A 57,671-nucleotide genomic window follows, 5' to 3' on the forward strand; every position below is an offset into this window, starting at 1 on the left:
ACCGCGGTCACGATGCCGGTGAATCGGTTACGTGCCGAGGACTCCGATCCGAGCAGATCGGGCGACTTCGAGGCATTGGCGCGCGCGAACTCGGCGAGTGCGGGGCCGTCGACGACCTTGCGGCCCGACTCGTCCTTCTCCGCCGCGAGGCTGCCGTTGTCGATCCACCGCCGGACTGTGTCGTCGCTGACGCCGAGCAGTTCTGCGGCTTGTCGTATCCGGATTCCCGTCATCCGAGAATTGTCCGCGCATGCGTCATGACCGACATCCTATGTCGGCAAATACGGACCGATCAAGTGCACCTTTCCGCAGATGCGGATCAGTACACGTCGCGCACGTACCGCTTGTCGGTCGCGAGTTGCTTCATGTACAGCTCGGCATCTTCCTCGTCCAGGCGCCCGTGGGTGCGGACGACCTCACGGATCGTCTCGTCCACGTCCTTCGCCATGCGGCTCGCGTCGCCGCACACGTACAGCGACGCACCCTCCTGCATCCAGCCCCAGAGCTTGGCGCCGTGCTCGCGAATGCGGTCCTGCACATAGATTTTCTGCCGCTGGTCCCGGGAGAACGCCGCATCGAGGTGGGTGAGAAATCCGTCGCGGTGCATAGCTTCCATCTCCTCGCGGTAGTAGAAGTCGGTAGCCTCGTGCTGCTCACCGAAGAACATCCAGTTCTTACCCGTGTGACCCAATTCGCGGCGTTCGTGCAGGAATCCGCGGAACGGAGCGATACCGGTGCCGGGACCGACCATGATCATCGGTGCGTCGGCAGCCTGCGGGGGACGGAAGTGCGCCGACTTCTGCACGAAGATCGGCACGTCGGCCTCGTCGCAGTGATCGGCGAGGAACGTCGAGCAGACCCCGGAGCGGTTCTTGCCCTCGTGGTTGTAGCGCACCGCGGAGACGGTCAGCTGCACCTCACCCGGGTCGACCTTGGGGCTCGACGAGATCGAGTACAACCGCGGCTGGAGGCGCTTGAGCACGCTCAGCCACTCGTCCGCGTCGGCCTCGACCCCGTACTCCGCCAGCACGTCCATCGACTGCCGTCCCCACAGCCACTGCTGGAGCGCGATCTTGTTCTGCGGGCGCAGCAGCCGCGCCAGCTCGGTGTCCTGGGTGCGGCTCTGCACGAACCGCAGCAGCTCGGGGGTCACCTTCGTGATCTCGAGCTTCGTGCGCAGCGCCTCGCGCAGCGTCATCTCCGGCAGGTCCGGCAACGTGACGGGCGTGTCCGGGATCGACCGGGTGACCTTCAGCCACTCGTCGACGACGGCGTCGCTGTTGGTCGGCCAGACACCGAGAGCGTCGCCCGCCTCGTAGGAGAACTCCGGATCGCTCACTTCGAAACCGAACTGCCGCACGTCCTTCGACGATCCGGCGGCGCTGAGCGGAATGTTCTTCGTCAGTCGCGTGACCAACGGCGTCTTCCGTGTGAACGTCGCCGCCTTCTTCGCTGCGGGCCGGGCCGGCGCGGGCGCGGACGCCACCACGGTCGCACCGTCGGCCGCCGCACGGTCCCGGACCAGCTTCTGGACCTGGATCAGCCACTGACGTGCCTGGTCCTCGTAGTCGGGTTCGCAGTCGACCCGCTCGGTGAGACGCTTCGCCTCCAGCTGCTCCAGCCGGGCGTCGATCCGCTTGCCGTGCCCGCAGAAGTCGTCGTAGTTGGAATCGCCGAAAGCCAGCACGGCATACCGGGTCTGCGACAGCTTCGGGGCCTCGTCGCTGCTGAGCGCGGACCAGAAGCTGCTGCCGTTGTCGGGGGCGTCGCCGTCCCCGAACGTGCTGGTGATGATCAGGAGGTCGCGGACGTCGGCCAGACCCGCGACGTCGTAGTCGTCCATGCTCATCAGGCGGGTGCCGTGGCCGGCCGCTTCGAGTTGTTCGGCACATTCGGCGGCGAACTCCTCGGCGTTGCCGGTCTGCGACGCCCACACCACCACCACCGGGTGCTGGACCGATTCAGTGTTCGCGTCCGGAACCACGGCACTCTGCGGAACGTCGGAACGGGAGAACAGCCCCGCCATCAGACCGTCCAGCCACACGCGCTTGGACCCGGAGATCGGTGCGCTTCGCGGAAGAACCGGAACTCCCCGGATCTCGGTGGACTGCAGCCCCGACAGCAGCCCGGCGAGGTACATGCGTTCGTGTTCGTCGAAAGTGGGGGAGGCGGAGTCGTCCAGGCCCAGGATGCGGCTCATCTCCGCGGCGGGCGAACCCTGCGCGAGGGTGAGCGCCCCGCCGGACTCCGGGACCTCCGGCGCCGCCACCGGGGCCACCCGGGTCAGGGAGACGGCGCACGCCTTGAACTCCGGCTGGAAGGACGTGGGATCGACGGCGTCGTTGGTGACGGCGTTGATGCTGAGGTACTCACCGAACGAGTCGTTCCAGTGGAACGGGGCGAAGCACCCGCCGGGGAGGACGCGGTCGCGGACGACGGCGGGAAGCACCGCGCGACCGCGCCGGGACGCCACCTCCACCTTGTCGCCGTCGGCGATCGAAAGCTTCTGCGCATCAGCCGGATTGATCTCGACGAACGGGCCGGAGTTCAGCTTGTTGAGCTTGGCCACCTTGCCCGTCTTCGTCATCGTGTGCCACTGGTGCTGCAGGCGACCGGTGTTGAGGACGAACGGGTAGTCGTCGTCGGGCATCTCGGCGGGCAGCATGTGCGGGCGCGGGAAGAAGGCGGCCTTGCCGCTCGCGGTGGCGAACGCGAGCCGGGGGAGTGAACCGTCGGGAGCGGACAGCAGGTTCTGGCTGACGCCGTCATTCACGTAGCGGAGGGGGTTGCGATCGGTGCGGTTGCCGGGCGGGCTCGGCCACTGCACCGGCGTCTCCCGCAGACGGTCGTAGGAGATGCCGCGAAGGTCGTAGCCGGTCTTCGGATTCCAGGTGCGCTTGATCTCCTCGAACACGTCCTCCGACGAGTCGTAGGTGAACGCGTCCGCGTATCCCATCTCGCTGGCGACCCGCGCGATGATCTGCCAGTCGGGCAGCGCCTGGCCGACCGGATCGACGGCCTGCTGCAACAGGGTGAGGTTGCGCTCGGAGTTGATCATCACCGAATCCGACTCCGCCCACAGCGCCCCCGGCAGCAGGATGTCGGCGTAACCGTTGGTCTCGGTGTCGAGGAAGACGTCCTGCGTGATCACGAGCTCGGCGGCCTCGAGACCCTCGATCACCGTCCGCCGGTTCGCCACGGTGGCAACGGGATTGGTGCAGATGATCCAGCAGGCCTTGATGTCACCCGCGACCATCCGCTCGAACATGTCGACGGTTCCGGTGCCGACCTCCGTGCGGATGCTGCCCTCCGGCAGCTCCCACAGATCCTCGATGAACGCCCGGTCGTCGGCGGCGAGCACCGACCGCTGCCCCGGCAGGCCGGGACCCATGTACCCCATCTCGCGGCCACCCATCGCGTTGGGCTGACCGGTGAGGGAGAACGGGCCGCTGCCCGGCCGGCAGATCGCACCGGTGGCCAGGTGCAGGTTGCAGATCGCGTTGGTGTTCCAGGTGCCGTGGGTGCTCTGGTTGAGGCCCATCGTCCAGCAGCTCATCCAGTTCTCGGCCTCCCCGATCCACTGGGCGGCCTGACGGATGTCGGATTCGGGGATGCCGGTGATGTCCGCGACCTTCTCGGGGGTGTACTCCTCGAGGAACTCCGGGATCACCTCCCAGCCCTCGGTGAACTCGGCGATGAACTCGGGATCGGTGTGCCCGTTCTTCACGAGCAGGTGCAGCAGACCGTTGAGCAGCGCGAGGTCGGTGCCCGGCGCGATCTGCATGAACAGGTTCGACTTGTCGGCGGTCGCGTTGCGACGCGGATCGACGACGATCAGCTTGGCCCCGGCCTTGACGCGGTCCATCATCCGCAGGAACAGGATCGGGTGACAATCCGCCATGTTCGCGCCGATCACGAAGAACACGTCGGCCGAGTCGAAGTCCTGATACGAGCCGGGCGGGCCGTCCGCGCCCAGCGACTGCTTGTAGCCGGTGCCGGCACTGGCCATGCACAGCCGCGAGTTGGACTCGATCTGGTTGGTGCCGACGAAGCCCTTCGCGAGCTTGGTGATCAGGTATTGCGCCTCGATGGACATCTGACCGGAGACGTAGAACGACAGGGCGTCCGGTCCGTGCTCGTCGAGTTGTTCCTTCAGCCGGCGCGCGGTCTCGCTGATGGCGGCGCCGACGTCGATCGAGGTGGGTGCCTCCCCGCGCTCGTCGCGGACGTATCCCGTTTCCATCCGGCCACCGGCCACCAGCATCTCGGCGCTCGTCGCACCCTTGGTGCACAGCCGCCCGAAGTTGGTGGGATGGTCCTTGTCGCCGGACGCCTTGAGCACGCGGCGCGCACCGGTCCCGGGATCGGTCCCGACCTCGAGCACCATGCCGCAGCCGACACCGCAGTACGAGCAGGCGGTCTTCACTGTGGAAGTCCCGGCTTTCTGCTGCTGCATCGACTAGCTCCTCACCTGCACGGTCGCCGCCTGTCCACCCGGCTCACGACCTGTATCAATGCTGCCGGGAACCGTGTTTCGTCGGGATTAACCCCCGTGAGCGTTCGGTGACGTCTCTCGCACCCGGGCGCGGGCACGGTGGTGATGTCGGCACGGCAGAATCACCAGATCATGTGACTGTCGTCACTTCAGGTGAGTGGCCGCCCGAAAGCGGAGTAAGGAGAAGGCGACGTCGACCCGAGCGGATCGGCGATCGGTCAGCCCTGCTGCGTGGCCCACCACGACAGCAGTTCGGCCTCGGCCTCGTCGCGGCTGAGCGGACCACGATCGAGCCGGAGCTCCTTCAGGTACTTCCACGCCCTCCCGACGTCGGGGCCGGCGGGAATGCCGAGCAACTCCATGATCGCGTTGCCGTCGAGGTCGGGGCGCACCCGTGCGAGGTCTTCCTGCTCGGCGAGCCGGGCGATCCGCTCCTCGATGTCGTCGTACGTCGCCTGCAGGGCGGCCGCCCGCCGCTTGTTGCGGGTGGTGCAATCGGCGCGGACCAGCTTGTGCAGCCGCGGCAGCAGCGGGCCGGCATCCGTCACGTACCGGCGCACGGCGGAATCGGTCCACTGACCCTTGCCGTAGCCGTGGAACCGCAGGTGGAGGAACACCAGCTGCGAGACGTCGTCGACCATCTGCTTCGAATACTTCAGCGCCCGCATCCGCTTGCGGACCATCTTCGCGCCGACCACCTCGTGGTGGTGGAAGCTCACGCCGCCGCCCGGCTCGTTGCGCTTCGTGTCCGGTTTACCGATGTCGTGCAGCAGCGCCGCCCACCGCAACACCAGGTCGGGGTCGCCGTCCTCGAGGTCGACGGCCTGCTTCAGCACGGTCAGCGAGTGCCAGTACACGTCCTTGTGCTGGTGGTGCTCGTCGATCTCGAGCTTCATCTGCGGCACCTCGGGCAGCACGAAGTCGGCGAGACCCGTCTCACACATCACGTTCATGCCGTCGATCGGGAATTCGCCGAGGATCAGCTTGTCGAGTTCGGCCCGCACGCGTTCGGCCGTGATCCGCTCGATCTGCGGCGCCATGTCGACGATGGCCTGATGCACGCGCTCGTGCAGGGTGAATCCCAGCTGGGACACGAACCGGGCGGCCCGCAACATGCGCAGCGGGTCGTCGTTGAAGGAGTTCTCCGGCGCCGACGGCGTGTCCAGCACCCCGGCCAGCAGCGCGTCCATGCCGCCCAGGGGGTCGACGAAGTCCTGCGAGCCGTCCGCACCGATCCGCACGGCCATCGCGTTGACCGTGAAATCGCGCCGCACCAGGTCGTCCTCGAGCTTCGTCCCGAACTGGACGACCGGATTGCGCGACACCCGGTCGTAGGCGTCCGCCCGATACGTCGTGATCTCGACCTGCTGACCCGCCTTGGCGGCGCTGATCGTCCCGAACTCGATGCCCGTGTCCCACTGGTTGTCGGCCCAACCGGACAGCAGTTTCTGCACCCGCTCCGGGTGAGCGTCGGTGGTGAAGTCGAGGTCGGTGCCGAGGCGGCCCAGGATCGCGTCCCGGACAGTACCCCCCACCAGGTACAACTCGTGACCGGCGGCAGCGAACCTCTCACCGAGCGGCGTCAGGACTTCGGACAGCTCGCGCAGCGTCACCGCGGCGCCGGCAAGCAGTCGCGTACGGCGCTCGTCGTCGAGAGAAGGGGCAGTCACGTCCAGGAAGCTTACCGAGGTGCGCAAATAGCGAGATACGCATGCACGCTGTCACCTCGCCGTTCGGTTCACCACAGGTGGGTCACGAAGCGTCTCGGTTCGGGTGCGGCGTTCCGGTGGAGACGCCAAAGCCAACTACTATCGATGGGGTGTCTGCTGCCGAACGTGCGAACAGGAGTCGCCGCAACTCGCGGCGGCGCGGCGCCGTCGGCAAACCCGCGAAACCCCACATGAGGACGGTTCGCGAAACCTCGGCGGGCGGGCTCGTCGTCAACGGTCTCGGCGGACCGCGGGAGAATCTGTGCGCCGCGCTGATCGGACGCACCGACCGACGCGGGCGGCTGCTGTGGTCGCTGCCCAAGGGACACATCGAACAGGGCGAGACCGCCGAACAGACCGCGATGCGTGAGGTCGAGGAAGAGACCGGCATCCAGGGCACCGTCCTCGCGTCGCTCGGCAGCATCGACTACTGGTTCGTCACCGAGGGCCGGCGGGTCCACAAGACCGTCCACCACTATCTGCTGAGATGCCTCGGTGGGGAACTGTCGGACGAAGACGTGGAAGTCACCGAGGTAGCGTGGGTGCCGCTCGCCGAGCTGGGATCACGCCTGGCCTACGCAGACGAACGGAAACTCGCAGAAATCGCCGGTGACTTGATCTCCAAGATGACTACCACCCCGACCGCCCCCGACCTGAAGCTCCAGAAGGGGCCAGACGCCGGATGAGGATGGCTTTGCGTCGGGTCGGTGCCGTGACGTTGACCGCACTCGCGGTCGTTCTGGCTCCCACCAGCACCGTGGTGGCGGCGGCCCAGGACCCCGTGCCGCCCGAGAGCGCCGGGACCCAGACGGTCGACGAGGACCCCGAGTTCCTCGAACTGCACATCGACAACGTCACGCCGTCCACGGTCACCACCACCAGCGACCCGTTCGTCACCGTCACGGGCTCGGTGAAGAACATCGGCGACCGCACGGTCCGCGACGTCAGCGTGCGACTGCAGCGCGCCCCCGCCGTCGCGAGCAGCGAGGGCCTCCGCACGTCCCTCACCCTCGATCAGTCGCGGTACGACACGGTCGGCATGTTCGACACGGTCGCGGGCCGCCTCGACGAGGGGCAGAGCAAGCAGTTCACGCTGTCGCTGCCACTACGGTCCGACACCGACATCTCTCTCGACATCACCGAACCCGGCGTGTACCCGCTGATGGTGAACGTGAACGGCACCCCCGAGTACGGCGGGGCCGCGCGCCTCGACGACGCCCGATTCCTGCTCCCCGTGTTCGGGGTCCCCGGCACTCCGGCTGTGCCCCCGGACATCTCCAGTCCCGTCGCCGTCACCATGCTCTGGCCGCTCGCCGACCGGCCCCGGCTCGCGGCGGGGGTGCCCGGTTCCGTCACCGAACCGGTCCGTCTCGTCGACGACGACCTCGCGTCCTCGCTCGCGGACGGCGGCCGGCTCGACGAACTGCTGGGCGCGGCGGAGTTCGCCACCCGGGAGAGCGTCGACCGTGACCACACCCTCCGGGACAGTCTGTGCCTGGCCGTCGACCCCGACCTGCTGATCACCGTCGAGAACATGACGCGCGGATATCTGGTGGTGGACGACCCGTCCGATCCCACCGGTTCCGCGCACGAAGGCACCGGTAAGGATGCCGCGTCGGCGTGGCTCGACCGCGCCCGGTCGCTGGCCGCGTCCATGTGCACCACGTCGGTTCCGTTCGCGCAGGCCGACCTGTCCGCGATCACCGAGGTCGCGAACCCGGACCTCACCGCGACCGCCATCGAAGCCCCCGCGGACATCGTCGACAACGTGCTGGGTGTCACGTCGCTGCGCAGTTTCGTGTGGAGCGACGCCGGCGTGCTGGACGACGCGACGGCGCAGATGCTGCGCAGAGACGAGGCGACCACCACGCTCGTGGCCGCCAACTCCGTCGACACGACGACACCCCGCGACAGCGCCCACGTCATCGAGGCGACTCCGCCCCCCGCCCCCGTTCCCGCGAACGGGGAGACGACCCCGGCGGCAACCGAGACGCCTGCGGCCACCGGAAGCGTCGACGCGCTGCTGTTCGATCCGTCCGTCGGGACGGCGCTCGCGGCCATGGGAACGACACCGCAGACCCCCTCGTACACCCCGAAGCGCGCCCGGTACGACCTCTCGGACGATTCCCGGACCGCCCGACTGCAGGACGCACTCGGTGCGGTGTCGTGGTCTGCCCTCGAACCCGATGCCGCACGCGCCGCAGGCACCCCCCGCTCGCTGATGGTGGTGCCGCCGCAGCTGTGGACGGCCGGCGCCGAGGACGCGAAGACGCTGCTGTCCACGGTGTCCTCGCTGATGCGCTCCGGGCTCGCGACCCCCCGCCCGTTGCCCACGCTGCTGGGACGTCAGCCCGGATCACCCGAGGTCGCGACGCTGGAGTACCCGGATCAGGCCGCCGAGGACGGCGTCCCCGCCCATATCCGCGACGCCGCCGCCACACAGACGCCCCGCATCGAGGCACTGAACACCGCACTGGTCGACGACCCGCAGGCCCCGCTCACCCCGGAACGCTTCACGGCACCGCTGCGCGAGGACCTGCTGCGCTCGATGAGCCTCGCGCATCGCCGCGACGACGAACGACGGTCCGCGGAAGAGGCGTCCGACACGCGCGCGGACGAGGTGGCCGAAACCATGGACGACCTGTTCGGGGCCGTCACCGTCGTGTCGCCGGGCGGTGTCTACACGCTGGCGTCGGAACAGAGCCCGCTGCTGCTGGTGGCCAGGAACGACCTGCCGGTCGGAATCACCGTCCGTCTCCAGGTGGACGCGCCGTCGGGGATGACCATCACCGACATCGGCCCCACCACGCTGCCCCCACGTGGCAGCCGCACCCTCACCGTTCCCACCGAAGCCAACGACTCCCGCAAGCTCGTTGTCACATTCTCTCTGACCACCGCCGATGGACAGCAACTGGGAGAGCCGACCAGCGTGACGGTACGGTCCAACGCGTACGGGCAGGCGTTGGCGATACTGACAGCATGCGCGGGTGCTCTGCTGCTGTTCCTCGCCGGCCGCCGGCTGTGGCATCGATTCCGCGGCCAGCCGGATCCAGCTGACGAAGGGTACGAACGTTCATGACCGGGAACTTGCCCAGTAGGGGCCAGAGGCTTCCCGATCGCTCCCATCCCCGGGTCGCGCCGTGGGAGCGGGACCACTGGGCTCGGGAAATCCGGCCGGACGAGGCGCCGACGGTCCAGTTCGCGGCCATCCGCGTCGACCCCTCGCCGCCTCCGGTCCGGGACTCCGGGCCGTCGACCGCGCCGCAGAAGCAGGGCAACTCCCGACTGCTGGCGTCCACCGGTTCGATCGCGGTGGCGACGCTCGTCAGCCGCATCACCGGATTCGCCAAGCAGCTCCTCGTCCTGACGCTGCTGGGTGGGTCGGTGGCCAGCTCGTTCACCGTCGCCAGCCAGATCCCGAACATGATCTCCGAGCTCGTGCTGGGAGCGGTGCTCACCGCGATCGTGGTGCCCGTCCTGGTGCGCGCCGAACGCGAGGACCCGGACCAGGGTGCCGCGTTCGTGCGACGCCTGTTCACCGCCACGTGCGTGCTGCTCGGAACTGCGGCGTTGCTGGCGACCGCGGCCGCGCCCGTGCTCACCACGCATGTCTTCCTGTCGGCCGACGGCAAGGTGAACACGTCCCTCACCACGGCTCTGTCCTATCTCCTCCTGCCCGCGATCCTGTTCTACGGACTGTCGGCGCTGCTCACGGCCATTCTCAACACCCGGCAGGTGTTCAAACCCGGTGCCTGGGCGCCGGTGCTGAACAACGTCGTGATGCTCACCGTGCTGGTGATCTACTACGCGACACCGGGGGAGATCACCCTCGATCCGGTGCGGATGAGCGACCCGAAACTGCTGGTCCTCGGTGTGGGCGTCACGCTCGGTGTCGTGGTGCAGGCGATGAGCCTGGTGCCTGCGATCCGGCGCGAGGGCATCTCGCTGAAACCGCTGTGGGGCCTCGACGACCGGCTCAAGCAGTTCGGCGGCATGGCCGTCGCGATCATCCTGTACGTGCTGATCAGCCAGGCGGGCATGATCGTCGCCACCCGCATCTCGTCACACGCGGACGCGTCGGGTCCCGCGATCTACAACAACGCGTGGCTCCTGCTGCAGCTGCCGTACGGCGTGCTCGGCGTGACGGTGCTGACCGCGATCATGCCGCGACTCAGCCGCAACGCTGCCGCCGACGACACCCCCGCCGTGGTCGACGATCTGTCCGTCGCCACCCGGCTGACGATGATCTCTCTCATCCCGATCATCACGTTCCTCACGTTCGCCGGCCCCGAGATCGGCCAGGCGCTCTACGGGTACGGCAACTTCGGGACCGGTGACGCCGAACGCCTCGGCCAGGCCGTCAGCTGGTCGGCCTTCACGCTCATTCCCTATTCCCTGGTGCTGATCCAGCTCCGCGTGTTCTATGCCCGCGAGCAGGCCTGGACCCCCACGTGGATCGTCCTGGGCATCACCGCGGTGAAGATCGCGCTGTCGGCGCTCACCCCGATGATCGCCTCCAGCGACGACCAGGTGGTCATCCTGCTCGGCGTGGCCAACGGCCTCGGCTACATCACCGGCGCGCTCGTCGGGGGCTGGCTGCTGCACCGCAGTCTCGGCAACCTGCAGATGGCGAACGTCGGCAAGACGGTGTGGGTGGTGGTGCTCGCGTCGATGGCGGGTGCGCTCGTCATGCTCGGCGCCGACCGCCTCCTCGGGCTCGACCGCCTCACCAGTCTGTTCGGCGGTCCGGGCTCGATGGTCCGGGTCATGATCAGCGGTGTCCTCATGCTCGTCGTCACCTTCGTGATCCTCTGGTTCGCGAAGATCCCCGAAATCGTGTCCATCACCGTCGCCGTCGCCCGCAAGGTTCGCGCCCTGCGCGGTCGCAGCGCCGCACCGGAACCGGAGGCCGACCCGCTCGCAGAAGCCGAAACAGAACTGATTCCCGTGGTCCGCGCCACACCGCACGACTTCGGGGGACAGCCGCGTGGTATCGAACGACCCGGTGGACTCCCGTACCCTGGACACGAGCGGGTCGGATCGCCGCCCGGTACTGGTCGGAGTTGGGCATTCGAGAATGAAGGAGTGAGGGTGAGCGACGACGACGTGGCCGGCAGCAAGAGAGCCGGAGGTTCTACGGTGCAAGCGTCCGAACGCGATTCGGCCGCCGCCCCCAACGGCCTCGACGCCCCGACCACCCGGATCTCGTCCGAGTCGGCCTCCACCGACGCCGCGAAGTCCGACAAGCAGGCCGGCACCGACGCACCGCAGAAGAAGGACGCGGCCACGTCCTCGGGCTCCGCAGACACTCCGAAAACGGGGCAGAGCAAGGAAACCGGCGATCCTGCGGATGCGCAGACGAAGGCTGCGCCGAAGACTCCCGCCGACGACGTAGGCGAATCGCCCAGAGACACACGTCACATGGGCGCGGCCCCGGCACGGGATCTCAGTTACGACACCGGCGTGATCCCGATCACACCGGCGCCCGGACGTGAGCACGGCGCAGGTCCTCGTCGTACTCCGCGAGGCCCCAAGCTCATTCCCGGCGCGTCCGTCGCGGGCGGTCGGTACCGCCTTCTGACACCGCACGGCGGTTCGCGGGGACTGCAGTTCTGGCAGGCGCTGGACGTCAAGCTCGACCGCGAGGTGGCTCTGACGTTCGTGGATGCCGAACAGCGCTCCACCTCGGCCGGTCCCGAAGGCCCGCAAGCCATTCTGTCGCGCACCCTGCGACTGGGCCGGATCAACTCGCCCGGACTCGCCCGTGTGCTCGACGTGGTCCGCGGTAGCTCCGGCGGCATCGTCGTCGCCGAGTGGACCCCGGGCCGCTCGCTGCGGGAGATGGCCGACACCAAGCCGTCTCCGATCGGCGCCGCCAGTGCCATCCGCGCGCTCGCCGCGGCCGCCGAGACCGCGCACCGCGCCGGCGGGGCACTGTCCATCGACCACCCCGACCGCGTCCGTATCAGCATCAACGGCGATGCCGTGCTGGCGTTCCCGGCCACGCTCGCCGACTCCGACTCGAGTTCCGACGTGCGCGGACTGGGGGCCATGCTCTACGCCCTCATCACCGCGCGCTGGCCGCTGGGCGACCCGTCCGCTCCCGCGGGGGACCCGTCGGGTTCGCACCGTCCGGGCACCGTCGGCGGTATGCGGCTGGCCGACCGCGACTCGAGCGGGCAGCCCATCGGACCGCGGGTGATCCGCCCTGAGGTCCCGTTCGAGATTTCCGCGGTGGCGCTGCGCTCACTCGAGCCGAACGGGGGAATCCGCACGGCGGCCACCGTGCAGCACATTCTCGACCAGGCGTCCGTCGTCAACGACAAGACCGAATTCATCCCCGTGCTGCGGCTCGGGCAGCGGGGCCCCGGCACGACCGGTCACGCTCTCGCCGACCCGGAAGCACTGGAGGCGGAGAAGAAGAAGTCCAACCGGATGATCGCGGCGCTCGTGGGCCTCGCGGTCGTCACGATCATCGTGCTGGCGCTGCTGGGCTTCTGGCTCGCGACGTTCCTCACGGGCAGTAGTTCCGACGCGCCGCTCACCGAACAGGACTTCGGGCTCACCACGTCGGCCGAGGCGCCGCCCAACCCCGAGTCGCCCGCCCCCGCGCCCGCCCCGGCGGCGAATGTCGCGCCGGTCAGCCCCTCGGGGGCGACGGTGTTCTCGCCGCAGGGCACCCCCGACTCCGCCGCGAACGCCCGGCTGGCGGTCGACGGCAACACGTCCACCGTGTGGAGCACCGACTCGTACTTCCAGCCGTTCCCCGCGCTGAAGAACGGTGTGGGCCTGATGGTCACGCTGGACGAGCCGGCGACACTGTCGAGCGTGTGGATCAACTCGCCGACACCGGGCACCAACGTCGAGATTCGCAGTGCCCCGTCGGAGAACCCGACCCTCGACCAGACGCAGGTGCTCGGCTCGAAGGTCCTCGGCAACGGTGTCACCGATATCCCGGTGAAGTCGGAGGGACCCACCAAGAACGTCCTGGTGTGGATCACCGGCCTGAGTAATTCCGGTGGCAAGAACCAATCGTCCATCGCCGACATCGGTTTCAACGCCGCGACGTAGTCGGCACCCGGTGCTCGCGGATCGGCGAACTGAGCTAACATCCGCCGGTGCGAATCTTCCGGGGGGATTCCGAGGGTGAGCCCTCGGACGTCGACCTGTTGGCTGCGCACGTCGCCGGCGATCGGCACGCATTCGAGACACTGCTCGGACGGCACTACGACCATCTGTGGCACGTCGCCAACCGCACCAGCTACACCACCGAGGACGCGGCGGACGCCCTGCAGGAGGCGCTGCTGTCCGCGCACCGCAACGCGGGCTCGTTCCGCCGGGACGCCGCGGTCCGGAGCTGGCTGCACACGATCGTGGTCAACGCCTGCCTCGACCGCATCCGCCGGAACAAGGCTCGTCCTGCGGTGTCCCTGTCCGCCGACGAGGACGACGAACCGCGCGATACCCGCGACTACGTTTCCGAGGTGGAGCTCAGCCTGGTGGTCGAGCGCGCACTGGCACAGCTCCCGCCGGATCAGCGGACCGCGATCGTGGCCGTCGACCTCGAGGGCCGTTCGACGAGTGAGGCGGCCGCGCTTCTCGGGGTTCCGGAAGGCACCGTGAAGAGCCGCTGCGCCCGCGGCCGGAAGAAGCTGGCCGCCTCTCTCGAATATTTTCGGGTGGAGGGGAACCGATTATGACTCCGGGGCGTCAAAACCTAGTGGGAGCGGGAAACTGTCCTGACGTCCCGGACCACGATGAACCGGCGAGGAGGTGCCATGGCCGACCGTGAACCCGAACCGTCCGATGGCGCGCTGCCCGCACCGCCGTACTCCGAGGACCTGCTGGCCGATCTCCACGCCGGGGTGTTGCCGGAGTCGGTCAGCGATCGCCTGTGGCCGCTCGTCCGGAACGACCCGCAGGCCATGGACGTGATCGACGCACTCGACCGGGTCACCGATCAGCTGGGCGCGCTCGGACGTGATCATTCGGTCTCGACCCCGATTCCCGCCGACGTCGCCGACCGCATCAACCGCGCTCTCGCTGCGGAACGGGACACACCTGCCGAGGCCACCGTGGTGCCGCTCGCCCGGCGACGGAAGTGGGCTGCGGCGGCCGCGGGGACCTTCGCGGCGGCGGCAGCGGTCGTGGTGGCCGTCGCGGTCGTCATGCCGGACAGCCGGGAATCCGAGCTGGCCGTTGCCCTGCCCAGTTCCGAAACCTCACCGGCATCGGCCGTTCTCGATCTGGGCACCGATCTCGATTCCGGACGCCTCCTCACCGTGATCGGTTCGCGGCAGCTCGGACCACTCGGGGATCCCGCGCAACTCGCAGAATGCCTGCGCGCCAACGGCATCGAACCGTCCCGCCCCCTTCTGGGGTCCAGTGAGGTTCGCCTCGACGGTGTTCCCGGGGTACTGCTACTGGTGGCTGCGCCGCGTCCGCCGCAGATCACGGCCCTGGTGGTGGGCCGCGAGTGCGGCGCGGGAGATCCGGCGACGATCGCTGTCACCGAGATCGGTTGATTCTCAGGATTTTTCCCGCTCCGAACGGGCGACCGGCATGAGCAGCTCGAGGATCTTCGCGCGCAGTTCCGGAGTGTCGTCCTCGACGGCGATCAGGCTCGTGAACAGTGCGGCGCCGGCGGCGAGGACGAGTACGGCCGTCGCGGTGCTGGACTCACCCGGGCCCTCCTCGCGCTCGAACAGCTGAGTACTCGGCCCGCTGAACCCCCGCCAGAGAGCGGTGCGGAGATCGTCGTGGTCCCGGATCGCGGCTAGCAGACCCGGCGTGGCCGCTCGCACCTCCGGTCGTGAGAACAATTCGGCGCTGCCGGTCACCACCCAGCGGACCCAGCCTTCGCGATCGGTGCCCTCGAACGGTGTCAGGTCGGGTGTCGCGCCGAGGATGGCGTCGAGAACGAGGTGTGCCTTCGACGGCCACCGCCTGGTGATGGACGCCCTGCTCACCCCGGAGCGGGTCGCGATGGCCCGCATGCTGAGTTGTTCCCAGCCCGATTCCACGAGCATCGCCCGGGTGACCGCGAGGACGTCGGTGTCGATCCGCGGGTCGCGGGGGCGGCCCGTTCCAGTTGCATTCATTGGTTCGAATTGTGGGACAGAAGTGCCTTCCGCGCTATATCGTACCTATTACGAGACCAGTGGCACCGTAATTCGAACAGGGCGGACACATGAAGATCGCGGTCACCGGCGGCACCGGATACGTCGGCGCCCACACCACGGTGGCGCTCCTCGCCGCCGGCCACACGGTTCGACTGCTGGTGCTGCCCGCCGAATCTCCCGACGCACTGCTGGCGGCAGCGGGGAACGACGCCGCGCGGATCGAGCAGGTGGTCGGCGACATCCGCGACACCCAGGCCGTCGGACGCCTCCTCGAGGACTGCGACGCGCTCCTCCACGCCGCCGGGGTAGTGGGCACCGACGATCGTCGCGAACAACTGATGTGGGAAATCAACACGCAGGCCACCGCCGCGATCCTCACCCGGGCGGCGTTCCTCGGACTCGACCCCATCATCCACGTCGCAAGCTTCAGTGCCCTGTTTCCGTCGCCCGACGCCGTCATCGGACCGGACAGTCCGACGGCGTCGGGCCGCAGCGCGTACGGCCGCACCAAGGCCGCCGCCGACCGCATCGCCCGCGCGCTCCAGGACGCGGGCGCCCCCGTGGTCATCACCTACCCGACGAGCGTCATCGGTCCCGGGCTCGGATCCACGCAGGGCGTCACCGAACAGGGATGGGGCGCGATCGTCGGCGGCGGGGTGGCGCCCCGATTCGACGGCGGCATGCAGATGATCGACGTCCGCGACGTGGCCGCGGTCCACGCCGCCGCGATGCACCCCGGCCGCGGTCCCCGGCGATACGTCTGTGGCGGTGAACTCGTCGAGTTCAACCAGCTCATCGACGTCCTCGAACACTCCTCGGGCCGTCGGCTCCGGCGCATCCCGCTGTCGGGCAGCACTTTTCGCACGATCGGGCGGATCGCCGACGTGATCGGCAAGTTCACACCCCTCAGCGCCGGGCTCAGTTACGAGGCCGCCTGGCTGCTCACCTCCGCGACCCCGACCGACGACTCGCGAACCCGCGACGAGCTCGGGCTCACGTGGCGACCTGCCCGCGCGGCGCTGGCCGCGACCTTCTCCTGAACGCCCTCACACCCCCACCCCCGAAGGCAGACCACCATGACCGTTCCACCACCACACCCCGCCATCTGGGAGCCGGCCCGCCTCGGACCCCTGACGCTGCGCAACCGCATCGTGAAGGCAGCCACGTTCGAGGGCGTCATGCCGCGCGGCCGGGTCACCGACTCGCTCGTCGACTTCCATGCCGAGGTCGCTCGCGGCGGTGCCGCACTGACGACCGTCGCGTACTGCGCCGTCTCACCCGGCGGACGCGTCCACGCGAACACCCTCGTGCTCGACCGTGCCCACGTCCCCGATCTGCGCCGGCTCACCGACGCCGTCCACGCCGAAGGGGGGTTGGCCGCGGCGCAGATCGGTCATGCCGGTCTCGTCGCGAACACGCTGTCCAACCGCACCAAGACCCTCGCGCCGTCCACGCGGCTCAGCCCGCCCGCCATGGGTCTGGTGAAGGGTGCCACGCGGGAAGAACTCGACCAGGTCACCCGCGACTTCGAGGACGCGGCCCGCAATGCCGTCGAGGCCGGATTCGACGCAATCGAGGTCCACCTCGGCCACAACTACCTTCTCAGCTCGTTCATGAGTCCCAACCTCAACAAGCGCACCGACGAGTACGGGGGCAGCCTTGAGCGGCGGGCGGCGTTCCCCCGGCGGGTGATCGAGAGAGTGCGCCACGCTGTCGGCGACTCGGTGGCCGTCACGGCCAAATTCAACATGACGGACGGTGTTCCGAAAGGGCTGTGGCTCGACGACAGTCTCCGCATCGCACAGCTCCTCGAAGCCGACGGGCACCTCGACGCACTGCAGCTCACCGGCGGCAGCTCGTTGCTCAACGGGATGTACTTCTTCCGCGGCGAGGTTCCGATGGCGGAATTCGTTGCCTCACAGCCCAAGCTGGTGGGCTGGGGCCTGAAGGTCTACGGGCCGCGCATCTTTCCGACCTACCCGTTCGAGGAAGCCTTCTTCCTCCCGATGGCCCGGCAGTTCCGCGAGGCCCTGTCGATGCCGTTGATCCTCCTCGGCGGCGTCAACAGGCTGGACACCATCGAGAACGCACTCGGCGAAGGGTTCGGGTTCGTCGCGATGGCGCGCGCCCTGCTCCGCGACCCGGACCTCGTCAACAAGTTCCGCGACCGGCACGTGCCCGAGGGACTCTGCATCCACTGCAACAAATGCATGCCCACCATCTACACGGGCACCCGCTGCGTCATCCGGGAGACTCTGCGCTGATCAGGGCGCCTGCGAGGGGAGCGACCGGTATCACCTGCAGTCGGGGAACAACACCCTTTAGTCTTGTGTTGATCCATACGACTGAGCACCCCTCACTACTGGAAGGCCCGCATGACCACTCCATCGACGGTTCATGAACTCATCATCGTTGGTTCGGGACCTGCCGGATACACCGCTGCCGTCTACGCGGCGCGGGCGGAACTCGAACCGCTGCAGTTCGAGGGGACCCAGTTCGGTGGTGCCCTCATGACCACCACCGAGGTCGAGAACTTCCCCGGATTCCGTGAGGGAATCATGGGCCCCGACCTGATGGACCAGATGCGCGAGCAGGCCAAGCGCTTCGGCACCGACATCCGCACCGAGGACGTCGAGGAACTCGACCTCACCGGCCCGATCAAGAAGGTCGTCGTGAACGGCGAGACCTACCAGGCGCACGCAGTCGTGCTGGCAATGGGCGCCGCAGCCCGTTACCTGGGGATTCCCGGTGAAGAGAAGTTGCTCGGCCGCGGCGTCAGCGCCTGCGCCACGTGCGACGGATTCTTCTTCAAGGATCAGGACATCGTCGTGGTCGGCGGCGGCGACTCCGCCATGGAGGAGGCCACCTTCCTCACCCGCTTCGCCCGCAGCGTCACCGTGGTGCACCGCCGCGAGGAGTTCCGCGCGTCCCGCATCATGCTCGAGCGCGCCAAGGCGAACGCGAAGATCCGGTTCGTGACCAACGCCGAACCCGTCGAGGTCCTCGGCGAGGGCAGGGTCACCGGCCTCGTGATCCGCGACACCGTCACCGGTGAGCAGAGCACTCTCGACGTCACCGGCATGTTCGTCGCCATCGGCCACGACCCGCGCAGCGAACTCGTCAAAGGCCAGGTCGACCTCGACGACGCCGGCTACGTGCGGGTGGCCTCGCCCTCGACGGCCACCTCCCGCGGCGGCGTCTTCGCCGCCGGCGACCTGGTCGATCACATCTACCAGCAGGCGATCACCGCCGCGGGCACCGGATGTTCCGCGGCCATGGATGCCGAGCGCTGGCTCGCAGAGCGCGGCGACATCACGGCCAACACCGTCGCCGCCGCCGGCTCGCCGGTCGACGCCTGAGCTCACCACAAACACCCACCGACCACCTCGAGTAAGGGAAATCCCCGTGTCGAATACCGTCACCATCACCGATGATTCGTTCCAGCAGGACGTCATTTCCAGCGACAAGCCCGTCCTCGTCGACTTCTGGGCCACCTGGTGCGGCCCGTGCAAGATGATCGCCCCCGTCCTGGAGGAGATCGCCGGTGAGCACAGCGACAAGCTGACCATTGCGAAGCTCGACATCGACGCCAACCCGGGCGCTGCCCGCGACTTCCAGGTCATGTCGATCCCCACGCTGATCCTGTTCAAGGACGGCAAGCCGATCAACACGATCGTCGGCACCAAGGGCAAGGCTGCGCTGCTGAAAGAGCTCGCCGACGTTCTCTGATCGACACCCGAACACCCGGCGCGATTCCCGATTTTGTGGGAATCTCTGAGACAATCGATCGATGTGCTCCAGTCGCATCAGCTAGACCGACCGGAACACATCGATCGTTTGTTTGTACCGAGACTCGTAAGTACTCGTTGATTCGGACTGAGAGGCCCTGAAACATGCACCGACTCCGTCACGGCGACCATGGTCCGGCCGTCGCTGAGATTCGGGGCACTCTGGCCGGTCTCGGTTTCCTGCACAACGGAGTCGCCGACACCCGGCGCGAGGGCACCAACGGTTCGCACTGGATCGCTCCCGACGCCGTGTTCGATCATCACCTGGACAGCGCCGTACGGGCCTTCCAGCAGCAGCGTGGGCTTCTCGTCGACGGAATCGTGGGTCCTGCCACCTACCGGTCCATGAAAGAGGCGTCGTACCGCCTGGGCGCGCGCACGCTGATCTACCAGCTGTCCGCACCGCTATACGGCGACGACGTCGCAACCCTGCAGACCCGCCTGCAGGATCTCGGCTTCTACGTCGGACGCGTCGACGGCTTCTTCGGCCCGCAGACCCACGACTCGCTGTCCTCGTTCCAGCGGGAGATCGGGATCGCCGCCGACGGCATCTGCGGTCCGGCTACCCTGCGGTCGCTCGAGTTGCTCGGCACCCGCGTCACCGGTGGTTCACCGCATGCGATGAGCGAAGAAGAAATGGTTCGCAGCTCCGGACCCCAGCTGAGCGGCAAGCGGATCGTCATCGATCCGGGCCTCGGCGGCGACACCTACGGCACCATCGTGCGGTCCCCGTACGGCACGATCTCGGAGTCCGACATCCTGTGGGACCTCGCCAGCCGCCTCGAGGGCCGCATGGCCGCGACGGGCATGGAAACGTTCCTGTCCCGCCCGCACCACGCGAACCCCACAGACATCGAACGCGCATCCACGTCGAACGCCTTCGACGCCGACCTGATGATCTCGTTGCGCTGCGATGGCAACACCAGCCCGTCCGCCAACGGTGTCGCGAGCTTCCACTTCGGCAACTCGCACGGTTCGACGTCGATGATCGGTCAGGTTCTCACCGGATTCATCCAGCGGGAGATCGTGGCCCGCACGCCTTTGCAGGACTGCCGGACCCACGGCCGCACCTGGGACCTGCTTCGTCTGACGAACATGCCGACCGTGCAGATCGACCTCGGGTACCTCACCAATGATCTCGATGCCGCGGTGCTCTCCAACCCGCGGGCACGCGACGCCATCGCCGAAGCGATCCTCATCTCCGTGAAGCGTCTGTACCTGCTCGGTCAGGACGATCAGCCGACCGGAACGTTCACGTTCGCCGAGTTGCTCGCCGAAGAGCTGTCTTCTTCCGAACGTTCCTGACTTCTCGCTCCCGAGCGCTCAGTGCGCACCGACGGGTGTGCGCTCCCCGATGTCGACCATGCTCACCGACGCGGTGTGGATCAGACGCTCCAGGGCAGCCTCCACGTCTTCCTTCCATCCGTGATCCCGGTTCAGCTCGAGCCGCAGGCGCGGGAACCGGTGATGGGGCGCGACGATTTCGAAGCCGTTGTCCTCGAGGAAATCGGCCGGGATCATGCACTCCTCGGGGGAGCACTCGCGGGCCGCGGTGGCTGACGCCATCCCGTGTGTGTCGATCGGCCCGCTTCCGTCGGTATTACGGATACCGAACGCCTCGAGGGCACGAACACCGCGGCGCACCAGATCGGCCACCACGGCTTGGATCAACGTGGTTCCCAGATTCTGTTCTTCGCCGGCAGGCTCGAGCCGGAGGCTCGTGAGGAGGACGGCGTCGGCACCGACAGGAGCGGTCGGGAGTAGCTGCGCGCGCGGCACGGTCCGCGGGGGAGCGTAGAGGGCGCTGCCGACCGGCTTCCCGTCCATGACGGCAACCTGACCGCACGATCCCCATTCGAGCATGACCATGGAGAGCCATGCTTCCTTCTCGAACTCCTGGTCGCAGAACCCGCGCGAACTGTGGATGGCCGCCGGATCCATTTCCCAGAAGACACAGCGACGAGCGTGGGCGGAGAGCTTGTCCAAGCCGTCGAGAGTGAGCGATGTGACGTGAGTCGACACTGGCTAGCTCAGCCTCCATATGTCACTACCGCAGATCATTCGACATCCTCTGGTATTCAACGTTTTTCGCCCCCGATAGTTCTGCTGGACCCGGTCCGTCAGCGGCCACTGTCACAGTGACGGATCATCCGCGTGTACTTCTACCTCTGTCAGGCGCTCATGAATCGGCCTTCTGTGCCTCCATCATCCCAACGATCCTCTGAAGATCGTCCACCGAACCGAACTCGACCACAATCTTGCCCTTGCGCTTGCCGAGGCTGACCGTGACCCTCGTGTCGAATGAATCCGACAGTCGCTCGGCGACGTCCTGCAGTCCCGGCATCTGGATCGGCTTACGGCGCTGGGCGGGCTGGGCCGCCTGGTCGTCGCTGCGGTTGGCGAGCGTCACCGCCTCCTCCGTCGCGCGAACAGACATGCCCTCCGCGACGATGCGGGCCGCCATCACTTCTTGCGCGTCGGCGCCTGCCTCGAGTGACAGCAGGGCGCGAGCGTGACCGGCGGACAGCACGCCCGCCGCGACGCGTCGTTGCACGGGGATCGGCAACTTCAGCAGTCGGATCATGTTCGTCACGACGGGACGCGAGCGGCCGATCTTCGCCGCCAGTTCCTCGTGGGTCACCTCGAACTCTTCGAGCAACTGCTGATACGCCGCCGCCTCTTCGAGCGGGTTCAGCTGCACGCGGTGGATGTTTTCCAGGAGCGCGTCGCGGAGCATTGCGTCGTCGCCGGTCTCGCGGACGATCGCCGGGATCGTCTCCAGCTCGGCCTCCTGGCTGGCACGCCACCGACGCTCGCCCATGACGAGTTGGAACTTGCCGTCGTCGAGTGGACGCACCACGATCGGCTGCATCAGCCCGAACTCACGGATCGAGTGGACGAGTTCGGAGAGAGCGTCGTCGTCGAACACCTGACGCGGCTGCTTGGGGTTCCGCTCGATCAGGTCGGGAGCGATCTCCCGGTACACCGCTCCGGTGGGGGAGGGGAGGGGCTGAGCACCGTTCCCTGAGGCGCCGTCGGCGCCGTTGCTGTCTCCGTTGTTTCCCGTGGACGTGGGAGCAGTCTTCTTGTCGGTCGCAGCGTCCGACGAGTTCGGTGCGGGAGCGGTCAGTACGCTGCGCCGGTCCGCCCCGATCACGACGTCAGCGGCGGCGTTGCCCAGCCCCGGTCCCGTCGTGGTCGGTCCCGTAGGAATGAGCGCAGCCAGTCCACGGCCAAGTCCACCCTTACGCGTCTGACTCATCGCTGCTCCTGCTTCGTGATGTGTGCGGTTCGTGCTGCGAGTTCACGTCCCGCGTCGAGGTAACTCATGGCGCCCCGCGAACCGGGGTCGTAATCAAGCACGGTCATGCCGTACCCGGGAGCTTCGGACACCTTCACGCTTCGGGGAATGACGGCGCGGAGGACCGCATCGCCGAAGTGGGTGCGAACCTCTTCGGCCACCTGGTCCGCCAACTTGGTGCGCCCGTCGTACATCGTGAGAAGGACCGTCGACACGTGGAGGTCCGGGTTGAGGTGCGCCTGCACCAGTTCGATATTCCGCAGCAGCTGTCCCACACCCTCGAGGGCGTAGTACTCGCACTGGATCGGAATCAGGACTTCCTTGGCCGCGACCATCGCGTTCACCGTGAGCAGTCCGAGCGAGGGCGGGCAGTCGATCAGGATGAAGTCGGCATCCACCTCGCCGAGAGCCTTCTCCGACAGTGCGCCCTTCAGCCGCCCCTCGCGGGCGACCATGGACACCAATTCGATCTCGGCACCGGCGAGGTCGATCGTGGCAGGAATGCAGAAAAGCCGGTCATTGTGCGGGCTCTTCTGGATCGCTTCCGCGGCCGTCACCTCACCGAGGAGAAGCTCATAACTGGACGGCACACCGGAGTGGTGAGCGACGCCCAACGCAGTGCTGGCGTTGCCCTGCGGGTCGAGGTCGATCACCAGAACGGTGAGTCCCTGAACCGCGAGGGCAGATGCGAGGTTGACCGCACTCGTCGTCTTGCCGACGCCGCCCTTCTGATTGGCGATCGTGAGGATCCGCCGTTCGGGCGGCTTCGGCAGGGTCACCGAATGGGGGTGCAGCACCTGGCTTGCGCGGTGCGCTGCCGCACCGATCGGAGTCTCCTCGACGGAGATTCCGTTGTAAGGGGCCGTGAATCCGTCGTCTCCGTTCCCGGAGCTCGTCGCCTGGTCGGATTGATGGTCGGTTTCACGTGAAACTGTTTCACGTGAAACGGCGGATTCAGGCCCACCCGACATTGACTACTCCTTCGATTGGGAATCGCTCGTTACTCGACATACTCACTCCCTAGTCACCGTGCACATCGTCATCGACGCTGACGGCGTTTCGGTACACGTTCTGCCCGAACGACAACGGTGGGGACAGGAAGCAGGCCCACTCCGCATTCCACGATATCCAGCTTGCCAGCACCCAACCGAGTCAGGGAAGCGCGATCACGGGAAATCTCTTCGGCGGCGCTCGAACCTTTCAATGCGAGCATTCTCCCATGCTCGTGGATAAGCGGCAGCGACCACTTGGCCAACTTCTCCAACGGTGCCACCGCTCGCGAAGTCACGACGTCTGCGCCACCGGCTTCCTTCACCACACCCGACTCCTCGGCGCGGCCACGGACCACGAGCACGTCCAGGCCGTTCGACTCGACGAACTCGGCGAGGTACACCGACCGTCGCAGCAGCGGCTCCACCAACGTGATGCGGAGATCGGGACGGGCAATCGCGAGGGGGATACCGGGCAACCCGGCACCGCTTCCGACATCGACGACGGACTCACCCTCGGCGATCAGTTCACCAACGACGGCACAGTTGAGGAGGTGACGTTCCCAGAGCCGCGGAACCTCACGAGGTCCGATCAACCCCCGCTCGACACCGTCGGTCGCCAACGACTTGTAGTAGCGCTCCGCGATATCGAATCGTTCACCGAACACCTGGCGTGCCGCCGCTTGTTCGTCCCATTCGGCCGGCTCTCCACCATTCGGTTCCACGTGAAACATCCTCCCGCGAATAACGCGAAATCAACAAACACAGCTTCTTCATTATCCGCCCTCGCTCGCGACTATGTCCCTTAACTCGAACGCGCAACGCCGGAGCAGTGTCGGGCCGCACCCCTTCCGGTGGGGGAGGGGAGGGGAGGGGTTCGGCCGTCTCTTCCGTTGATGCATCCTGGCGAACTCGCGAATCCGGCCGCCGCCTCGAAGGCGAACCATGACGCACATTGAATCTGGCGCACAACGCCGTCAGCGGGTTCCGCAGATCTGGGACTGGAGATCGCGGCGCTCATGTTTCACGTGGAACAGACGGCGGTCACTGGCCAAGTTCGCGCGTCACCCCGCGACCTTCCCAAGCGGACGCACGCGGGGTTCGGTGAACGACAATCAAGTCGGGCCCTCTCCAACTTGGGGTAGCCGTCCACGCCTACTCGACGCTACCTCTCGGCAACTCCACCCAACGAATCCCGGTTTCTCAATCATCACAGTGACGAAACTTCCGGGTGTGGTTGGGTGGGTGAAACTACAACCTAAATTCCTTCGAAAAGGTGTGAAAACGACGGTCCCGGACCCCTATCCGCCATGCGTCAGACAGTGGTGTCCGGAAAGGAGTGGTGTTCGTGAGCGACGAGCCAACGCCCGTTTTCCTTCCGCAACCCCACTGTGAGGCGGAGCCGGTTCTCCGGATTGTCGGCTAGCTCCGCTTCCATACCGCAGCGGAGGAGTGCATGGGCGAAGGCGACGTCCTCGCCGGCTGTCACATCCAAGGCCACCATCTCGAAGCGGGCACCCTTCGACTGCCATTCGAAGAACGGCGGCCACGTCTCGCGATACGCATCGATTCCGCGAGCACCCTCATATGGCGGTGGGACGTCGAACATCACGATGTCGTCGGAGTGGTCCGCGAGCACCCCAGCCATGTCGCCGCTGTGCACAGCCTCGGCCCAACGGTCGATCAGATTCCGGATTTGTCGTTCGTCCTCGGTCATCACTCACTCCACCCGTCGACGGCACTGGTTCTGTCGCTTCAATGATGTGGACTTCGAGGAGTGGCGAAACTCATCGCGGAACCAATACCCCGAAGCCGTAGTTCTCAGGAGTTCGCGAACACTCTCGGATCGTGTCCGGTGACCATCGCCGGATGAGCAAAGCAGAGCTTCGATGGATCCAGCACTCGTCTCCACGATCTCGGTACTCGCCGGCGGCACGGTGCAGGAGGGTTGGTCGATCGGTTCGCCCACTAGGCGCCGACGGATCCACGTTCTAGGCGGCCCCTCAAACTGAGCGGGGTACGGCATGCCATTTTGACCCCTATCCATCGATCCCGGCTCGACCAGTTGCCTATCAAGGCGATCAGATGAGCGATGGGGATTTCCCCGCGAACCCGTCCGCTCGGCGTGAGCCGTCGAGGGCGCACTGAAATCTCGAGATGCCGGCAACCGTGATGGCCGAACGGATCGGCTGGGACCACACACTCCGGATCCTCAGCATCCACGTCAGTGTGATTTCCGGTTCCCGCCGATCACCCGCGCGATCAACCAGGGCCAAATCCGAATGACAACGAAGCTCCCAGTGTTGACCACGAACTGTGGATGCCCGCGCTGGGTTGTTTGCGGTGCGGTGCTGGTGCCCGCGGAGCGGTGGACCTTTGGCTGACTGGTGGCACCTCCATCAAGACACTCGGCGATGTGCCCCGGGCATTGAACTCGCAGCGTCGTTGCGGCCGCGAACACCCGCCGCATACCCTGGTCGCCGACCACCGGCGGGCGTGCGCGAACATCAAACTCTCTCCGAGATCGAGCGGGCACGGTCCGCGTCTTCGTCGACAACACACTGTCCACGAAGTCCTGAGACAGCGCAGTGAGCGGAGGAGGCATCCGAATCTCGCTGCGGACACCCGCCCCCCTCAGTGGGGGAGGGGAGGGGTGCGTGTTTCACGTGAAACGAAACGAATCCAAAGTGACGGATAGCGACATACGGATAGAGAAGAGGCGGGGCTCCCGGAGATGAATCCGGGAGCCCCGCCTTGGTGATGCTTGTGTGGATCAGTCCTTGATGACGACCACGCGACGTGAAGGCTCGGCGCCTTCGCTCTCGCTGGAAACGCCATCGACCTTCGCGACTGCGTCGTGAACGATCTTGCGCTCGAACGGCGTCATCGGAGCGAGCTCCTCGCGTTCGCCGCTCTCGAGTACGCGGCGAGCAGCCGAGGAACCCAGCTCGGTCAATTCGGTGCGACGGCCGGCACGCCACCCGGCGATGTCGAGCATCAGGCGACTCCGTTCGCCCGTCGCCTGCTGCACGGCGAGGCGAGTCAGTTCCTGAAGTGCGTCGAGCACCTCACCCTTGCGTCCGACCAACTTGGTGAGATCGTCTCCACCGTCGATGCTGACAACAGCACGGTCGCCCTCGACGTCCAGGTCGATATCGCCGTCGAAGTCGAGTACGTCGAGCAGCTGCTCCAGGTAATCGCCGGCGATTTCCCCTTCCTCGATAAGGTAGTCGTCAGAATCGGAATCCACCTCGGTGTCCGGGTTCTGCGTCGTTGCAGTCACGTCTGTCTCATCTCCGTCCACTGCGATGTCAGGCTCACTAGCCATGCTCGTTCTCTTTTCTGAATCAGCGCCGCTTGCGCTTGGGGGACTTTCCGCGGGTGGACTGGGGGCGGGCACCGGGCTTCGGCTTCGACGTACCCGTCGCCGAACCATCACCACTCACCTGATCGGAGGCGCTGTCTTCGACGACACCCTCGACGATCTCCGGCTCGTCCGCCGAGGAAGAACCGTCCGTTGCGGTCGCGGACTTCTTCTTTTTCTTGGTGAGATCCGGACGTGCACCGGGCTTCGGAGCGTTGTCCGCCCGGCGTGCGATGGCAGCTTGCTTCTTCTCTTCCTCTTCAGCGTCGATACGACGGAAGACGATGTGCTGCTGACCGTAGGTCCAGATGTTGTTACTCACCCAGTACAAGAGGATCGCGATGGGGAGGAACGGACCACCGACGAGCACACCGAGCGGGAAGACCCACAGAGCGAGCTTGTTCATGATCGCCGACTGCGGGTTGGCGGCGGCCTCGGGGCTCTGCCGCGCGACGGAGGCACGCGAGTTGAAGTGGGTTGCGATGCTCGCGATCACCATGAGTGGGACCGCGACGACGGCAATGTTCAAGACCGTGGGAATGGGACCGTACGCAGCGAACGCGTCGAGCTGTGCTTTCGGCATGGTGATCCAGGCCGAGATGGGAGCACCGAACAGTCGGGCACTCAGGAAGGACTGCACATCCTCGACGCTGAAGAAGTAGTTCGGCGTGTTCGCGTTCGCCTCGACCGACATGCCGAGCTGACCGATACCGGTGCCGGTGCGGTTGAACGAGCGAAGCACGTGAAACAGGCCGATGAAGACCGGCGCCTGCGCGAGCACCGGGAGGCAGCCCATGATGGGGTTGAACCCGTGCTCCTTCTGGAGCTTCTGCATCTCGACGGCCTGGCGCTGACGGTCACCCGAGTACTTCTTCTGCAGGGCCTTGATCTGCGGCTGAAGTTCCTGCATCTGGCGCGTCGTGCGGACCTGCTTGACGAACGGCTTGTACAGCACGGCACGCAGCGTGAACACGAGGAACACCACGGAGAGCGCCCACGTGATACCGCTGTCCGGCCCCAGGAAGGGAATGGCACCGAAAACCTTGTGCCAGACCCACAGGATCCCCGACACCGGATAGTAAATGAAGTCGAGCACGGCTCTATGTACTCCTCTGTTCGTCCACGTTCGCCGGACAGCAACGGCCACCCGCATGACGGTCGTGACGGGCAGGGACCGGGTCCCACCCACCAGGGTGCCAGGGGGCACACTTCGCCAACCGAACCACCGTCAAGAAAAGGCCTTTGATCGCCCCGTGGGTACGCAGGGATTCCACCGCGTACTCGCTACAGGTCGGCATGAACCGGCAGGTCGGCATCCTCAGGGGCGACACATACGTCCGGTAGAGCTCGATGAAGAATATGAGAGTGCGCGCCGGTAACGCACGGACCGACTTCCACGCGGAAGAGACCGAGGAAGTGGCCTCGGCCGTGAGGGCGCGCGACTCGTGGAGTGCGCTTTTCATGCGGAGTTACTCACAGGCGCAAGAAGGTCCAATCGAAGGAGACCTGCACGGAGTTGCTTCTCCAGGTCCCGGCTACTTGCAGTCGCAGCTCCCGGAAGAGCCCGAATCACCACATCGGTTCCCTGTGGAACCATGTCCACGAGATCGATGCAGATATGACGAAGCCGGCGTGCGACTCGATGTCGAATCACCGCCGGCCCGACAGCCTTACTCACAACCAGTCCGAATCGCGGACCGCCGCTACTCACCAGCTCATCTGCCTGCGCACGGTCGAATGCGTGCACAACCAGGTCGCGTCTTCCCATCCGACGACCACGTCGCACAGTCAACGAAAAATCTGAATGACGACGCAATCGGTGCGGCTCAGGCAACACCCCGAGCTCCCGAACCCAGTGTCGGGATCAGGCGGTGAGAGATTCGCGGCCCTTACGGCGACGCGCCGAAACGATTGCACGACCCGCACGGGTCCGCATACGAAGACGGAAGCCGTGAACGCGCGCGCGGCGTCGGTTGTTCGGCTGGAACGTCCGCTTGCCCTTGGCCACGGTCAACACTCCTCGAAGTTCATCGACGCCTCCCGGCGTCATGGATCTAACATTGGCGAAAACTCAGGTGTTCATCCACAGGTGGGGATGAAACGACTTCAAAACTGGACTCGAGCCAGCACGAAACCGCCACCTCACCACAGGGTGACTGTTCGAGAGTACTTACCACTCACGGTCAGGTCAAACTCGCTCACCTGCGATTCCCCCGCGAATCGGTTGACCGACACGCCGAGGATCGACAAATGCTTGCACCCCAACTTCCAATGTGCCAAACCGCTGTGAGGTTGCCGACACTGTTGCTAGCGTCTATGCATGGTCTCGCCGATGAACCCTGATCGAGTGCCCAGCTCTCGACTTCAGCGTTCTCATCTGCATATTCACCACAATTCATCCACAGGGCACAGATGGTGTGCCGCTTCGGATCACCACGAGGGATGTTGACACCCTTCACTTCCCGGGTCCTCGAACCCGCTCATCCAGGTTTCGCACGCATAAGCGCAGGTCAGCGCGCTCAATCTGGACTCCTCACGATGCAACGGCGTCTCGACGAGAGGCGTCTGCGGTTTGTCCACATCTGTGGATAATTGTGTGGAAACACAGTTCAGATGGCATATTCGTAGGTCCGTACGGGGTCCATCCTCAGGTCGGGGAAGCTACCGATTCCACCTCGACGACGGCACCGACACTCGACTCGGCACCGCTGGCGCCGAGTCCGCGAACACACTGGGGAGGAACCACGTGAACGACGATCCGAATGCGCTCGCACGGATCTGGATCGACGTCGTCGCAGACCTCACATCCGATTCGCCCGGCGGCGATCTGCCGCCGTTGACGAGGGGACAGAAGGCGTGGTTGGCGCTCGTCAAACCGCTGACGCTCGCACAGGGCTTCGCGCTCCTGTCCGTACCGTCGCCCTTCGCGCAGGAGGCGATCGAGCGGGATCTCCGTGAGCCGATCCTCCACGCCCTCGGCCGGCATCTCGGTGAGCAGGTCGAAGGCCTCGGTGTGCGTATCGCGGCCCCGGTCGACGACGAACCCGAATCCGAGCCTCCGAGCCGGGACCACCGGCCCGAGCCGGAACCTATCCACACTCCTCGCCACCTCGAGCCTTCCGTCACCAGTTCCGGTTCGTTCCGCAGGCGCCGGTTCGGCTCCGGTGAGGATCAGCCCTACTCGGACACGACGGACTTCGAGGAAGTCGACGACGACCGCGAGGCCCTCGCCAGCGTCCACGAATCCTGGCCGTCGTACTTCACGAAGCCGCCCTCGGGCCCGGCCCCCTCGGCGACCGGGGGTAACAGCCTCAACGCGAAGTACACGTTCGACACGTTCGTGATCGGATCGTCCAACCGGTTCGCCCACGCGGCGGCCGTCGCCATCGCCGAGGCCCCGGCGCGCGCGTACAACCCGTTGTTCGTGTGGGGAGCGTCCGGCCTCGGCAAAACGCACCTCCTGCACGCCGCCGGCCACTACGCCCAGCGGCTGTTTCCGGGGATGCGGGTGAAATACGTCTCCACGGAGGAGTTCACCAACGACTTCATCAACAGCCTCCGCGACGATCGCAAGGTGGCGTTCAAGCGCCGCTACCGCGAGACCGACGTGCTGCTGGTGGACGACATCCAGTTCATCGAGGGCAAGGAAGGTATCCAGGAGGAGTTCTTCCACACCTTCAACACCCTGCACAACGCGAACAAGCAGATCGTCGTCTCGTCCGACCGGCCGCCGAAGCAGTTGGCAACACTCGAGGAACGACTGCGCACCAGGTTCGAATGGGGCCTGATCACCGACGTTCAGCCGCCCGAACTCGAGACGCGCATCGCGATCCTCAGCAAGAAGGCCCGAATGGACCGGCTCGAGGTGCCCGACGACGTCCTCGAGTTGATCGCCTCCCGGATCGAACGCAACATCCGGGAACTCGAGGGTGCCCTCATCCGTGTGACGGCGTTTGCGTCCCTGAACAGGCAACCCCTGGACCTCACGCTCGCCGAGGTCGTGCTGCGTGACCTGATGCCCGACTCGTCGAGTCTCGAGATCAATGCGGCGACGATCATGGCGGTCACCGCGGAGTACTTCAACATGTCCATCGACGACCTCTGCGGCCCCGGCAAGGCGCGTCCGCTGGCGTCCGCCCGGCAGATCTCCATGTACCTGTGCCGTGAGCTCACCGATCTGTCCCTGCCGAAGATCGGGCAGACGTTCGGCCGTGACCACACCACCGTCATGTACGCGGACAAGAAGATTCGCAAGGAGATGACGGAGCGTCGGAAGGTCTACGACCAGGTCCAGGAGCTGACCGCCCGGATCAAGCAACGTTCCAAGAGGTAGTCACCGACACCTCCCTCTCCTGTGCCCCTGGTAGCTCGCCTACCGGGGGCACAGGCCGTTTCGGGGAAACACCGTCCCACGGGCAACTCGAGGGACTCCTCGAGCCGGTCCTCGAGGGTTGGCTCGAGCGGGTCCTCGAGGTACCGCTCGAGGGTCTACTCGAGGCTCGCGCGAATCCCCGCCGACACGACACGCCGGTGCAACACGCCGACGTCAGGACCTGGGATAAAGCATGCACACCTGTGGATAAGTGTGGGGATGAGGTGGAATCTCTGTGGACAGAACGTGCAGAACTTTGAACAACCTCGAGTAGTCCACATGGGTGCCGGATCGGTCCTCGAGTTTGTCCTCGAGAATTCCCCATACGACGACGCGGACGGACCAGCGTCTACACGCCTTCGTCCACAGATTCCACAGGACCTAATAGTACTTCTCATTAATTCTTCTAAAAACCTCTTTGAAAACAGGGTTGGGGACAGCGTCGGTTCACAGGCCTCTGGCGGAGACTCGAGGACGCGACCGTTCCGCTTTCAAGTTCGTCCTCGAGGGCATACGGTTATGCATCGCCGCTCTGTGAAAGACTGCAGTGCTGTGGTCACGGGCCGACCGTGGCGAACAACCGTGCCTACCGAGAGGAACAACCCGGCGATGGAGCTTGGAAGCCTGAAGTTTCGTGTCTCCCGGGAAGAATTCGCTGATTCAGTGGCATGGGTCGCTCGCAGTCTGCCGTCGCGGCCTCCTGTCCCCGTTCTCGGCGGTGTTCTCCTGGACGCGACCGAGCAAGGGTTGACGGTTTCCGGATTCGACTACGAGGTATCGGCCCAGGTCAGGGTGGCAGCCGAGGTCGGTAGTGCCGGTCAGGTCCTCGTCTCCGGCAAGCTTCTCGCCGACATCACGAAGTCGCTTCCCAACAAGCCGGTCGACGTGACCCTCGAAGGCACCCGCGTGCTGATCACGTGTGGAAGCGCCAAGTTCTCCCTGCCCACCATGCCGGTCGAGGACTATCCCCAGCTTCCGCAGTTGCCGCAGCAGACCGGCTCGATTCCCGCCGACGTCTTCTCCGAAGCGATCAGTCAGGTGGCTGTCGCGGCGGGCAAGGACGACACCTTGCCGATGCTCACCGGCATCCGGGTCGAGATCGAACGCAACGCGATCGTGCTCGCCGCCACCGACCGGTTCCGTCTCGCGGTCCGCGAACTCGAGTGGTCGCCTGCGAACCCCGACACCACCGCGGCCGTCCTCATCCCCGCGAAGACGCTCTCCGAGTCGGCGAAAACTCTTGCAGGAGATGCCACTTCGCCGGTCGAGCTGGCGCTCGGTTCGGGATCCGCGGTCGGCAACGACGGGCTCCTCGGCATCGTCAACGACGGCCGCCGCACCACCACCCGCCTGCTGGACGCCGAGTTCCCGAAGTTCCGGCAGCTGCTGCCGTCCGAGCACACCGCGCTGGCCACCGTCGAGATCGCTCCGCTCGTCGAGGCGATCAAGCGTGTGGCCCTCGTCGCCGAGCGCGGCGCGCAGGTCCGACTGCAGTTCTCCACCGAGGGGCTGCTCCTCTCCGCCGGTGGCGACGACGCAGGTCGCGCCGAGGAAGGCTTGAATGCGGTGTTCCAGGGTGAGCCGCTCACCATCGCCTTCAACCCCGGTTACCTGATCGACGGACTGTCTTCGCTGCACAGCGAGCAGGTGCTGTTCGGTTTCACGACCCCCAGCCGCCCCGCGGTGCTGCGTCCGGCCACCGAGGACGAGATCGAACCCGACGATTCCGGCAACTTCGCGGCGCCGGAGAGCGCGTACACGTACCTGCTGATGCCGGTGCGTCTCCCGGGCTGACGATTTCGCGGAAGCGAAACCAGTACTGCCGAAAGAAATCTCACGAGTGGACGGAGATCACGATGCAGATCGGGTTGGTCGGGCTCGGAAAGATGGGATTCAACATGCGCGAGCGGTTGCGCGCGCACGGGCACGAGGTGGTCGGCTACGACCCCCGCCCCGAGGTCACGGATGTGGCGTCGCTGGCGGAGCTCGCTCAGCGACTCGAGTCTCCGCGAGTCGTCTGGGTGATGGTTCCGGCGGGAAAGATCACCCAGGACACGGTGACCGAACTGTCGTCGGTGCTCGAGACCGGCGACCTGGTGATCGACGGCGGCAACTCGAGATACACCGACGACAAAATCCACGGCGAGCTGCTGGGTTCCCGCGGCATCGGCTACCTCGACTGCGGTGTGTCCGGCGGGGTGTGGGGACTCGAGAACGGCTACGGGCTGATGGTCGGCGGATCGGACGCGGACGTCGAGCGGGCGCTGCCGATCTTCGACGCTCTCCGTCCCGAGGGTGAGCGTGCGGACGGCTTCGTCCACGCCGGCCCGGTCGGCGCCGGCCACTACGCGAAGATGGTCCACAACGGCATCGAATACGGACTGATGCAGGCGTACGCCGAGGGCTACGAACTGCTCGAGGCGGAAGACCTCGTCACGGACGTCCACGGTGTGCTGCGCGCCTGGACCAAGGGCACGGTCGTCCGGTCGTGGCTGCTGGAGCTGCTCGTCAAGGCATTGGATGAGGATCCCGATTTCGCCGAGATCTCCGGTTACACAGACGATTCCGGTGAGGGACGCTGGACGGTGCTCGAGGCGATCGACCACGCGGTGCCGGCGCCGGTGATCTCGGCCGCGTTGTTCGCGCGGTTCGCGTCCCGTCAGGACGATTCCCCCGCGATGAAGGCCGTCTCGGCGCTGCGCAACCAGTTCGGTGGTCACGCCGTGAAGAAGGCGGCAGGCGAGGCAGAAGCCGGTTCTGGAACGTAGGTGTTCGTTCGCGCACTCTCGCTCAGAGACTTCCGTTCCTGGGACGCCCTCGGTCTCACCCTGCGTCCGGGCTGCACCGTCTTCGTCGGACCCAACGGGCACGGCAAGACGAACGTGCTCGAGGCGCTCGGCTACCTGTCGACCCTCTCGTCTCATCGGGTCAGCTCGGACGCCCCGCTGATCAGGACGGGCACCGGTCAGGCATTCGCCGGGGCCACGGTCGTCAACACCGGCCGGGAACTGACCGTCGATCTCGAGTTGAACGAGGGCAAGTCCAACCGGGCGCGGATCAACCAGTCGCCCACCCGGCGGCCGCGGGAGATTCTCGGGATTCTGCAGACGGTGCTGTTCGCGCCGGAGGATCTGTCGCTGGTCCGCGGCGATCCGGGTGATCGGCGACGCTACCTCGACGAGCTCCTCACGTCCCGTATCCCGCGGATGGCGGCGGTGCGCGCCGATTACGACCGGGTGCTGCGGCAGCGGTCGGCGCTGCTCAAGACGGCAGGCGGCGCGTTGCGACGGGTGTCGCGCGGCGGCGGCCAGTCGAGCGACGACGGCGCGAGTGCCCTTGCCACGCTGGAGGTCTGGGATGGACATCTCGCTGCACACGGCGCGCAGCTGCTCGCCGGAAGGCTTCACCTCGTCCACGATCTCGCGCCGCACCTGGCCGAGTCGTACCAATCGCTGGCGCCGGAATCGAGGCCCGCGAGCATCCGTTACCGCTCGAGTCTGGGGTCCTCGCTGCTTCCGGAGTTCACCGAACCGGCTCGAGCGCCCGAGGCGGGCGATATCGCGTTTCTCGAGGAGCGGTTTCTCCAGGAGCTGTCCGTGATGCGCGCCAAGGAGATCGAGCGGGGTGTGTGTCTCGTCGGCCCGCATCGTGACGATCTCGAACTGCAGCTCGGCGACACCCCGGCGAAGGGATTCGCGAGTCACGGTGAGTCGTGGTCGTTCGCGTTGTCGTTGCGGTTGGCGGGATTCACACTGCTGCGTTCGGAGGGCAGCGATCCCGTCCTCATGCTCGACGACGTGTTCGCCGAACTCGACCGTCGTCGACGGCGCGCACTCGCCAAGGTCGCGTTGGATGCGGAACAGGTGCTGATCACGGCGGCCGTGCCGGAAGATGTTCCGGAGGAACTCGACGCCGTCCGATTCGGTGTGGAGGCCCGCGACACCGATCGTGGACGAATATCGCACATTGTGGAAGAGACGGAGGACCGCCGTGACGGATGACGTCGAACCCACCGCACCGGCTGCGGCCCCCGAACCGGAGGTGAAGGGAATCGACCTCGCGCGCCGTGCCCTGGAGGAGGCGCGTGCCGCGGCGAAGGCCAGCGGAAAATCCGTCGGGCAGGGCCGCCGATCCGGAACCGGTGTCCGGGCCCTGCGCGCCCGGCGTCGACGCGGATGGTCGGGTCCCGGACCGGACGACCGCGACCCGCAGCCGTTCGGTGCGCTGACCAACGCGATCGCGAAACAACGCGGCTGGTCGCCCAAGGTGTCGGAGGGGACGGTCCTCGGTCGGTGGGTACAGGTGGTCGGTGAGGACATCGCCGCGCACGCCGAACCGACGGGGCTGCGGGACGGGATTCTCAGCGTCTCCGCGGAGTCGACGGCCTGGGCGACGCAGCTTCGGATGATGCAGTCGCAGATTCTCGCGAAGATTGCTGCGGCCGTCGGCGACGGCGTCGTGAAGTCGTTGCGGATCACCGGTCCGACCGCCCCGAGCTGGCGAAAAGGCGAACGGCACATCCGGGGGCGCGGCCCTCGGGACACCTACGGATAGGCCGGAGCGGACGTTCGGTCCCTAGTTTTGTCTATTACCCGGTGTTACAGTTACTCCAAGTTTTCGAGTGAACTGTGCCACAAGCCTTCGTCGTGGCGCAGCTGCTGGCACGAAGGAGTAATGAGATGTCCGCCCCGACTGCACCCCGGAACGCGATCCCCGAACCGGAGCACATCCTGTTGCAGGCCAGGAACGTGGAGTTCGACTGGTCGAACCTCCCCATGCACTGGATCCCGGGCGACCCGTTCGGCACGCACGTCCTCAACGTCCTGCACCTTCTCCTGCCCGCCGGTGAGGAGTGGTTCGTCGAGACGTTCAAAGAGGCACTGCCGCTGATCGAGGACGAGCGGCTCCGCGACGACGTCGTCGGGTTCATCGGCCAGGAGGCGATGCACGCCAACGCCCACACCGGCGTGCTGGCGCACCTGAAGGAGAAGGGCCTCGACCCGACGCCCTTCACCGAGCAGATGGAATGGACCTTCTCCAAGATCCTCGGACCCCGACCGCTGACCGGTCTGCGGGAGAAGAACTACCTGATCGAGCGGCTGGCGGTCATCGCCGCCATCGAGCACATCACCGCGTTCCTCGGCGACTGGGTCCTCAATGCCGAGGGACTCGACCGCGCCGGCATGCATCCGACGATGCTCGACCTGCTGCGCTGGCACGGCGCCGAGGAGGTGGAGCACCGCTCCGTGGCCTACGACGTCATGCGGTACTTCGACAAGCGTGAGTCCCGGCGGATCCGCACCCAGGTGATCGTCACCCCGGTCATCGTGTGGCTGTGGGTGCGCGGCACCCGTTTCCTCATGCGCAACGATCCGGAGCTCGCCCAGTGGTCGGCGCACCGGCGCAAGCCGCACCTGACCGATTTCTTCGCGGCAGGCAAGCGTGGCACCCTCCCGACGGCCCGGGAACTCGGCAAGCGGATGTCGACCTACTTCACGCGTTCGTACCACCCGAGCAACGAGGGTTCGACGGCGCAGGCCGTGAAGTACCTGGCGTCCTCGCCGGCGGCTCAGGCGGCCGAGCGATGAAGCTGTCGCAGGTGCGGGAGGTGCTCACCGGGCAGGGCCTGCCCCGCTACGACGCTCCCCCGGACATCAAGGGGCGACCGCGCCCCGACCGCGCGATGCGGATCACCGAGGCCGTCGCTGCCAAGTACCTCCGTGTTCTCACCGCGTACGAGTACAACCCGGGCGTCGCCGGTCACAACCCGGACGTGGCGATGAAAATGGTTGTCTCCCAGCGTGACGTCGTCGCACGGGACGAGAACGTCGTCCAGTTGCGGTTCGAAGCCGAGGACGGCGCGGAACTCCCTGCGTGGCAGCCGGGTTCGCATCTCGATTTCCACCTGCCGTCCGGGCTGCGACGTCAGTACTCGCTGTGCGGGGACCCGGCGGACCGCACGGGCTACAGTGTCGCCGTTCGCCGGATCCCCGACGGCGGTGGCGGATCCCTCGAGATGCACGCGCTCGAACCGGGTGCCCCGGTGACGGTTCGGGGCCCCCGCAACGGGTTTCCCTTCGTCGGCGAAGGGAGCGCGCTCTTCGTCGCAGGCGGCATCGGCATCACGCCGATCCTCGCGATGGTCCGGGCGGCGCGCGAACTCGGAATGGACTGGCAGTTCGTGTACTCCGGCCGGTCACGGGAGTCGATGCCGTTCCTCGACGAGATCGAAACGTTCGACCGGTCACGGGTTTTCATCCGTCCCGACGACGAGTTCGGACTGCCGACCGCCGAGGAGTTGCTGGGGCGCGCCGCGCCGAGCGGTGCCGTCTACTGCTGCGGTCCGACGCCGATGCTGGAGTCGGTGCGCCGTGCGTTCCCCGGAAGCCCGGCTACCGCATTGCATTTCGAGCGGTTCGGGGCGCCGCCGGTGCTCGACGGCACCGAATTCGAAGTGCAGCTCGTCAGCACGGGTGAGGTGCTCACCGTGCCCGCCGACGAATCCGCACTGACGGTGATCAAGAAGACGATGCCCGGAGTGGGATATTCGTGCCAGCAGGGCTTCTGTGGCACCTGCAGGGTGAAGGTGCTCTCTGGCACCCCGGATCACCGCGAGACGCGGCTCACCGACGCCGAGCAGGAGAACGAGATGCTGATCTGCGTGTCCCGTGCCGACCGGGGCCGTCTCGTCCTCGATCTGTAGTTCCCACCGTCAAACCCGAACCCGCACGACGACCAGAGGACCCACCATGACTCCATCCACATCCGGTACCGCCCGGCGGATCACCAACGGTTCCGTCGAACTCGCCGTGTTCGAGAAGGGCAACCCCGACGGCGAGACGATCGTGCTCGTGCACGGCTGGCCCGACACCCACGACCTGTGGAGCCGGGTGGTGCCGTTCCTGACGGAGCGGTTCCGGGTGGTCAGCTACGACAGCCGCGGCGCAGGCCGGAGCACCGTGCCCACCCGGGTCGAGGACTACCGGCTGCCCGCCCTGGCCGGTGACCTGTTCGCCGTGATCGATGCCGTGAGCCCGGGCCGGCCGGTGCACGTGCTGGCCCACGACTGGGGATCGGTGGAGGCATGGGAGGCGGTCTGCGAACCGGGAGCCCGCGCGCGGATCGCGTCGTTCACCTCGGTCTCGGGCCCCAACCTCGATCACCTCGGCAAGTGGATGCGCCGCCGCATCTCGGGCCGCAGCTTCGGCGGGCCGCTCGCGCAGGCCGTCGCGTCCGGCTACACCGTCCTGTTCCAGATTCCGGGCCTGGCGACGCTGCCGCTGCGACTCTGGTTCTCCCGGCACTGGCCGACGTTCCTGAAGTTCTTCGACCGCCTCGATCCCGCGCTGGTGCGTCCGGCGCCGACGCTGGCGGACGACATGGTCAACGGTCTCAAGCTGTACCGCGCCAACATCCGCACGAGTCTGCTGAGGCCGCGCGAGCGGTACACCGACGTCCCCGTCCAACTGATCCTCAACAAGAAGGACAAGGCGGTGCGGCCCGTCGGCTACGAGGACACCGAGAAGTGGGCACCCGACCTGCGCCGTCGAGAGGTCGACGCCGGGCACTGGTCGCCGATCTCCCACGCCGAGGACATCGCGCAACTCGCCGCGGAGTTCGTGCTGGACGTCGAGGACCGGCAGTGGGCGGATCTCTCGGACGGCCCGTCCGCGAGCGCTTCGGCCTAGGTTTTCACTCCCGAGGCGCCCTGAAAATTCGTCTACGGGGCGCTCAGGGGTGTCATAGCACGCTCCTGGCGCTGACGTACCAGTAAGATGGCCGAGGTAACTAGCGGCAAGATTCCCGATTCTCGTCTCCCGCGTGCCCGACCAGGGCGGTGGGCGCCTGCGTCGGGCATTGGACGGAGAAGGAGAGCTACCCACCCGTGGCTGCCCAGAAGTCAGACAAAAGCACCTCCAGCAAGGACTACGGCGCTTCTTCCATCACCGTCCTCGAGGGACTCGAAGCCGTTCGTAAGCGACCGGGTATGTACATCGGTTCCACCGGTGAACGCGGTCTCCACCATTTGATCTGGGAAGTCGTCGACAACTCCGTCGACGAGGCCATGGCCGGCCACGCCACCAAGGTCGAGATCACCCTGCTCGAGGACGGTGGCGTCCGGGTCGTCGACGACGGTCGAGGCATCCCCGTCGGGATGCACGCCTCCGGTGTCCCCACCGTCGAGGTCGTCCTCACCCAGCTCCACGCCGGCGGCAAGTTCGACTCCGACTCCTACGCCGTGTCCGGCGGTCTGCACGGTGTCGGTATCTCCGTCGTCAACGCGCTGTCCACCCGGCTCGACGTCGACATCAAACGCGACGGCTTCCAATGGAACCAGACATATACCGACTCGAAGCCGGGTGAACTCGTCAAAGGCGAGGCCACCAAGGAAACGGGCACCACGGTCACGTTCTGGGCCGACCCGAACATCTTCGAGACCACGGTCTACAGCTTCGAGACGGTCGCGCGCCGCCTCCAGGAGATGGCCTTCCTCAACAAGGGCCTGACGATCACCCTCACCGACGAGCGCGTCAGCGACGCCGAGGTCACCGAGGAGGTCGTCAGTCAGGTCGCGGACGCGCCGAAAACCGCCGAGGACGAGTCCGCCGAGGCGGATGCGCCTGCCGTGCACAAGGTGAAGACCCGCGTCTACCACTACCCGGGCGGCCTCGAGGACTACGTGCGGCACATCAACCGCACGAAGCAGCCGATCCACAACTCCGTCGTCGGTTTCACCGCGAAGGGCACCGGCCACGAACTCGAGATCGCGATGCAGTGGAACTCCGGTTACTCGGAGTCGGTCCACACGTTCGCGAACACCATCAACACCCACGAGGGCGGCACCCACGAAGAGGGCTTCCGTTCCGCTCTGACGGCGACGGTCAACAAGTACGCGCTCGACAAGAAGCTCCTCAAGGAGAAGGACCCGAAGCTCACCGGTGACGACATCCGTGAGGGCCTCGCGGCGATCATCTCCGTGAAGGTCGGTGAACCGCAGTTCGAGGGTCAGACGAAGACGAAGCTCGGTAACACCGAGGTCCGGTCGTTCGTCCAGAAGGCGAGCAACGAGCACCTGTCGCACTGGTTCGAGGCGAACCCGGCCGACGCGAAGACCATCGTGAACAAGGCGGTGTCGTCGGCGCAGGCCCGCGTCGCCGCCCGCAAGGCCCGCGAACTGGTGCGCCGTAAGAGCGCCACCGACCTCGGCGGTCTGCCGGGCAAGCTCGCCGACTGCCGGTCCAATGATCCGAGCAAGTCCGAGATCTACATCGTGGAGGGCGACTCCGCAGGCGGCTCGGCCAAGTCCGGCCGCGACTCGATGTACCAGGCGATCCTGCCGCTGCGCGGAAAGATCATCAACGTCGAGAAGGCACGCATCGACCGTGTGCTGAAGAACACGGAAGTCCAGTCGATCATCACCGCGTTCGGCACGGGCATCCACGACGAATTCGACATCGCGAAGCTGCGGTACCACAAGATCGTGCTGATGGCCGACGCCGACGTCGACGGCCAGCACATCGCAACACTGCTGCTCACGCTGTTGTTCCGCTTCATGCGCCCGCTCGTCGAGCACGGTCACGTCTACCTCGCACAGCCCCCGCTGTACAAGTTGAAGTGGCAGCGCAGCGACCCGGAGTTCGCGTACTCGGACCGCGAGCGCGACGTCCTGGTCAAGGCCGGTCTCGAGTCCGGCAAGAAGATCAACAAGGACGACGGCATCCAGCGTTACAAGGGTCTCGGCGAGATGAATGCCAAGGAACTGTGGGAGACCACGATGGATCCGACGGTGCGCGTTCTGCGTCTGGTGACGCTCGACGACGCGGCCGCAGCCGACGAGCTGTTCAGCGTTCTCATGGGTGAGGACGTCGAGGCCCGGCGTAGCTTCATCACCCGTAACGCCAAGGACGTCCGCTTCCTCGACGTCTAGGTATCCGGCACAAGAGATTACGGATATCGTGCAGCCACCGGCGGTCGGAAGACCCCGGTGGCTGCACCCGTCTGGGCCGGTTACTGGACCGGGTGACGCGGAAATCCGTCCTCGACTGTGAACCGCGATTCTGTGTAGCCTGGTCCGCTGATCCCCCCGCGACGGCAACGTCTGGGATCGGTGGTGCGCATGTTACTTGGAAGTAAGGATCGGGGAATTTCTGTGGTAAGAACGTTCCCCATGGGGATGTGATGAACTCGTTACATTCGGAAATCGGTGCGTCGGGCAGCGCTGCGCACAGCGCAACTGATCGATCACTTTCCTCTGTCGACGCGTGTCGTCCGGGCCGGTACGACTGTCCTGCCGCAGGCGCGGTCACGAGCACAGAGCGACAAGCTATGAGTGGTTGGAAAGGAAGCGTGGGATGAGCGACGATTCGCCGCCCCGGGCAAAGTTCTGGGATATCGAGGGTTGGGGCCTGCGGTGGAAGGTCACCGCGGTTCTCGCAGTTCCCGTCACCGTCGCCATGGTGCTCGGCGGGCTCCGGGTGCAGGGCGAGCTGAGTAACGCCGTCCACTTCACCGAGGCGGCCGACCAGATCGTCGTCGTCCCGGACATCGTGGCCCTCGAGGCCTCGATGGGTACCGTGACCAGTGGTTACGCCTCGGGCACCCTCACCAAGCAGGACCGCGAGGACGCGGAATCCCTGATGAACGACGTGTCCGAACAGGCCAGGAACCCGGAGCTGGATCCCGCCGTCGCAAGTTCCATCAACCAGACCGTCTCGGACGGCCGCGCCCTCCTGAATCTGATGGATTCCCCGGGCGTCGCCACCGACCTGCTCGCGGAACGCCAGCGCGCGTTCGCCGCGGACTTCATCCGCGAAGTGGACGACATCGTCCGTCCCATCGAAGACAGCGAAGTCGTCGACAAGGGCTACCAGCTGACCAACGCGTGGCAGGCGCAGCGTCGCCTGTTCGAGCAGGCCATGGGCCTCGTGATCGTGAAGGACGTCTACGCCGGTCCCGACGGACGGGAGAAAGCCCGCACGGGTGACATTCCCACCTCGGCCGTCGTCGCGGCCGCCGGCGCCGAATCGAGCCTCCTCGACGTCCTCGACCGGTACTACCCCAAGGGTGATGCCCGTCTCGAGACGCTGCGAAACAACATCAACGACCGCAACGCCCTCATCGACCAGGGCCTGGCGGACGCGGCGCGCGGCGGGATGCTGCCCATCCTGCAGCTGCGCTCCTCGCTCATCGCGAGCCGTGACGTCTACCAGGAGCTGACCAGCGAAGCGGCGAACGACATCGCGTCCACCGTGCAGGTCCGCGCGGCCGAGACCCGGTCCGCCGCGCTGCGTGACACGGCGATCGTCCTCGGAACCCTGCTCGCCGCCCTCGTCCTCGCGCTCCTCGTGTCGCGGTCGCTGATCGGTCCGATCCGCCGCCTGCGGTACGGCGCGCTGAAGGCCGCGCGCCGCGACCTTCCGGAGGCGATCGAGCAGATCAAGGCCAGTGACGATCCGCGGGCACTGTCGTTCGAGCCGGTGGCCGTGCACTCCTCCGAGGAGATCGGCCAGCTCGCCCGCGCCGTGGACGACATCCACGGGCAGGCGCTCAAGCTCGCCGGTGAGCAGGCGCAACTGCGCCTGCAGATCAACGACATGTTCGAAACCCTCGCGCGCCGAAGCAAGTCGCTCGTCGACCAGCAGCTCGGCCTGATCGAGAATCTCGAGTTCGAGGAAAAGGATCCGAAGCGACTCGAGAGCTTGTTCCGGCTCGACCACCTGGCGGCGCGTATGCGCCGGAACGGTGAGAACCTGCTGATTCTGGCCGGTACCCGCGTGCGTCGTTCGCAGGCGTCGCCGATCCCGCTCGGCGACGTGCTGCGTGCGGCGATCTCCGAGGTCGAGGACTATCAGCGTGTGCAGATGGGTGCGACCCCCGAAGGCGCGCTCAGCGGCACCGTCGTCACGGACGTCGTGCACCTGCTCGCCGAACTCGTCGACAACTCGCTGCGCGCCTCGCCGCCCGACACTTCGGTGACGTTCAGCTTCGCTCGCGCCGTGGACGGCGGGGTGCTGCTCGAGATCGCGGACCGCGGTATCGGTATCCCGGCCGATGACATGCGCGCCGTCAACGAGCGTCTGGCGTCGGGTGGTGAGGTCGGTCCCGAGACCGCCCGCCACATGGGTCTGTTCGTCGTGAGCCGCCTCGCGAAGCGTCACGGCCTGACCGTGCGCCTGCGGTCGACGTTCGACACCGCCCGCAACCCGGGTGTGACCGTGAGCATCCACATCCCGAATGCGCTGATCGTGTCGCAGGCTGCCCGGCAGGACACCGGACCGCAGCGTAGGATTCCTGCGGCGCCGGTCCGCACCGCCATTCCGGCACCCGCGGCACCGCGCACGGACAACGGACAGCAGAAGCCGGCAACCCGAAACGGACTGCCGACCCGCACCCCGTCCACGCCCCCGCCGAGCCCGGCACCTGCGGGCGCGGTGACGACGGCGTCGGGCACGAGCCTGCCCCGACGTCAGCCCGGTGCCAGTGGCATCGCGGCCGGCGCGGGATCGCCGGCCGGTGCCCCGGCCGCGCAGTCCCAGGACACCGTCAACGTCCGCGGATCCGGGGCGATGCCGAAGCTGCCCGTGCGGCGGCCGCAGGGGGCTACCCCGGAGACGGCACCGGCGGAATCGCAGCCGCAGCACGCACCGCACGCACCACGAAGCGAGAACCGCACCGCGGCGCGGACCGCGGAACAGCCGGCGCCCACGTCGTCGAACGGCGACGATCAGGCACCGGTCCGGCACCGCTACCGCACCAACTCGGCGAAGACCGCGTCGTTCTTCCAGTCGCGGATCGATCCGCCGTCGGCCGAGGCCACACCCCGGCCCGGCGGCGGTACCCCGATCTTCTCCGACATGGTGTCCGACTGGCTGACCGATCCGACCGGTGCCGAGGGCGCACCCGGTGTCTGGCATTCCGCCGGCGACGCCGGATGGTCCGCCGCCGAACGGATCAGCGAGACTCCCGTCGAGGTCGACCCGGAGATCGGACTGCCGAAGCGGCGTCCCGGCGACCGACTGGTTCCCGGCACGGTCGAAGGCGCGCACAATACGGGGACACTGCGCCGGGTGCGTGACCCTGAGACAATTCGCGCCAATCTCAGTCGTCACCAGCAGGGCGTCCGAAACGGCAGGGCCACGAGGCTCGCGGAACGTAACAGCATTGAAGGAGACCGATGAACACCGCTCATGGATCCGACGTCACGCGACCGCTCGACTGGTTGGTGTCGAACTTCGCCAGTGACGTGCCCGGTGTCTCCCACGCCGTGCTCGTGTCGGCGGACGGTCTCCTGATGGCAGCCAGCGCCCATCTCCCGATCGACCGGGCCGAGCAGCTGGCCGCGGTCACCTCGGGGCTGGCCAGCCTGTCGGCCGGTGTGTCCCGGTTGTTCGAAGGCGGCGGAGTGCTGCAGTCGGTGGTCGAAATGCAGCACGGGTACCTGCTGCTCATGAGCGTCGGCGACGGCTCGCACCTCGCGACGCTCACGGACGCCGAGTGCGACATCGGACAGGTCGGCTACGAGATGGCGATCCTGGTCGACCGCGTCGGCGCATCGGTGCAGGCCACGGCCCGCACCCCGCAGGGTCTCTGACCAGCCCATGCCCATGAACGACCACCACTCGGAGCAGTCGGGCCCGAACATCGTGCGCCCGTACTCGCTGACGTCGGGCCGGACCCGGCCTGCGGTCGAGCTCGCACTCGAAGCGTTGATTCAGGCACTGCCGCAGTCGGTGGACCGGCAGTGGGAACTCGACGACGTCAACGCCGCGATCGTCGCGTTGTGTCAGCAGTCGCCTTCGGTCGCCGAGATCGCCGCCCGGGTGGGCGTACCCCTCGGAGTGGCACGCGTCCTGGTCGCCGACCTGGTCGAGGCCGGTCATCTGCAGATCCTGGCCACCCTGAAGGAAGACTCGACCGACTCCGAACGTCGTGAACTCATCGAAAGGGTCCTCAGTGGACTTCGCGAAATCTGATCCCCGCAATCGGGTGACCTCGACCAAGATCGTGATCGCCGGCGGGTTCGGCGTCGGCAAGACCACGCTGGTGGGGGCTGTCTCCGAGATCGTCCCGCTGCGCACCGAGGCGCTCGTGACCAACGCCAGCGACGGCGTCGACAACCTGGCTGCGACACCGCAGAAGGGCACGACCACCGTCGCCATGGACTTCGGTCGCATCAGCCTGGCCGACGACCTGGTGCTGTACCTGTTCGGTACCCCCGGTCAGCACCGGTTCTGGTTCATGTGGGACGACCTGATCCGCGGTGCGATCGGTGCGATCGTCCTGATCGACACCCGCCGGCTGGACGAGAGTTTCGCGGCCGTCGACTTCTTCGAGGCCCGGCAACTGCCGTTCCTCGTCGCGATCAACGAATTCGACGACGCCCCGCGCTACCCCATCGAGGACATTCGCGCGGCCCTCGCGATCTCCGAGGACGTGCCGATCATCCCGATCGACGCGCGTGACCGGGAATCGGCGAAACGCGCCCTGGTCGCGATCACCGAATACGCACTGACCAAGCTCCACACGGCCGCGTACTGAGGATTCGAAACATGTCGGACGACTTGCAGCACTTCTCTATGGGCACGTGGATCGTCGCCCTCGCCGCGGTCACGGCGTTCATCGGCGTCTTCGTCGGGATCGCCAGCGCCCGCAAGGCGGTGACCGCGCCGAACCCGAGGCAGCGGTACCTCTGGCTGGCCTGGGGTGCGCTGTCCATCGGCGGCATCGGCGCCTGGCTGCCGCACTACATCGCGATGGTCGGGTTCGAGGTCTACGGCAGCGTGGTGCGCTACGACGTCCTGTGGATCGCGGTTTCTTTCGTGGTGCCCGTCGCGGCCGCCGCGGTGGCGTTGCTGATCATCAGCCCGCCGCCGACGAAACACCGGCGGCCGAGCGCGTCGGTGGAGATCGGCCGCCTCGCCGGCGGTGCGGTGCTCCTCGGCGTCGGCCTCACCGGAATGGACCTGGCGATCGTCGCCTCCCTCGAGATCCAGGGGTCGGTGGAATCCGACATCCTGCTGACGGCAGCGTCGGCCGTGATCGGCCTGGTCGTCGGCGCCGGAATCATGTGGTCGATCTCGGCCCTCGAATCCCGCACGCTGCGACTCGTGGCGTCGGTGGTCGTGGCGGCCGGACTGGTGGCCATGCACTACACCGGCGTGTTCGGGCTGAGCGTCACCGTCGACCAGGCCGTGGCGCGCCCGGACGGACTCGAGGTGTTCTCGATCCTGTTCCCCGTCTTCGTGCTGGGCATGCTCGTGGTCACGATCCCGATCACCGCCCTGCTGATGGCGCCCGACCGCGTCGCCGCCGAGCTCGAACTCGAGGCCGACATGCTCGCCGCCGAATCCCTCGCCGCCGAAACACAGGGCCGGGAGCTCGAACTCCAGTAGATCGGACGACTCCTGCGGCACCGATTCATGAGTGCACCCGAGTCCTTCACCCTCACAGCTGACCTGCACCTATAGACTCGGGTGGTTGCGCGACGTCGTGCAGGACCGCGAGTCCGCGAGGAGACGTCAAGCCGAGTAGAAGAAGGAGCTCATGACTGACACAACGTTGCCGCCGGAGGGACCGGGGCACGACCGCATCGAGCCCGTCGACATTCAGCAGGAGATGCAGAGCAGCTACATCGATTACGCGATGAGCGTGATCGTGGGTCGTGCGCTGCCCGACGTGCGAGACGGCCTCAAGCCGGTGCACCGCCGCGTTCTGTACGCGATGTACGACAACGGTTACCGGCCCGATCGCGGTTATGTGAAGTCTGCGCGACCGGTCGCCGAGACGATGGGTAACTACCACCCCCACGGCGACGCCTCGATCTACGACACGCTCGTCCGCATGGCCCAGCCCTGGTCGCTGCGGTACCCGCTCGTCGACGGCCAGGGCAACTTCGGTTCCCGCGGCAACGACGGCGCCGCCGCGATGCGATACACCGAGTGCCGGCTCACTCCGCTGGCCATGGAAATGCTGCGTGAGATCGACCACGAGACGGTCGATTTCACCCCGAACTACGACGGTCGTACACAGGAACCGTCAGTTCTCCCCAGCCGTATCCCCAACCTGTTGATCAATGGTTCCGGCGGCATCGCCGTCGGTATGGCCACCAACATCCCGCCGCACAACCTGCGCGAGGTCGCCGAGGCCATCTACTGGGCGCTCGAGAACTGGGAAGCCGACGAGGAGTCCACCCTCACCGCGGTCATGGAACGTGTCAAGGGACCCGACTTCCCGACGCACGGCCTGATCGTCGGCGGCCAGGGCATCCACGACGCCTACACCACCGGACGCGGTTCGGTCCGCATGCGCGGTGTGGTGGAGATCGAGGAGGACGCCAAGGGGCGCACCACGATCGTCATCACCGAACTGCCGTACCAGGTGAACCCGGACAACCTGATCACGTCGATCGCCGAGCAGGTGCGCGACGCGAAGATCGCCGGCATCTCCGACATCCACGACGAGTCCTCGGACCGCGCAGGTATGCGCATCGTCGTCACCGTCAAGCGTGACGCGGTCGCGAAGGTCGTGCTCAACAACCTGTACAAGCACACCCAGCTGCAGACCAGCTTCGGCTGCAACATGCTGTCCATCGTCGACGGCGTGCCGCGCACCCTACGGCTCGACCAGATGATCCGGCTCTACGTCGCCCACCAGGTCGAGGTCATCCGCAGGCGCACCGAGTACCTGCTCCGCAAGGCCGAGGAACGCGCTCACATCCTGCGCGGACTGGTGAAGGCGCTCGACGCCCTCGACGAGGTCATCGCGCTGATCCGGGCGTCGCAGACCGTCGACATCGCGCGGGCCGGCCTGATCGAGCTGCTCACCGTCGACGAGATCCAGGCCGACGCGATCCTCGCGATGCAGCTGCGCCGCCTCGCCGCACTCGAGCGTCAGAAGATCATCGACGAACTCGCCGAGATCGAGCGGGAGATCGCCGACCTCAAGGACATCCTCGAGAAGCCCGAGCGTCAGCGCCGGATCGTCCGCGACGAGCTCAAGGAGATCGTCGACAAGCACGGCGACGACCGCCGGACCCGCATCATCGCGGCCGACGGCGACGTGGCCGACGAGGATCTGATCGCCCGCGAGGACGTCGTCGTCACGATCACCGAGACCGGCTACGCCAAGCGCACCAAGACCGACCTGTACCGCTCGCAGAAGCGCGGCGGCAAGGGTGTGCAGGGCGCCGGGCTGAAGCAGGACGACATCGTCTCGCACTTCTTCGTCAGCTCCACGCACGACTGGCTGCTGTTCTTCACCACGAAGGGCCGCGTGTACCGGGCCAAGGCATACGAGCTGCCGGAGGCGAGCCGCACGGCCCGCGGACAGCACGTGGCCAACCTGCTCGCGTTCCAGCCCGACGAGCGCATCCAGAGCGTCATCCAGATCAAGACGTACGAGGACGCCCCCTACCTCGTTCTCGCCACCCGCAACGGTCTGGTGAAGAAGTCCAAGCTCACCGACTTCGACTCGAACCGCAGCGGCGGCATCGTCGCCATCAACCTGCGCGGCGAGGACGAACTGGTCGGCGCGGTCCTCTGCTCCTCCGACGACGACCTGCTGCTCGTCTCCGCGCAGGGACAGTCGATCCGCTTCTCCGCCACCGACGAGGCGCTGCGACCGATGGGCCGCGCCACGTCCGGCGTCCAGGGCATGCGATTCAACGGTGACGACGAACTGCTGTCGCTGAACGTGGTGCGTGAAGGCACCTATCTGCTGGTGGCGACGTCGGGTGGCTACTCGAAGCGCACCGGCATGGAGGACTACCCGGTCCAGGGACGCGGCGGAAAGGGTGTACTCACGATCCAGTACGACCGGAAACGTGGCACCCTGGTCGGAGCGCTCATCGTGAACGACGACGACGAGCTCTACGCGATCACGTCGGGCGGTGGCGTCATCCGCACCGCCGCCAAGCAGGTCCGCAAGGCCGGTCGGCAGACCAAGGGGGTTCGTTTGATGAACCTCGGGGAAGGCGACACCCTGCTCGCGATCGCGCGCAATGCCGACGAACCGGACGAACCCGACGACAACGCCGAGAGCAGCGGCAAAGGAGCTAAGGAGTCCTAGTGAGCACTCCCAACCAGCCAGGCAGTGACCGGCAGAACCCGGGTTCCGCCAATCAGGCGCCATCCGAGCAGCAGGCCTCCCGCACTCCCCAGAACGGGTCGGCGCGACCGAACCCGCAGCAGGGTTCCGCGCCGCAGGGGCCGCAGGCGTCAGCCGGTCGTGGCCCCGCTCAGGCGGGGCCGGCTGCCCGGCCGGGCAGTGCTCCCGACGGAAGACCGGATCGGCAGGCTCCGGCCGATCCGGCCCGGTCGCCGTCGACGCCCCAGCATCAGGGTCCGCGCACGCAGACCCCGCAGGGCAGGCCCGTGCCGCCGTCGCAGCAGGGTCACGCACCGAATCAGCAGGCTCCCGGGCATCAGGACCCGCCGCAGCAGGCGTCCGGCAACCGGGCTCCCACGGGCGGTGCTCCCACCGAGTCCATCCGGGGAAATCAGGCTCCGCCGTGGCAGCGGGGAATGCAGCGTGAGCCGCAGACCAACCTGAAGCGGCCCGTGCAGGGCGGGGCCGGTGCCAAGCAGGCCCCGCGCCGGGAGGGTCAGCCGAACCCGTCCAACGGTGCGACCGCAGCCACTGCGGCGGGTGCCGCGGCAGCGAAGGCTCCCGGCGGCCAGGATGTCCAGAAACCGCAGACCGCGCCGACGCAGAAGCAGCAGCCCCAGGCGCAGGGTCAGCGACCTCAGGGCACGCAGAACTCGGGTGCTCCCACCCAGGCCGTGCCCACCCAGAAGGCGCCCGCACAGAACCCGTCGGCGCCGGCGAAGGGTCAGCCCGCGCCCAAGCAGGGGCCCGATCGCACACCGTCCTCGACAGCGGCCACGGCTGCCGTCGGTGCGGTGTCCGGTGCCGCCGCGGCCGGTGCCGTGACTCAGCGGGAGGCCGCGAAGGCCAAGGCGTCCGCGATCGACGGACCCACCCGGCACATCAACCGGGACGTGCTCCCCAAGGACATGCCGGACCTGTCCGAGGCCAAGCACCCCTTGCCCGGGGCAGCGGCCACTGGTCGGCAGCCGAAGGTCGCCGTGGCCCCGCAGCGGGTCGAGGAGGGCGAGGCTCTCCGGGCGACGGTGCAGGTCCGCAAGATCGATCCGTGGTCGACGCTGAAGATCTCGTCCGTCATTTCGGTGTCGCTGTTCTTCGTGTGGATGGTGGCCGTCGGCCTGCTGTACGTCGTCCTGGACGGGATGGGCGTGTGGGACCGGCTGAACAACGCGTTCACCGATATCGTCGCGGAGTCGAGCTCTGACGGGCTCGTGACGGCCGGGCAGGTCTTCGGATACGCCGCCGTCATCGGTCTCGCGAACATGGTGTTGTTCACCGCACTGGCGACGATCGGCGCCTTCATCTACAACCTGTGTTCCGACCTCGTCGGGGGCGTCGAAGTGACGCTCGCCGACCGGGACTGAACGCGGAAAACGACGAGGGCTGAGCTGGGAAAAGAGCGTCTCGCCGGACCGGTTTTGGTAGTTGCCGGTCCGGTGGGGTAATCTTCCGACTCGGTTCAGGGAACTGCGCGAGATGAGTTTCCAGACTTCAGGGGCCTATAGCTCAGGCGGTTAGAGCGCTTCGCTGATAACGAAGAGGTCGGAGGTTCAAGTCCTCCTAGGCCCACTCCTGGTGCCGGTGAAAGGTCATTCGCATGAAGGTCCTCCTGTTTGTGGGAGCCGGAGTGCTGGTGGCGATCGGACTGTCCAAGTTGCTTCGCGGCAACGAGGTGTGGCACGAGGTAACGGGGCCTTAGCTCAGTTGGTAGAGCGCTGCCTTTGCAAGGCAGATGTCAGGAGTTCGAATCTCCTAGGCTCCACAAGTACAAATACAGAAGTAGCGTGCCCCGGATTCGGAAGAGTCCGGGGCACACTGCTGTGCGGACCAGAACCGGGTGAGGTTACCCTTACTTCATGACTGCCCTCGATCCCGGAGCCCGTGAACGTCTCGACCCGCGCGGCCGCGTCGCATCCCACCACCGGACCGGTGAGGGAACCGCACGCATCGGATACCCGATCGGAGTCCGCACGGTCACGGTCCGTGCACGCGAGCACGTCACACCCCGCATGGTGCGTCTGACGCTCGGGGGCCCCGGCCTCGACGGATTCCACACCTACCAGGCCGACGATCACGTCAAGATCGTGTTCCCCGATCCGGACGGCACTCGCCGCGTCCCGGTGGTGAACGACGCGATGATGCTCGACTGGCCGCGACCGCTCCCGACCACGCGGAAATACACCGTCCGCCGCTACGACGCCGACGCCCGCGAACTCGACCTCGACTTCGTGCTGCACGAGGGCGGGCTCGCGTCCTCCTGGGTAAGGACGGTCGCGATCGGTGACGACGTGACCATCGCCGGACCGCCCGGCGCGAAGGCATTCGCCCACAACTTCGACCACTACGTCTTCGCGGTCGATTCCACCGCGCTTCCGGCGGTCGCGCGGTGGCTCGACGAATCCCCGGCCGACGTCTCGGCGCACGTCGTGATCGAGACCGACGACGACGTCGAGCACGGTTACCCGCTGGCCGTGCGCGAGAACGTGGACGTGACGTGGCTCGTGCGCGACGGCAGCGAGTCCGCCGTGGCGTCGACGGTGCAGTCGCTCGATCTGCCCGACGGCCGCTCCTTCCTGTTCGCGGCAGGCGAGGCGACCGACATCAAGCCTCTGCGCGCGTGGAGCCGGGACCGGATGGATTCGCTGTTCACCGGGTACTGGAAACGCGGAGTCGCCGGGCTGGACGACTGACCGGCCCTACACTCGCACCATGACCACGGTCCGGCCAGCACTCGCCCGCCGCGCGGCCGTCGCCGCGGTGATGCTCGGGCTACTGACGGCAGGCGGTACCGCGCCCGCGGGTGCGCAGACCCGACCACTGGAACCGATCGCCCGGGCGGTCTCGCTTCGCCTCGCCACGGCCGACGCGGTGGCGGCGGCCAAGTGGGGCACCCCGTCACCGATCGACGATCCCGCGCGCGAGGCGCAGGTCCTGGGTGCGGTCGCCACGCAGGCGGCCGACGAGGGTCTGAGTGCGGGGCGGGTGCAGCAGATCTTCCGCGACCAGATCGAGGCCAACAAGGAGGTGCAGCGCGCCCTCTTCGCCTGGTGGAGCGTTGCGCCGGGGGCGGCGCCGACTGTCAGGCCCGACCTGACACAGGTTCGTCCGGTGATCGACCGCCAGAACTCGGACATACTCCTGCAGCTGCGCGAACAGGAGGCCGTGCTCGCCGGTCCGGGGTGCGTGCCCGCTCTCGTCGACGCCACGGTCGCGGTGGCGGCCGAACAACGCCTCGACCCGCTGCATCAGGCCACGCTGGCGCGTGCGCTCGTGTCGATCTGTGAATCGGTCCGCGAATGACTGGCCGTTTCGACATGGTCCGACAAGATATCGCCAGTTAGAGTGGGGTCATGATCTCCAAGGTCGCGACGCTCCTCCTCGACCGTGTCTCGATGTTCGAGTTCGGGGTGGTCTGTGAAGTGTTCGGAATCGACCGCACCGAACACGGGGTTCCGCCGTTCGACTTCCGGATCTGCGGGATCCGTCCCGGCGAACCGCTCGCGTCGATCACACCGGGACTGACGATGTCCGCCGACTGCGGGCTGGACTCCCTGCGCGACGCAGATCTCGTCGTCGTCCCGCCGCCGGGGGCGCAGTCCGACTTCCCGGTGGAGGCGCTCGACGCGGTGCGTGCGGCCGCGAATGCCGGTGCCATCGTCCTCAGCCTGTGCTCGGGCGTATTCCTGCTCGGCGAGGCGGGACTGCTGGACGGGCGCAAGTGCACCACCCACTGGGAGTACGTCGAGGAACTTGCCACCCGGTTCCCGACGGCGACCGTCGACCCCGACGTCCTGTTCGTCGACGAGGGCAACCTCGTCACCAGTGCGGGTACCGCCGCCGGCATCGACGCCTGCCTGCACGTGGTACGCCGGGAGCTCGGTTCCACCGTCGCCAACACGATCGCCCGCAGGATGGTCGTGCCGCCGCAACGCGACGGGGGACAGCGGCAGTTCATCGAACAGCCGGTGGTCGCGTGCACGTCGGACAGTCTGAGCGAGACCATGGCGTGGATGAGCGAAAATCTCGAGCTGCCGCACACGGTCGACGAGCTCGCGGCGCGCTCGTCCATGTCGACGCGCACCTTCGCACGCAAGTTTGCGGCCGAGACGGGCACCACCCCCGTGAAGTGGCTGACGACGCAGCGGGTCCTCTACGCACGGCAACTACTCGAGGGCACCCACCTCGGTCTCGAGGCGATCTCGAGGCGCAGCGGATTCGGGTCCGGTGCGCTCCTGCGTCACCATTTCAACCGGGTGGTCGGCGTCGCACCGGCGGACTATCGGCGCCGGTTCGGCTGCAACGCGGCCGAACTCACGCAATGAACGTGCCGATAGCCGGGTTCGCCTGGCAGATCGGGCTGCTGCCGAAGTTGATCGATCCGAACGCCGTCGCCACCACGTTCCCGACGCCGGTGTTCACCGTCGCGGACAGGAAGGGGTAGACACCGCCGAGGTTCACGATCCCCGACCGTCCGCTGTCGGTGTTGACCCAGGCCACGGTGACCTGCGCGGCTGCCGGGATCGGTGGAGCGGCGGGGCGTGACTCGAAGCGGATGTCGCCGTCGGCGATGGGCGGTGACGCCTCCGGCCCGGACTGTCCGGTGAGCGCCGTCAACGACATCAGGCTGCCCTGGTTCGGGCATCCGATGGTCAGAGCCGGGCCGCCGAACGGGTGGGGTGGGTCGGCGCCGGCGGGGCCGGCCGTCAGCACAGCCGCGGTGGCGGCGATCGGAAACGTGACGGCGGCGATGCGGTGGACGATACGTCTGGCGGTCATGTCTGCTCCTCGGAACGGATCCTCGCGCTGGTGCGCATCTGCCTGCGGGATACCCCTGGTACAGGCCGTGAAACGAAAGGATCCGCAGATGCCGGAGGCCGTGCCTTCCGATCCTTCAGCCGCCCGGCTGGCCGCCGGGCGACACCGAGCGAGCGCGCGCCCTACTGGCCGGGGAGTGACGGATCAGTTGCGGTGAGGGGCTTCGTCGCGGTGGGCGGCGTGGGTTCCTGCGTGTTCGCGCTGTCGAGGTCGCGCAGGTTCGGGGGCGCGGACGCGACCCGCGGCTGCTCGCGGCGGCGGCTCTTGAAGAACACCGCCCCCCCGGCCACAGAGGCACCCACGAGGACGATGACCGCGATGCGACGGCCCTTCCGCGGCTTCTTCTCCTCGACCGGTGCCACGGCCGAGGTCAGGGGACGAACGACATCCTGGGCGACCTTCTTCACCGGCACGGTCCGGGCGCGTTCGTAGCCCTTCTTGGCCAGCGAGGCACCCTGACGGCCGAGGAACAGACTGAGCTGGCCGGCGCCGCGAGCCGTGGCGAGTGCCGCCGAGCGTGCGTAGCGCCGCGCCTGATCGACAGCCTCGGATTCCTTGACGCGGGAAGCCGAATCCTCGACGTGGGCCAGAGCGGTCTCGACTCGTTCGGAGACCTGCTCCTGCAGGGTCTCGGCGCGTTCGGTCGGAAGCAGATTCGTGAGGGACTCCGTCGCTCGTGTCATGTCCCCACTTTGTCACAAGAACCGGGAGCACGAACCGATCCGAAGGACTCGAGTCACCGCGGCCGAACCACACGGAACCCCACAATGGCAACATGGTGGTGTGACTTCACCTCATCAGACCGCAACCGCAACGCTGCACACCAACCGCGGCGACATCAAGATCGCGCTGTTCGGCAACCACGCGCCCAAGACCGTCGAGAACTTCGTCGGCCTGGCCAACGGTTCGAAGGACTACAGCACCGCCAACGCCGGTGGCACCGACTCCGGACCGTTCTACGACGGCGCCGTCTTCCACCGTGTCATCGACGGATTCATGATCCAGGGCGGCGACCCCACGGGTACCGGCGCCGGCGGCCCGGGCTACAAGTTCGGCGACGAGTTCCACCCGGAACTGCAGTTCGACCGCGCGTACATCCTGGCCATGGCGAATGCAGGCCCGGGAACCAACGGTTCGCAGTTCTTCATCACCACCGGCCCGACCCCGCACCTCAACCGTCGCCACACCATCTTCGGTGAGGTCGTCGACGAGGAGTCGAAGAAGGTCGTCGACGCCATCTCGACCACTGCCACGGATCGCGCGGACCGTCCGCTCGAGCCGGTCGTGATCAACAGCGTCACCATCGCGTAGGGAACCGCAGCACATGACCAACCCCGGCTGGGGCGGTGCCGCGAACGAGGGCACTCCGCCCCAGCCGCGGTGCGTCCGCCACCCCGATCGGCCCACTGCACTGTCGTGCAATCGGTGCGGTCGTCCCGCGTGCCCCGAATGCCTGCGCGAAGCAGCCGTCGGCTACCAGTGTGTCGACTGTGTGGCCGCCGGGCAGCGTGATGTCCGTCAGGTCCGCAACGTCGCCGGCGCCGTGACCACGCAGCGTGCGGTGCCGCTCGTGACGTACATCCTGATGGCCGTGAACGTCGGCATCTTCCTGATCACCGCGGCGCAGTCCCGCAGCATCATGCAGAACCAGGCGGGATCGAAGCTCTTCGCGGACTGGGCGCTGTTCCCACCCGCTGTCGTGGACGGGCAGATCGTCCGCTTGCTCGGCAGCGGATTCCTCCACTTCGGCATCATTCACCTGGCCGTCAACATGTTCGCGCTGTGGGTGATCGGCCGCGACACCGAACTGGTCCTCGGGCGCGCCCGCTACGCCTGCGTGTACTTCGTGTCCCTGCTCGGCGGTTCCGCCGCAGTGATGCTGTTCCAGCTCGGCGCGGTCACCGCGGGGGCGTCGGGCGCCGTCTTCGGACTGATGGGCGCTCAGGCCGTCATCCTCCTGCGGCTGCGACGCAGCCCCGCACCGGTGATCTCGGTGATCGCCGTCAACGTGATCATCAGCATCACGATCCCCGGCATCTCACTGTGGGGGCATCTCGGCGGCCTGGTCGCCGGAGCCGCGGCCACCGCGGGAATCCTCTACGGACCCCAGCTGCTGGGCGCCGGGAACAACCGGGAGAAGGCAATCACCGTCGGCTGGATCTGCCTCGGCGTCGTGGTGCTGGTGCCACTGGCCGTCATCGCGGTCCGCACCCTGCAGCTCCGCGCGAGCTTCGGCTACTGACCCCGGCCCACCAGACGATGCACCGCGAGGGCGTCGAACACGTCCTCCGGATTGGTGCCGAGATCCCAGCGGCCGAAGATCAGGAGGCGTTCGGTGCCGTCATCGGTGCGGATGTCGATCTCGAGCATCGGCACCCGGCGGCCCAGCCGGGGGTAGCGCACGAGCCGCGCGCGTTCGATCTCCGAGCGGGCATACCTGTGGCGGCCTCTCAGCCGGTTCACCACGATCCCGCCGCCCTCCTTGTCGACGGCGAGGCGCGGGCGTTGCCGGAGCGCCGACGCGGCGGTCAGCAGCAGCCCGAGGGCGGCGACGCACACGAGAACACGGCCCGCCGGCTCCGTCGACACCGCAAGTCCCGCGACCCCCAATGCGACTCCGCCCGCAGCGAGCGCGATCACCGCGCCGAGGGGCGTCGACCACTCCAACGGTGCCTCGTCAGCAGACATCAGCACTCGACCTGCGCCTATCCACAGGGGTTGTCCACATTGGGGATGAATGACATCGGTGTAATTGCGATCGTCAACGCCAGCGCATCGTCATGATCAGACCGACCACCATGAAGCCGAATCCGATGAGGAAGTTGTAGGCACCGAGGTTGTTCATCCACTCGAGCTGGTCGGCGGCCAGGTAGTAGACGAGCAGCCACACCAGCCCGACCAGCATGAACCCGAGCATCACCGAGACGTACAGGGTGCTGGAGGGGCCGGCCTTCACCTTCACCGGGGTGCGGCTCGCAGGGTTGATCGTGTAATCGGACTTCTTTCGGACCTTCGACTTCGGCATGACGTCCTCGTTCGTGCGGCTCTACGGGAATGTGGGCAGGTAGATTCGGAAATACCTGCGTGTGTACACGCTAACCTAGCCGCGATTCGCGCGGCGAGGACGAGGGGACGGAAACACCGGTGACCAGGTCGATCTTCTGGCGGATCGCGGTGCTGGTGGTGTGTCTCGTGGCCGGTCTGCTGGTGGCCACCACCCGTCAGGTGTCGCACGGCAACGAGATCCGCGCAGGCGATTCCACCCGGCTGTCCGACCTCGTGCGGAACGCGCAGTCCGAGACCGACCAGGTGGCCGAGACCCGCGACCGGCTGGCGGCGCAGGTCGAGTCGCTGCAGCAGGACGCCGCCACCTCCGACAGCGGTGTCGCGCAGGCGCTCGCCGACACCAAGGCGCTCGCCACGGATGCCGGACTCACGCCGATGACCGGTCCCGGCGTCACCGTCACCCTCACCGACGCCCCCCGCGACGCGGACGGCAAATATCCCGTCGACGCGTCCCCGGACGATCTCGTCGTCCACCAGCAGGACGTCCAGAGCGTGCTGAACGCGCTGTGGGTGGGTGGCGCAGAGGCGATCAGCATGCAGGACCA

The 57,671-nt window shown here is 66.9% G+C and carries 50 protein-coding genes and 2 tRNA genes (2 of these 52 cut by a window edge); 34 read left to right on the top strand and 18 right to left on the bottom strand.

Translation table 11 applies throughout. The annotated features are described in order from the left end of the window. The 3 genes from FND50_RS00535 to FND50_RS00545 all read right to left on the bottom strand — a co-directional run. Positions 1-233, bottom strand: the 5' portion of a protein-coding gene (locus FND50_RS00535) for a molybdopterin-binding protein (protein WP_144284393.1). Its footprint begins 172 nt before the window's first position; 233 of the gene's 405 nt are visible here — the first part of the coding sequence; the start codon lies at positions 231-233; its stop codon lies beyond the left edge, outside the window. Between the two features lie 86 nt (positions 234-319). Beyond that, positions 320-4,456: a bifunctional nitrate reductase/sulfite reductase flavoprotein subunit alpha gene (locus tag FND50_RS00540; RefSeq protein ID WP_144284394.1), complete on the bottom strand. Its 4,137-nt coding sequence runs from the start codon at positions 4,454-4,456 to the stop codon at positions 320-322. A 257-nt stretch (positions 4,457-4,713) separates the two neighbouring features. After that, positions 4,714-6,165 (bottom strand): CCA tRNA nucleotidyltransferase, encoded by a 1,452-nt coding sequence (locus tag FND50_RS00545; RefSeq protein WP_144284395.1) that lies wholly within the window; start codon positions 6,163-6,165, stop codon positions 4,714-4,716. 149 nt (positions 6,166-6,314) lie between these two features. Between FND50_RS00545 and FND50_RS00550 the strand changes: the two genes are divergently transcribed. From FND50_RS00550 to FND50_RS00570, 5 genes are all read left to right on the top strand, one after another. Beyond that, positions 6,315-6,890, top strand: a complete 576-nt coding sequence (locus FND50_RS00550; protein WP_005572816.1) for an NUDIX hydrolase — start codon at positions 6,315-6,317, stop codon at positions 6,888-6,890. A gap of 2 nt (positions 6,891-6,892) precedes the next feature. Beyond that, positions 6,893-9,283 (top strand): DUF6049 family protein, encoded by a 2,391-nt coding sequence (locus tag FND50_RS00555; protein WP_144284396.1) that lies wholly within the window; start codon positions 6,893-6,895, stop codon positions 9,281-9,283. Further along, positions 9,280-13,275 (top strand): murein biosynthesis integral membrane protein MurJ, encoded by a 3,996-nt coding sequence (murJ, locus tag FND50_RS00560; protein ID WP_144284397.1) that lies wholly within the window; start codon positions 9,280-9,282, stop codon positions 13,273-13,275. The genes FND50_RS00555 and murJ overlap by 4 nt, the downstream gene beginning before the upstream one ends. 47 nt (positions 13,276-13,322) lie before the next feature. Continuing rightward, complete coding sequence (gene sigM, locus FND50_RS00565) at positions 13,323-13,904, top strand: RNA polymerase sigma factor SigM (RefSeq protein WP_144284398.1); 582 nt, start codon at positions 13,323-13,325, stop codon at positions 13,902-13,904. Positions 13,905-13,982: 78 nt separating this feature from the next. Further along, positions 13,983-14,729 carry a hypothetical protein gene (locus tag FND50_RS00570; RefSeq protein ID WP_144284399.1) on the top strand — a complete coding sequence of 249 codons (747 nt, stop codon included), beginning with the start codon at positions 13,983-13,985 and terminating at the stop codon, positions 14,727-14,729. 3 nt (positions 14,730-14,732) lie between these two features. On the opposite strand, the gene FND50_RS00575 is transcribed toward FND50_RS00570, so the two are convergent. Beyond that, positions 14,733-15,305 carry a TetR/AcrR family transcriptional regulator gene (locus tag FND50_RS00575; protein ID WP_007301436.1) on the bottom strand — a complete coding sequence of 191 codons (573 nt, stop codon included), beginning with the start codon at positions 15,303-15,305 and terminating at the stop codon, positions 14,733-14,735. A gap of 89 nt (positions 15,306-15,394) precedes the next feature. Here FND50_RS00575 and FND50_RS00580 point away from each other — a divergent pair, with 89 nt between their 5' ends. The 5 genes from FND50_RS00580 (at position 15,395) to FND50_RS00600 (ending at position 20,419) form a co-directional block, all read left to right on the top strand. Further along, on the top strand, positions 15,395-16,366 hold the full coding sequence (locus FND50_RS00580; RefSeq protein ID WP_144284400.1) for an NAD-dependent epimerase/dehydratase family protein: 972 nt from the start codon (positions 15,395-15,397) through the stop codon (positions 16,364-16,366). A 36-nt stretch (positions 16,367-16,402) separates the two neighbouring features. Beyond that, the gene (nox, locus tag FND50_RS00585; protein WP_144284401.1) at positions 16,403-17,590 is read left to right on the top strand and encodes a 4,4'-dithiodibutanoate disulfide reductase; all 1,188 of its coding nucleotides are present in this window, start codon (positions 16,403-16,405) and stop codon (positions 17,588-17,590) included. Between the two features lie 111 nt (positions 17,591-17,701). Beyond that, positions 17,702-18,685 carry a thioredoxin-disulfide reductase gene (trxB, locus tag FND50_RS00590; RefSeq protein ID WP_144284402.1) on the top strand — a complete coding sequence of 328 codons (984 nt, stop codon included), beginning with the start codon at positions 17,702-17,704 and terminating at the stop codon, positions 18,683-18,685. A gap of 46 nt (positions 18,686-18,731) precedes the next feature. Next, positions 18,732-19,055: a thioredoxin gene (trxA, locus tag FND50_RS00595; protein ID WP_005249122.1), complete on the top strand. Its 324-nt coding sequence runs from the start codon at positions 18,732-18,734 to the stop codon at positions 19,053-19,055. Between the two features lie 164 nt (positions 19,056-19,219). Continuing rightward, the gene (locus FND50_RS00600) at positions 19,220-20,419 is read left to right on the top strand and encodes an N-acetylmuramoyl-L-alanine amidase (RefSeq protein ID WP_005263495.1); all 1,200 of its coding nucleotides are present in this window, start codon (positions 19,220-19,222) and stop codon (positions 20,417-20,419) included. 18 nt (positions 20,420-20,437) lie between these two features. Here the strand turns inward: FND50_RS00600 and FND50_RS00605 are convergent, their stop codons facing one another. From FND50_RS00605 to rpmH, 10 genes are all read right to left on the bottom strand, one after another. Continuing rightward, on the bottom strand, positions 20,438-21,136 hold the full coding sequence (locus FND50_RS00605; RefSeq protein ID WP_144284403.1) for a GNAT family N-acetyltransferase: 699 nt from the start codon (positions 21,134-21,136) through the stop codon (positions 20,438-20,440). 157 nt (positions 21,137-21,293) lie between these two features. Then, positions 21,294-22,376 carry a ParB/RepB/Spo0J family partition protein gene (locus FND50_RS00610; RefSeq protein ID WP_144284404.1) on the bottom strand — a complete coding sequence of 361 codons (1,083 nt, stop codon included), beginning with the start codon at positions 22,374-22,376 and terminating at the stop codon, positions 21,294-21,296. Then, entirely contained in the window at positions 22,373-23,386 is a 1,014-nt protein-coding gene (locus FND50_RS00615; RefSeq protein WP_120660048.1) for a ParA family protein, read from the bottom strand. The genes FND50_RS00610 and FND50_RS00615 overlap by 4 nt, the downstream gene beginning before the upstream one ends. A gap of 68 nt (positions 23,387-23,454) precedes the next feature. Continuing rightward, positions 23,455-24,138, bottom strand: a complete 684-nt coding sequence (rsmG, locus tag FND50_RS00620; RefSeq protein ID WP_005249117.1) for a 16S rRNA (guanine(527)-N(7))-methyltransferase RsmG — start codon at positions 24,136-24,138, stop codon at positions 23,455-23,457. A 581-nt stretch (positions 24,139-24,719) separates the two neighbouring features. Further along, a complete protein-coding gene (locus tag FND50_RS00625) occupies positions 24,720-25,124 on the bottom strand; it encodes a nuclear transport factor 2 family protein (protein ID WP_144284405.1) in 405 nt (134 codons plus the stop codon). 1,053 nt (positions 25,125-26,177) lie between these two features. Continuing rightward, positions 26,178-26,732 (bottom strand): R3H domain-containing nucleic acid-binding protein, encoded by a 555-nt coding sequence (locus FND50_RS00630; protein ID WP_037206810.1) that lies wholly within the window; start codon positions 26,730-26,732, stop codon positions 26,178-26,180. Positions 26,733-26,751: 19 nt separating this feature from the next. Beyond that, positions 26,752-27,864 (bottom strand): membrane protein insertase YidC, encoded by a 1,113-nt coding sequence (gene yidC / locus FND50_RS00635; RefSeq protein ID WP_144284406.1) that lies wholly within the window; start codon positions 27,862-27,864, stop codon positions 26,752-26,754. A gap of 4 nt (positions 27,865-27,868) precedes the next feature. Beyond that, positions 27,869-28,231, bottom strand: a complete 363-nt coding sequence (yidD, locus tag FND50_RS00640; RefSeq protein ID WP_144284407.1) for a membrane protein insertion efficiency factor YidD — start codon at positions 28,229-28,231, stop codon at positions 27,869-27,871. After that, positions 28,228-28,605: a ribonuclease P protein component gene (gene rnpA, locus FND50_RS00645; protein ID WP_144284408.1), complete on the bottom strand. Its 378-nt coding sequence runs from the start codon at positions 28,603-28,605 to the stop codon at positions 28,228-28,230. The genes yidD and rnpA overlap by 4 nt, the downstream gene beginning before the upstream one ends. A 27-nt stretch (positions 28,606-28,632) precedes the next feature. Next, the gene (gene rpmH, locus FND50_RS00650) at positions 28,633-28,776 is read right to left on the bottom strand and encodes a 50S ribosomal protein L34 (protein ID WP_005263481.1); all 144 of its coding nucleotides are present in this window, start codon (positions 28,774-28,776) and stop codon (positions 28,633-28,635) included. Positions 28,777-29,514: 738 nt separating this feature from the next. Between rpmH and dnaA the strand changes: the two genes are divergently transcribed. From dnaA to FND50_RS00755, 21 genes are all read left to right on the top strand, one after another. Next, positions 29,515-31,101 (top strand): chromosomal replication initiator protein DnaA, encoded by a 1,587-nt coding sequence (gene dnaA / locus FND50_RS00655; protein ID WP_005263480.1) that lies wholly within the window; start codon positions 29,515-29,517, stop codon positions 31,099-31,101. A 648-nt stretch (positions 31,102-31,749) separates the two neighbouring features. Next, positions 31,750-32,934: a DNA polymerase III subunit beta gene (gene dnaN, locus FND50_RS00660; RefSeq protein WP_005249107.1), complete on the top strand. Its 1,185-nt coding sequence runs from the start codon at positions 31,750-31,752 to the stop codon at positions 32,932-32,934. A 62-nt stretch (positions 32,935-32,996) separates the two neighbouring features. Then, positions 32,997-33,908 (top strand): phosphogluconate dehydrogenase (NAD(+)-dependent, decarboxylating), encoded by a 912-nt coding sequence (gnd, locus tag FND50_RS00665; protein ID WP_144284409.1) that lies wholly within the window; start codon positions 32,997-32,999, stop codon positions 33,906-33,908. After that, entirely contained in the window at positions 33,909-35,141 is a 1,233-nt protein-coding gene (recF, locus tag FND50_RS00670) for a DNA replication/repair protein RecF (RefSeq protein ID WP_144284410.1), read from the top strand. Beyond that, positions 35,131-35,694 carry a DUF721 family protein gene (locus FND50_RS00675; RefSeq protein ID WP_005263477.1) on the top strand — a complete coding sequence of 188 codons (564 nt, stop codon included), beginning with the start codon at positions 35,131-35,133 and terminating at the stop codon, positions 35,692-35,694. Before recF ends, FND50_RS00675 begins: the two co-directional genes overlap by 11 nt. 125 nt (positions 35,695-35,819) lie before the next feature. Then, positions 35,820-36,728, top strand: coding sequence for a metal-dependent hydrolase (locus FND50_RS00680; RefSeq protein ID WP_144284411.1), 909 nt, complete (start codon positions 35,820-35,822; stop codon positions 36,726-36,728). Beyond that, positions 36,725-37,843 (top strand): PDR/VanB family oxidoreductase, encoded by a 1,119-nt coding sequence (locus FND50_RS00685; protein ID WP_144284412.1) that lies wholly within the window; start codon positions 36,725-36,727, stop codon positions 37,841-37,843. The genes FND50_RS00680 and FND50_RS00685 overlap by 4 nt, the downstream gene beginning before the upstream one ends. Positions 37,844-37,889: 46 nt before the next feature. Beyond that, on the top strand, positions 37,890-38,828 hold the full coding sequence (locus FND50_RS00690) for an alpha/beta fold hydrolase (RefSeq protein WP_144284413.1): 939 nt from the start codon (positions 37,890-37,892) through the stop codon (positions 38,826-38,828). A 197-nt stretch (positions 38,829-39,025) separates the two neighbouring features. Next, positions 39,026-41,068, top strand: a complete 2,043-nt coding sequence (gyrB, locus tag FND50_RS00695; protein WP_144284414.1) for a DNA topoisomerase (ATP-hydrolyzing) subunit B — start codon at positions 39,026-39,028, stop codon at positions 41,066-41,068. Between the two features lie 424 nt (positions 41,069-41,492). Continuing rightward, positions 41,493-44,318 carry an ATP-binding protein gene (locus tag FND50_RS00700; RefSeq protein ID WP_144284415.1) on the top strand — a complete coding sequence of 942 codons (2,826 nt, stop codon included), beginning with the start codon at positions 41,493-41,495 and terminating at the stop codon, positions 44,316-44,318. Further along, a complete protein-coding gene (locus tag FND50_RS00705) occupies positions 44,315-44,731 on the top strand; it encodes a roadblock/LC7 domain-containing protein (RefSeq protein ID WP_005249096.1) in 417 nt (138 codons plus the stop codon). Before FND50_RS00700 ends, FND50_RS00705 begins: the two co-directional genes overlap by 4 nt. Positions 44,732-44,738: 7 nt before the next feature. Further along, positions 44,739-45,113 carry a DUF742 domain-containing protein gene (locus FND50_RS00710; protein WP_144284416.1) on the top strand — a complete coding sequence of 125 codons (375 nt, stop codon included), beginning with the start codon at positions 44,739-44,741 and terminating at the stop codon, positions 45,111-45,113. Positions 45,114-45,126: 13 nt separating this feature from the next. Continuing rightward, complete coding sequence (locus tag FND50_RS00715) at positions 45,127-45,678, top strand: ATP/GTP-binding protein (RefSeq protein ID WP_005249094.1); 552 nt, start codon at positions 45,127-45,129, stop codon at positions 45,676-45,678. Between the two features lie 11 nt (positions 45,679-45,689). After that, positions 45,690-46,532 (top strand): MHYT domain-containing protein, encoded by an 843-nt coding sequence (locus FND50_RS00720; protein WP_005249093.1) that lies wholly within the window; start codon positions 45,690-45,692, stop codon positions 46,530-46,532. Positions 46,533-46,683: 151 nt separating this feature from the next. Next, positions 46,684-49,206, top strand: coding sequence for a DNA gyrase subunit A (gyrA, locus tag FND50_RS00725; protein WP_005249092.1), 2,523 nt, complete (start codon positions 46,684-46,686; stop codon positions 49,204-49,206). Beyond that, a complete protein-coding gene (locus FND50_RS00730; RefSeq protein ID WP_260850860.1) occupies positions 49,206-50,609 on the top strand; it encodes a DUF3566 domain-containing protein in 1,404 nt (467 codons plus the stop codon). Before gyrA ends, FND50_RS00730 begins: the two co-directional genes overlap by 1 nt. A gap of 131 nt (positions 50,610-50,740) precedes the next feature. Then, positions 50,741-50,814, top strand: a tRNA-Ile gene (locus FND50_RS00735). Between the two features lie 120 nt (positions 50,815-50,934). Then, positions 50,935-51,007: transfer RNA gene (locus FND50_RS00740), tRNA-Ala, on the top strand. Positions 51,008-51,101: 94 nt separating this feature from the next. Beyond that, positions 51,102-51,935 (top strand): siderophore-interacting protein, encoded by an 834-nt coding sequence (locus FND50_RS00745; protein ID WP_144284417.1) that lies wholly within the window; start codon positions 51,102-51,104, stop codon positions 51,933-51,935. Positions 51,936-51,954: 19 nt separating this feature from the next. Then, a complete protein-coding gene (locus tag FND50_RS00750) occupies positions 51,955-52,545 on the top strand; it encodes a chorismate mutase (protein ID WP_144284418.1) in 591 nt (196 codons plus the stop codon). 50 nt (positions 52,546-52,595) lie between these two features. Further along, a complete protein-coding gene (locus FND50_RS00755; RefSeq protein WP_144284419.1) occupies positions 52,596-53,567 on the top strand; it encodes a helix-turn-helix domain-containing protein in 972 nt (323 codons plus the stop codon). Here the strand turns inward: FND50_RS00755 and FND50_RS00760 are convergent. Both FND50_RS00760 and FND50_RS00765 read right to left on the bottom strand, forming a co-directional pair. After that, on the bottom strand, positions 53,557-54,021 hold the full coding sequence (locus tag FND50_RS00760) for a hypothetical protein (protein WP_005249087.1): 465 nt from the start codon (positions 54,019-54,021) through the stop codon (positions 53,557-53,559). The genes FND50_RS00755 and FND50_RS00760 overlap by 11 nt on opposite strands. 161 nt (positions 54,022-54,182) lie before the next feature. Continuing rightward, on the bottom strand, positions 54,183-54,743 hold the full coding sequence (locus tag FND50_RS00765) for a hypothetical protein (RefSeq protein ID WP_144284420.1): 561 nt from the start codon (positions 54,741-54,743) through the stop codon (positions 54,183-54,185). 100 nt (positions 54,744-54,843) lie between these two features. Here FND50_RS00765 and FND50_RS00770 point away from each other — a divergent pair, with 100 nt between their 5' ends. Both FND50_RS00770 and FND50_RS00775 read left to right on the top strand, forming a co-directional pair. Further along, positions 54,844-55,371, top strand: a complete 528-nt coding sequence (locus FND50_RS00770; protein WP_005263459.1) for a peptidylprolyl isomerase — start codon at positions 54,844-54,846, stop codon at positions 55,369-55,371. Positions 55,372-55,384: 13 nt separating this feature from the next. Next, positions 55,385-56,302: a rhomboid family intramembrane serine protease gene (locus FND50_RS00775; RefSeq protein WP_144284421.1), complete on the top strand. Its 918-nt coding sequence runs from the start codon at positions 55,385-55,387 to the stop codon at positions 56,300-56,302. Here FND50_RS00775 and FND50_RS00780 read toward each other — a convergent pair. Beyond that, positions 56,296-56,754 carry a PH domain-containing protein gene (locus FND50_RS00780; protein WP_144284422.1) on the bottom strand — a complete coding sequence of 153 codons (459 nt, stop codon included), beginning with the start codon at positions 56,752-56,754 and terminating at the stop codon, positions 56,296-56,298. The two genes, FND50_RS00775 and FND50_RS00780, sit on opposite strands and share 7 nt — an antisense overlap. 67 nt (positions 56,755-56,821) lie before the next feature. Then, positions 56,822-57,085 (bottom strand): cell division protein CrgA, encoded by a 264-nt coding sequence (gene crgA, locus FND50_RS00785; protein ID WP_144284423.1) that lies wholly within the window; start codon positions 57,083-57,085, stop codon positions 56,822-56,824. Between the two features lie 119 nt (positions 57,086-57,204). Between crgA and FND50_RS00790 the strand changes: the two genes are divergently transcribed. Beyond that, a protein-coding gene (locus FND50_RS00790; RefSeq protein ID WP_144284424.1) for a DUF881 domain-containing protein crosses the window boundary here: on the top strand, positions 57,205-57,671 show its 5' portion. Its footprint extends 235 nt past the window's final position; the window shows 467 of its 702 coding nt (coding positions 1-467); the start codon lies at positions 57,205-57,207; its stop codon lies beyond the right edge, outside the window.

Origin of the sequence: Rhodococcus sp. WB9 (assembly GCF_007558985.1) — a bacterium.
In the GTDB taxonomy this organism is placed as follows: Bacteria; Actinomycetota; Actinomycetes; order Mycobacteriales; family Mycobacteriaceae; genus Rhodococcus_F; species Rhodococcus_F opacus.

Excerpts from the sequence above, each read along its gene's own strand:
- FND50_RS00540 (WP_144284394.1), bottom strand. The coding sequence starts at position 4,456 with ATGCAGCAGCAGAAAGCCGGGACTTCCACAGTGAAGACCGCCTGCTCG.
- FND50_RS00555 (WP_144284396.1), top strand. The coding sequence starts at position 6,893 with ATGGCTTTGCGTCGGGTCGGTGCCGTGACGTTGACCGCACTCGCGGTC.
- murJ (WP_144284397.1), top strand. The coding sequence starts at position 9,280 with ATGACCGGGAACTTGCCCAGTAGGGGCCAGAGGCTTCCCGATCGCTCC.
- FND50_RS00570 (WP_144284399.1), top strand. The coding sequence starts at position 13,983 with ATGGCCGACCGTGAACCCGAACCGTCCGATGGCGCGCTGCCCGCACCG.
- FND50_RS00575 (WP_007301436.1), bottom strand. The coding sequence starts at position 15,305 with ATGAATGCAACTGGAACGGGCCGCCCCCGCGACCCGCGGATCGACACC.
- FND50_RS00580 (WP_144284400.1), top strand. The coding sequence starts at position 15,395 with ATGAAGATCGCGGTCACCGGCGGCACCGGATACGTCGGCGCCCACACC.
- nox (WP_144284401.1), top strand. The coding sequence starts at position 16,403 with ATGACCGTTCCACCACCACACCCCGCCATCTGGGAGCCGGCCCGCCTC.
- trxB (WP_144284402.1), top strand. The coding sequence starts at position 17,702 with ATGACCACTCCATCGACGGTTCATGAACTCATCATCGTTGGTTCGGGA.
- FND50_RS00600 (WP_005263495.1), top strand. The coding sequence starts at position 19,220 with ATGCACCGACTCCGTCACGGCGACCATGGTCCGGCCGTCGCTGAGATT.
- FND50_RS00610 (WP_144284404.1), bottom strand. The coding sequence starts at position 22,376 with ATGAGTCAGACGCGTAAGGGTGGACTTGGCCGTGGACTGGCTGCGCTC.
- FND50_RS00615 (WP_120660048.1), bottom strand. The coding sequence starts at position 23,386 with ATGTCGGGTGGGCCTGAATCCGCCGTTTCACGTGAAACAGTTTCACGT.
- rsmG (WP_005249117.1), bottom strand. The coding sequence starts at position 24,138 with ATGTTTCACGTGGAACCGAATGGTGGAGAGCCGGCCGAATGGGACGAA.
- FND50_RS00630 (WP_037206810.1), bottom strand. The coding sequence starts at position 26,732 with ATGGCTAGTGAGCCTGACATCGCAGTGGACGGAGATGAGACAGACGTG.
- yidD (WP_144284407.1), bottom strand. The coding sequence starts at position 28,231 with ATGAAAAGCGCACTCCACGAGTCGCGCGCCCTCACGGCCGAGGCCACT.
- dnaN (WP_005249107.1), top strand. The coding sequence starts at position 31,750 with ATGGAGCTTGGAAGCCTGAAGTTTCGTGTCTCCCGGGAAGAATTCGCT.
- gnd (WP_144284409.1), top strand. The coding sequence starts at position 32,997 with ATGCAGATCGGGTTGGTCGGGCTCGGAAAGATGGGATTCAACATGCGC.
- FND50_RS00680 (WP_144284411.1), top strand. The coding sequence starts at position 35,820 with ATGTCCGCCCCGACTGCACCCCGGAACGCGATCCCCGAACCGGAGCAC.
- FND50_RS00685 (WP_144284412.1), top strand. The coding sequence starts at position 36,725 with ATGAAGCTGTCGCAGGTGCGGGAGGTGCTCACCGGGCAGGGCCTGCCC.
- FND50_RS00690 (WP_144284413.1), top strand. The coding sequence starts at position 37,890 with ATGACTCCATCCACATCCGGTACCGCCCGGCGGATCACCAACGGTTCC.
- FND50_RS00700 (WP_144284415.1), top strand. The coding sequence starts at position 41,493 with ATGAGCGACGATTCGCCGCCCCGGGCAAAGTTCTGGGATATCGAGGGT.
- FND50_RS00705 (WP_005249096.1), top strand. The coding sequence starts at position 44,315 with ATGAACACCGCTCATGGATCCGACGTCACGCGACCGCTCGACTGGTTG.
- FND50_RS00710 (WP_144284416.1), top strand. The coding sequence starts at position 44,739 with ATGCCCATGAACGACCACCACTCGGAGCAGTCGGGCCCGAACATCGTG.
- FND50_RS00720 (WP_005249093.1), top strand. The coding sequence starts at position 45,690 with ATGTCGGACGACTTGCAGCACTTCTCTATGGGCACGTGGATCGTCGCC.
- gyrA (WP_005249092.1), top strand. The coding sequence starts at position 46,684 with ATGACTGACACAACGTTGCCGCCGGAGGGACCGGGGCACGACCGCATC.
- FND50_RS00745 (WP_144284417.1), top strand. The coding sequence starts at position 51,102 with ATGACTGCCCTCGATCCCGGAGCCCGTGAACGTCTCGACCCGCGCGGC.
- FND50_RS00750 (WP_144284418.1), top strand. The coding sequence starts at position 51,955 with ATGACCACGGTCCGGCCAGCACTCGCCCGCCGCGCGGCCGTCGCCGCG.
- FND50_RS00755 (WP_144284419.1), top strand. The coding sequence starts at position 52,596 with ATGATCTCCAAGGTCGCGACGCTCCTCCTCGACCGTGTCTCGATGTTC.
- FND50_RS00760 (WP_005249087.1), bottom strand. The coding sequence starts at position 54,021 with ATGACCGCCAGACGTATCGTCCACCGCATCGCCGCCGTCACGTTTCCG.
- FND50_RS00765 (WP_144284420.1), bottom strand. The coding sequence starts at position 54,743 with ATGACACGAGCGACGGAGTCCCTCACGAATCTGCTTCCGACCGAACGC.
- FND50_RS00775 (WP_144284421.1), top strand. The coding sequence starts at position 55,385 with ATGACCAACCCCGGCTGGGGCGGTGCCGCGAACGAGGGCACTCCGCCC.
- crgA (WP_144284423.1), bottom strand. The coding sequence starts at position 57,085 with ATGCCGAAGTCGAAGGTCCGAAAGAAGTCCGATTACACGATCAACCCT.